Raw genomic sequence first — 57,671 nt, 5'->3', positions numbered from 1 at the left:
TTAAAGCTGTATTACATGACAAAGGTCTTAACACTGCAGTAGGTGACGAAGGTGGATTCGCTCCAAACCTTGGTTCTAACCGTGAAGCTCTAGAAGTAATCATCGAAGCTATCGAAAAAGCTGGTTACAAAGCTGGCGAGAACGTATTCTTAGGAATGGACGTTGCTTCTTCTGAGTTCTACAACAAAGAAACTGGTAAATATGACCTTGCAGGCGAAGGCCGTACTGGCTTAACTTCTGCAGAAATGGTTGATTTCTACGAAGAGCTTTGCAAAGACTTCCCAATCATCTCTATCGAAGATGGTTTAGACGAAAACGACTGGGATGGTCACAAATTATTAACTGAGCGTATCGGTGATAAAGTACAATTAGTTGGTGACGATTTATTCGTAACTAACACTCAAAAACTTGCTGAAGGTATCGAAAAAGGTATCTCTAACTCAATCTTAATTAAAGTTAACCAAATCGGTACTTTAACTGAGACTTTCGAAGCTATCGAAATGGCTAAACGTGCTGGTTACACAGCAGTTGTATCTCACCGTTCTGGTGAAACTGAAGATGCTACAATCGCTGACATCGCAGTTGCAACTAACGCTGGCCAAATCAAAACTGGTTCTATGAGCCGTACTGACCGTATTGCTAAGTACAACCAATTATTACGCATCGAAGACGAACTAGGCGAAATCGCTGTTTACGATGGTATCAAATCTTTCTATAACATCAAACGATAATTGTAGAAAATAAACGACAGACCGTGAGAAATCACGGTCTGTTTTTTTATGTTAAAATTGTTCACCTGTCATAAGTGACATGAAATGTTTGAAGAAGCGGTTATAATCAAAATCAATTGCTATTTGATGACTCGGTCAATCAATAAATGGTTTAGGTTCTCCTAAAGAGCGAAATTCTCCAATGCTTGCCCCTTGTGCATAAGATTCTGTCATGACAACGATAGGTGATTTGTGATAGGTAAACATAGAGTTATCAAGTAAAGCGAGTATTGGCATTGTGTCATGGAAGGGGCTGCCCTTTAAATGTGGTAGGGCTTCTTTATAATATCCGTAGTAATAATGCTCGAATAACGGTTTGACAAGTGGGGCTTTTCCTTTTGCCTCAATGTATTCGGCCATTTCTGGTGTAATGATGGAGTATTGGGTGACGTTTAATGGGTATATGTACATGTTAGCTGCGGATTGAAGGACTATATTAGCTGCAGTAGGGTCGCCATAAAAGTTTGCTTCGGAAATAGGGGTAACATTACCAGGATGTAAAAAGGCACCGCCCATTACGTAGTAGGATTTAACTTGCTCCATTAATTGTTTACATACGATAAATAAAATTGCTAGGGAGGTAAGTCTTCCTAAGCTCACAATAATTAATTCATCTTTATACTGTTCAATAAGAGGAATAACTTCAAAAAAATTCTCCATTTCTTCGTTAGTTACATTCACCTTTGGAATAATTGGCCCGAGCCCTTGTTTCCCGTGTACATCTGTAAAAAAAGCAGGAGGAGCACCAGTAATTGGACGTTCTGATCCACCAAAGATTTTGATATTTCTACCCTTTACTTCGCTTGTAAGAAAATGAGCATTTTCTACGGCCATTTTTTTTGGAACATTGCCGTAATCAGCAACGATACCGACGATTTCTATTTCATTGATAAAGAATGCTAAGAGGAGAGCCATCGTATCATCAATCCCAGGATCACAAAAAATGAGAACTTTTTTGGGCATATGTTCACCACCTATCTTGTTTATCCCGTACAAAACGGCTTGGTGAGGGCTAATAATCAATGGGGATGAAAAAAACCTCAATGATTAAAGTTTCACTTTATATATATGTAAGTTTAAGGATAAAAAGATTATTTTATTGAAATAACAGTCTTATAAATTCAGAAAATAAAAACTTTTTATATTAGGTCAAGGTTTTTGACGTAATTTTCGTTTGAAAATGCAGTGATATCAAGGTTGTAAGCGTATAACATAGGCTGTTTTTGCTGTCAAGTTGATAAATTGCAGCTTTTTACAATTTATACTATGATAAAGATATTAACAGAAGATCGTATAAACATGAGGGATGATGAACATGAAATTTACAAAGATTCTTGTCCAAATTGCTGCTCTTTACGTGTTTTATATGGTTGGAACTTGGGTGCAAGAAATGTTAAACATTCCAATTCCAGGAAGTTTGATTGGGATGTTCCTCTTACTTGTTTTACTTAGCCTAAAAGTTCTTCCAGTGAAATGGTTCGATTTAGGAGCAGAAACACTCGTTGCTATTATGCCGTTTTTATTAATTCCGCCAACGCTTGGCCTAATGAATTACGGTGCTTTTTTTATGAGTAAAGGAATTTCTCTTTTCATTACAGTTGTAGCGAGTACATTTTTAATTATTATTGTCGCAGGACATACAGGACAATATCTTGCGAATAGGAAGGAAAGAGAGTCGCGATGAGCCAAATATTAATCGGAATCGGTTGGGTTCTTTTTACGTTGCTATTATATCAATTATCTAAAAAAATCTATAAATTATTTCCAACACCATTCACCATTCCAATGCTTGTAGCAACAGGATTAATGGCTTTCCTATTTATCGTGCTTGATATACCATATCAACATTATATGGAAAGTGGTGGTGGCTGGATTGCAAAGCTACTTGGACCCGGTGTTGTAGCATTTGCAATTCCTCTTTATAAACAACGTCATGTTCTGCAAAAATATGTTGTACCGATTGCTGGCGGGGTATTAGTAGGTACAACAGTCGCAATCGCTAGTGATTTTGCTATTGCTTCACTTATGGGAACAGATAAAAGCTTAATCTTATCGTCTTTACCAAAATCGGTGACAATGCCAGTTGCGATGAGCGTTTCTGAACAAGTTGGTGGTGTACCTTCCTTAACAGCAGCTTTCGTTGTTATCGCAGGTATTACTGGAACAATTACAGGACCTCTCTTATTAAAATGGAGCCGTGTTACAAACTCAGTTGGTAAAGGTATCGGATTTGGATGTGCTTCTCATATTATGGGTGTTATGAGAGCGATGAAAAATAACGAACATGAAGGTGTTATTGGATCGGTAACAATGACATTAACAGCAATTTTGACATGTTTACTTGGACCGTTATTTGCAATGATGTTTATGTAATAGAAGAAAAGCGAGAGCGACTCTATAGCTCTCGCTTTTCTATAGGATTTATGCTACAGTTACAATAACTGAATCTTTGTAGGAGGTACGCCAAGTGCATACGTTATTATCCGTTTTACTTATTACTGTATCGATTTTAATGATTGTTATGGTACTTATGCAGTCTAGTAATAGCTCAGGCCTTTCAGGTGCAATTTCAGGCGGTGCAGAGCAATTATTTGGTAAGCAAAAAGCACGTGGAATTGAAGCAGTATTAAACCGTATTACAATTGTTTTAGCTGTATTGTTCTTTGTATTAACAATTGCTGTTACGTACTTAAACTTATAGAATTGAAAGAAGAAGCGTTAGTAAGATGTACTAATGGTTCTTCTTTTTTGTTTTGCCATTTGAAAGATGTTTCTAATTAGATTATAGAAATGTAAATATGGTACACTAGATATAGAAAGAATACGACTAGATTACAGAAGAGAAAGAGGAGAAGTACATGATGAAATTAGCATCTCCGAAACCATTTACATTTGAGGGTGGAGACCGCGCTGTTTTATTACTACATGGATTCACAGGGAACTCAGCTGATGTACGTATGTTAGGGCGTTTCTTAGAAAAGAAAGGCTATACTTGTCATGCGCCAATTTATAAAGGGCACGGTGTACCACCAGAAGAGCTTGTTCATACAGGCCCTACAGATTGGTGGCAAGATGTAACGGAGGCATATCAGCTTTTAAAAGATAAAGGTTTTGAGAAAATTGCTGTTGTTGGATTGTCACTTGGCGGCGTATTTTCTTTAAAATTAGGTTATACAGTACCGGTTTTAGGTGTAGTACCAATGTGTGCACCGATGTATATTAAGAGCGAAGAAACGATGTACCAAGGTATATTGGCATATGCCCGCGAATATAAAAAACGTGAGCAAAAATCACCAGAACAAATTGAACAAGAAATGTTGGAATTCCAAAAGACACCGATGAATACATTAAAAGCATTACAACAATTAATTGCTGACGTACGTAACAATGTGGATATGATTTATGCACCAACATTTGTTGTACAAGCACGTCATGACGAAATGATTAATACAGATAGTGCTAACATTATTTATAACGGTGTAGAATCTACGTTAAAAGACATTAAATGGTATGAAGACTCTACGCATGTCATTACACTTGATAAACAACGTGACGAGCTACATGAGGATGTATATAACTTCTTGGAGCAACTAGATTGGTAAGATCTAGTTGCCTCTTTTTTTCATAAGGAATTTTTTGTGAAAACTGTAAAAATCATAAGGGGAGTATTGAAGTTTCGCTTTATACATCCCCTATCTTTCGGATACACTAAATAATATAAGGTTTTAAAGGAGGTATTTTTGCTTGGAAGAAATTACACAAGAACATATTGATAAGTTGTTATTATTTATGAGAGAAGAAGCGTATAAACCGCTAACGATACAAGAGTTAGAAGAGGCATTTGGAATTGAAGGTTCTGAGGGCTTTAAAGATTTTGTAAAGGCACTTGTAATGATGGAAGAGAAGGGACTTGTTATTCGTACACGTAGCAACCGTTACGGTCTTCCTGAAAAGATGAATTTAGTAAGAGGTAAGTTAATTGGACATGCACGTGGTTTTGCATTCGTTGTACCAGAGGAGAAGAAAACGGGAGACGATGATCTTTTCATCCCTCCTACAGAATTAAACGGTGCACTTCATGGCGATACAGTATTAGCACGACTTAGTTCTCAATCGAGCGGTTCACGTCAAGAAGGTTCAATTGTACGCATTTTAGAGCGTGGAACGAAAGAACTTGTTGGTACATATACAGAATCGAAAAACTTTGGCTTTGTTATACCTGACAATAAGCGCTGGACGAGTGATATCTTTATCTTGAAAAGTGCATCAATGGGTGCTGTAGAAGGTCATAAAGTAGTTGTGAAAATTACGAGCTACCCAGAAAACCGTTTAAGTGCAGAAGGTGAAGTTATTCAAATTCTAGGTCATAAAAATGATCCAGGAGTAGATATTTTATCTGTCATTCATAAACATCATTTACCTTTAGCATTCCCTGAAGAAGTGATGGAGCATGCAAACAGTGTACCAGAAACGATTTCAGAAGAAGATTTAAAAGATCGCCGTGATTTACGTGATCAAATGATCGTAACGATTGATGGTGCAGATGCGAAAGATTTAGATGACGCTGTTACAGTAACGAAGCTTGAGAACGGCAATTACAAGCTAGGCGTTCACATTGCGGATGTAAGTCATTACGTTCAAGAAGGTTCTCCAATTGATGTAGAAGCAACGGAAAGAGCGACAAGTGTGTATCTTGTTGACCGTGTAATTCCGATGATTCCACATCGTCTATCTAACGGTATTTGCTCATTAAATCCGAAAGTAGACCGTCTGACATTATCTTGTGAAATGGAAATCAACAACTTAGGTGATGTTGTTAAACACGAGATTTTCCAAAGTGTGATTAAAACGACAGAGCGTATGACGTATGCTGACGTAAGAAGCATTTTAGAAGATGAGGACGAAGAGTTAATTAAGCGTTATGAGCCATTAGTACCGATGTTTAAAGAGATGGGGCAATTGGCACAAATTCTACGTGAAAAACGTATGCGCCGTGGTGCAATTGACTTTGACTTTAAAGAAGCGAAAGTATTAGTAGATGAAGAAGGAAAACCGACTGATGTTGTCATGCGCGATCGCTCTGTATCAGAGAAGTTAATTGAAGAATTTATGCTTGTTGCGAATGAAACAGTAGCAGAGCACTTCCACTGGATGAACGTACCGTTTATGTACCGTGTCCATGAAGATCCGAAAGAAGATAAGCTTGAGCGTTTCTTCGAGTTTGTAACGAACTTCGGATATGCGGTAAAAGGACGTGCGAATGAAGTGCACCCTCGTGCGCTGCAACAAATTCTTGAAATGGTTCAAGGACAGCCAGAAGAAGTAGTTATTTCAACAGTTATGCTTCGTTCTATGAAGCAAGCTCGTTACGATGCGGATAGTTTAGGACATTTCGGTTTATCAACTGAGTTCTACACACATTTCACATCACCAATTCGTCGTTACCCAGATACAATTGTTCATAGATTAATTCGTGAATACATTATTAATGGTAAAGTCGACAATGAAACGCAAGCAAAATGGCGTGAAAAATTACCTGAGATTGCAGAGCACTCTTCTAATATGGAACGCCGTGCTGTTGAAGCAGAGCGTGAAACAGATGAGATGAAAAAAGCAGAGTATATGGTTGATAAGATCGGTGAAGAGTATGACGGTATGATTAGCTCTGTAACAAACTTCGGTTTATTCGTAGAGCTTCCAAATACAATTGAAGGTCTTGTACACGTTAGTTATTTAACGGATGATTACTACCGTTATGACGAGCAACATTTCGCTATGATCGGAGAGCGTACAGGAAACGTATTCCGCATCGGTGACGAAATTACAATTCGCGTTATTAACGTAAACAAAGACGAGCGTGCAATCGACTTTGAAATCGTTGGCATGAAAGGTACACCTCGCCGTAAGTTCAAAGATCGTCCAGTCGTTATCGAGCAGCCAAGAACAGGCAGAAAGAAACGCGGTGGACGTAGCGAGCGCAGTAATGAGCGCGGCGGTGAACGTGGCACAGGTAGAAAATTTGACCGTGGTGGCAAAGGAAAAGGAAGAGGATCCGCATCTGCATCCACATCCACATCCGCAAGTCAGCCAGGGAAAAAAGATGGTAACGGCAAGAAGAAAAAAGGATTTTTCGAAAACGTACCAGGATTCAAGAAGAAAAAGAAAAAGCGTAAGTAAGAAAAGGATGGCTTCGCTTTGATGAAAAGCGGGGCTTTTTCTTTTTTCTTGGTGGCTTGAGAGCGAGCCACTTTCGGTTTTTATGGAATCCAGCTACAGTGGCTAGAATGTTCGGCGGCTTCACTTCTTCCCGAGAGGCAAAGAGCGCCTCAAGGTCAGAAGCTCCATCCACCTCACATTCTGAACGAGCCACTTTCGCTTTTTGTATAATCCAGCTACAGTGGCTAGAATCTGTTGGCCATTTCACTCCCTCGGACGAAGCAAAAAGCGCTTCTCTGTCGGGAGTTCCAATGTCCAAAGATTCTAAGCGAGCCACTTTCGCTTTTTGTTTACATTTGTTACAATAGTAAAAATAGAGGAGGGACGTTATATGCCAAAAGGTACAGGTAAGGTTATTGCACAAAATAAAAAAGCGTTTCATGATTATTTCATTGAAGAAACATACGAAGCAGGGCTTGTCCTTCAAGGAACGGAAATTAAGTCGATTCGCGCTGGTCGCGTGAACTTGAAAGATGCGTTTGCACGTGTACATAATGGTGAAGTATGGGTTCATAATATGCACATTAATACGTACGAACAAGGGAATCGTTTCAACCATGATCCACTTCGTACGAGAAAATTACTTCTTCATAAAAAAGAAATTGATAAGCTAGCAGGCGCTGCAAAAGAAACAGGTTACGCATTAGTTCCACTTAGAATCTATTTGAAAAATGGATTTGCAAAAATGGCACTTGGTTTAGCAAAAGGTAAGAAACAATACGATAAACGTCACGATTTAAAAGAGAAAGAAGCGAAACGTGAAATTGCACGCGTGTTCCGTGATCGCCAAAAGATGTAATACAGATATTTACATTTGTAAAACGGCGCGCGTATGATATAATAACTTATGTAAGGTTGTTGCACATTGAAAAACAGCTCTTAGTAGCTATCACGATATTTTCTTCGTATGCTCCATTTTTATCATGGGGACGTTACGGATTCGACAGGGATAGTTCGAGCTTAGGTTGCGAGTCGAGGGGATCGGCCTCGTTAAAACGTCAAAGCCTATAATTGGCAAACAAAACAATCTTTCTTTAGCTGCTTAATTGCACTAAAGGTTCCTCCCTCCATCGTCCATGTGGTAGGGTAAGGGACTCAAACTAAGTGGACTACGCCGGAGTTCGCCGTCTGAGGACAAAGGAAGAGAACAACCAGACTAGCAACTTGGAAGCCTGTCGATAGGCCGAAGAGTTCGCGAAATGCTAATATATCGACTACACTCGTAGAAGCTTAAGTGCCGATATTTTTGGACGTGGGTTCGACTCCCACCGTCTCCACCAATACATATTTGGTGGTTTTTTTATTTTGTATAACAAGAAGCATAAGATGGCCGTTTTGGCCAACTTATGCTTCTTTTAGTTTACGGCCAACTTATGCTTCCAGGATTTGAAGAATATTTTTAATGTCGCCTTTAAATAAAGTCGCGACTTTTAGGGATAGCATCACATCATCATCAATCTAAGAATAGCAAATACCCCAAAACGAAAAAAAATGTACATTTTTTTCGTTTTGGGGCGTTATAAAATCCTTAAGTTGATGGGCATATGGCGACTCATTTCTAGAATTGTTTTCATGTGTCAATGATAGAAATATATTTTTAATTATGGCTACTTTTCAACTAGTACGATATCATCAAGATAGGCATCACCGATGTTAACATATCCATTAATTTGTAAGATGACCTTATATGGATTATTAGTATTTAGAGTAGTAAATTCAACCGATTTTTGTTCATACTGTGTGGAAGTAAACGTCATAACAAATGTGTTTTCTCCCCCAGGAGACTGTGCTCCTACAAATAAGGTTTTTTCAGGACCCGATACTTTTCCAGATGCGGACATGATGTATGTAGTATTAGGCTTCAAAGTTACGTCTCCCTTAAGATGACCAGCTCCTGAACTAAAATGAAGTCCTTTAGAATTATTTACTCCTGCATGCTCTTCAATATTGTAAATTAAAGAGCCATATGCTGGTTTAAAAGGTTCTAAACTTGAATTGTGGTCAAAATCAATATTTAAAATATAAGGGTTCTCCTTCTCCTTTAATTGTACATTATCAAACTTAACCCTCCCATTTGCTGTAGAAGCAAGTTTGACAGCAAAGTTTGACACATCTTCCCCTGTTTTAAACTTCATCTCATGATGTTCCGGCTTAAATCCTGAATATTGCTTTTTTGTTAATGGAACGATTTCTTGATGGGCATTCAGATTACCTACTGTTACTTCTGATGGAGAACCTATACTTCCCGCTATATCAAATGTTAATGTATATTCTGTATTCGGCTTTACAGTAACAGGCTGATAGGCTGTGTCTGCATGTATTAATTTGAGATAATGATTGGCTGGTTCAGAAGTGCCGATATTCTCGGTAGAAGAATTAGGATTAGATAAAATCCAGTTATTTAGCCCATCCTCAAAATCTCCATTCTTAACTTGTTCATTTGCAGATGAACTATCTGCTGATACAATACCTGAAAAACCTATACTGGCACTTAATACAATTGCTGTAGAAAAGACTCCTATACCGACTTTTTTTAACAATTTCTTCATCTCCTTTGGTCAGATTAAAATTTACTTTTTCATATTTCTATATATGTTTGGATAAACCTGCCAAAGAACAACTTTAACAATAAATAATTTATGTATCCGAGATTTAGGTTATTTTCATTTGAAGGGGTAGAGGGAGCAACCGTGCCGTGAAGTGTAAAGTAACTTACAGAAAATGTAATACACGATGCGTCGACAGTTGCAAAAATTAACATTTATGCAACACTCCACTTGGGCTTGATTTTTATGGCGCCATAACGTTGCATCTATTGTGTTGCAAATTAATTTTCGATAATACGGTGATATTCGTAGCGAAATAGAAAATAGATATTTGCAACACTATGAATACCTTAACGTACTGCAAAATGATTACCAAAAACCTTTTTAAAAAGTGCACCGTACACTTTTTATCCTTTTACTGGAATCTACTTTGCACTTCCCAGCACAGGTGCCCCTTCTAGCCCTTGAAAGATCTTCAATATATACAAGGACACCTCGCTCAAATTGAACGGGTAAAGAAAGCATATCAAGAGAGCAAAGTGACCTATTAACTAACGAAAGCGTCACTTCCACTTGCTCGTTTATTAAGGTTATTAGTATCAATTTGGCCAAACATTATTCCAAAGCTACATTAATAAAACACACGGCAAGCTTATGGTTTTTTTTTGTTTATGGAAAAGTTATGGTTCTAAAAATAGAATGTATCTAATTTCTTGGTTCTTTCAATTACATCATCAATGCATCTTGTGTGTTATCCCTTAACTATCACAATTTTATCCAGTAAAAGCCTGATTGGTGAGGACTCATAAGCAGTGGGGGATGAACATCTCTATTTAATTAACACTTCGCTTTATTTGAATCTTCATATGTTTTGTGTTTTTATCCATACCTATTGTAAGATTATATAGAGTTCTCCTAATAAACTGTTTTAATGGATTATTTAGGGGTTTTAAATTTATAAATCTTAAATTGTTTTTTGGGGATAATTTTTTATCTAAATAAGTTATATTGAAGTAGAGGTGAACCATCGGTGAAGCAGGTGTTGGTGATTAAAAATGAACGGTCTTCAGCAAAGAAAATTGTAAGCGGTCTAACGCAAGAAGGCTATTTCATTTTAAAACTTCACAATGAAAACCAAGGTTTAAATATAATATATGAACAAGATTGGGATATTATCATATTGGATTGGGACTCATTAAGTATATCGGGACCAGAAATTTGCAGACAAATACGACTTGTTAAAACCACACCGATAATTATTGTGACCGACAATATTTCTAGTAAGGATTGCATAGCAGGGCTACAAGCAGGAGCAGATGATTATATAAGAAAACCATTTGTGAAAGAAGAATTAGTAGCAAGGGTTCAAGCAATTTTAAGGAGAAGTGACTATATCCAGCAAAATGAGATGAAATTTTTTCAGTTTAAAGATCTCTTTGTTGATGCATCTAGCAATATTGTGAAAAAAGGTGGCGAGAACCTCTCCCTTACTAAGCGCGAGTATGATTTGCTTGTATTTTTAATCAAAAACAAAAACACAATATTGAGCCGTGAAATGCTTTTGAATCAAGTATGGGGATATAACGTAGTAGTAAATCCAAATGTAGTAGACTTATATATTGGGTATGTAAGAAAAAAGTTAAAGTGCGAGAAGAAAGACAGATATATTCAAACGATACATGGCAGAGGCTATTCAATGATTGACTGATAAAAATAAGATAATAAAAAAATGAGTAAAACTATTTCATTCAGTTTTACTCGTTTTTTTATTAAATGTGATAATCAAATAGTTTCTGAGAAGTATTAAAAGATGTAAAAAAATATTTCTATCAGGTAATGGATTATGAAAACATTAGCTATTAATGAGCATTTTTTGCAGGGGAAATTATGGTTTATAAGGTGCTCATCTTTTGGGTATTGTGTAGGGGACGATTCTAGCGCGCATTAGTTGAGACCGGATCTAATGAAAGTGTCTACTCGAAAAAAATCGACACGCTCTGAAGAATAAAGGTTAATCAACACGCCCGACTTCATATATTACTTTGTTTGCCTGATTTTATGAATTCACACCATTCACAAGATTTTCACAGAATTAATGACTATACTAATTAACAGGATGTTCAAATGAAAATGATTATCAATAGCGATTCAATTGAATAAAAGTTACCTTCTAATTCAATCTATGGATGTCATCATTTTCGAAATAAATCACACTATAAGGAGTATACATATGAAAAAATCTATGCTTTTAAAATTAGTGAGTATTCTAGCAATTTTCACTTTAATGTTAGTAGCTTGCTCAGATTCAAGTAAAGAAACTTCGAAGGCTAATAATAAAGATAATGGTAGTGATAAGCCAAAAACGGTTGAAATCACTGATGCTCATGGAACTGTTAAAGTCCCTGTAAACCCAAAGAATGTAGTTGCTTTGGATAACAGAACTTTTGAAACTTTATCTGATTGGGGAATTAAATTAGCGGCTGCTCCAAAGGATATCATGCCTGCTGATTCAGCATATAAAAAGGATGAAAAAGTTCAAAATATTGGGAATCACCGTGAACCAAATCTTGAAATTATTGCAGCGGCAAACCCTGACCTTGTAATCGTTGGTCAAAGATTTGCTGACCATTACGAAGAAATCAAAAAATTAGTACCAAATGCAGCAGTTATTGATCTTAATTTTGATGTTTCTGAGAAAGCTACTAAGCCTGGCGAAAACTTAGTAAAAGGACTTAAAGATTCTACAATTACTTTAGGAAAAATCTTTAATAAAGATAAAGAAGCTAAACAATTAGTAGCTGATTTTGATAAATCTATTGAAAAAGCAAAATCTGCTTATAACGGAAAAGATAAAGTTATGAGTGTTATCGTTACTGGTGGTAATATTGGTTTTGCTGCTCCACATTCTGGTCGCGTTTGGGGACCAATGTATGAAATTTTCGGTTGGACTCCAGCGTTAGAAGTTTCAAATTCTACTGCAGGTCATAAAGGTGATGACGTTTCTGTTGAAGCTATTGCACAAACAAATCCTGATTGGATTTTCGTATTAGATCGTGATGCTGCAACATCTGATGCAGCTAAGTCAACACCTGCTAAGGATGTTATTTCTAAATCACCTGCTCTTCAAAACACAACTGCTGTTTCTAAAAAACAAGTTATTTATGCACCAGAAGATACTTACACAAATGAATCAATTCAAACTTATATAGAGTTATTTGGAAATATGGCAAAAACTTTAGCTAAGTAGTGTAAAGGGGTACGAAACAGTGTCAAAAAATATGATTTCTAGGGTTGAGAATATTTCTCAACCCCAGTTTTATAATCAAAATAAAATATGGACAAAACCTTTTATAATAGCAGTTATAGTTGTTATAATTTTAGGGATTATATCACTGTTTACTGGAGTTTATGATATACGTGGACAAGAGGACGGGACAGAGATGTTTTTCATAACTCGTGTTCCGAGAACAGCTGCATTAATGCTTACTGGAGCTGCGATGGCGATGGCAGGGCTCGTAATGCAACTCATTACACAGAATCGCTTTGTTGAACCTACTACAACGGGGACTATTGAATGGTCAGGCTTAGGCCTGCTTTTTGTGTATTTATTATTTCCTGCCCCGACTTTAGTTCAAAGAATGACTGGTGCAATCATTTTTTCTTTTATAGGAACTATGATTTTCTTTCTATTTTTAAGAAGAGTTAAGCTTCGTTCGTCTTTAATTGTTCCGATTATTGGATTGATGCTTGGAGCAGTAATTTCTGCAGTGTCTACTTTTTTAGGACTCCTTTTTCAAAAGACGCAAAGTATTGAAACTTGGTTTGTAGGTTCATTTGCTAACATTCAGGTGGGAAGATATGAATATTTATGGCTGATTGTTATCATTACTTTTCTTATTTTTATGTATGCTAATAGATTGACTTTAGCTGGACTAGGAGAAGATGTCGCAACAAGTCTTGGAGTTAATTACAATAGAATTGTTCTTTTTGGGACTGCTCTTATCTCTGTTGCAGTTGGAATTGTTGCAGCTGTTATTGGACACTTACCTTTCTTAGGATTAATTGTGCCAAATATCGTTTCAATGTTTAGAGGTGATGATCTTAGGAGTAATTTACCTTGGGTTTGTGTGATCGGAATGGGATCAATAACTGCCTGTGACATCATTTCTCGAACAATTATACAGCCTTTTGAATTACCTGTTTCTTTAATACTTGCAACAGTGGGAGCAGTCGTGTTTATTACTATTTTATTGAGACAAAGAAAACCAAGGAGGCTACGATGATCACATTAGAATATAGAAAAAAAGAAAATGTCGAAATCGATTCTAGCCTTCATAATGAAAGTAGATCAGCTAGCGCTTTTCGGTCTAAGAAGGAAGCAAGACGTTATTGGATTTTACTGATAACATTGATTGCTTTAGGTCTTCTTTCTTCATATGGACTTTTAGTTTATAACAATCCAGTTCCGATAGATTCACCTTCTTTTATCCCAGTCGTTAAGAGAAGGATAGTAGCTATTGTTGCAATGATTATCGCTGCAGTTTGCCATAGCTTGTCGACAGTTGCTTTCCAATCTATTACGAATAATAAAATTATTACTCCATCGCTTTTAGGTTTCGAATCACTTTATTCAGCAATTCAAACGAGTACAGTATTCTTCTTTGGTGCTAGTGCGTTAATAAATTTTAATGGAATTGGATCATTTTTATTCCAAGTTGTTGTTATGGTCTTCATGAGTTTGATACTTTATGGATGGTTACTTTCCGGTAAATACGGGAATTTACAACTTATGCTTTTAGTTGGAATTATTATTGGTACCGGGCTAAATTCTGTGTCAACTTTCATGAGAAAACTACTTGCGCCTTCAGAATTTGATATCTTACAAGCAAGATTATTTGGTTCTGTTAATCATGCAGATCCTGCATATTTTCCTATTGTAATTCCTATGATCATAATTGTAGCGGTATTAATTTTTGCTCATTCTAAGAATTTGAATGTTTTGTCACTAGGAAAAGATGTTGCTACTTCTTTTGGAGTTAAATACCAACCTAGTGTAATTTATACGCTTGTATTAGTAGCTATTTTAATGTCCATTTCAACAGCTCTAATTGGGCCACTTACTTTCTACGGCTTTTTAGTGGCAACTTTGAGTTATCAGGCAGCGTCAACTTATGATCATAGATATATTTTTCCGATGGCTTTTGCTATAGGATTTTTAATAATGACGAGTGCATACTTTTTAATGTATCATGTATTCCATGCTCAAGGTGTAGTTTCAGTTATTATTGAATTATTCGGTGGAATCATATTCTTAACTATAGTTTTAAGGAAGAGGGCTTTATGATAAAAATTGATAATGTTAAAAAGTTCTATACTGATAAGGTAAAAATAGGACCTTTGGATATTGAAATACCAAAAGCAGGCTTTACTTCTTTAATTGGACCAAATGGCGCTGGAAAGTCAACGACACTTTTGATGATTGGCAGACTTTTAGATATGGATGAAGGTCAAATTCAGGTAGCAAATATGGATGTTTCTGAATCCAAATCAAAAGACTTAGCAAAAGTTTTGACTATATTGCGACAAGAAAATCATTTTGTAACTAGGCTTACTGTGAGACAACTAGTTGGATTTGGGCGCTTTCCTTATTCAAAGGGAAGATTGACTAAAGAAGATGAGGCTATCATCTCTAAATATATCGATTTCTTAGATTTAACTAGTTTAGAGAATAGATATTTAGATGAGCTTTCTGGTGGTCAAAGACAAAGGGCATATGTAGCGATGGTATTGTGCCAAGAGACGGAATATGTACTTTTGGACGAACCTTTGAACAACCTTGATGTTGCTCGTTCTGTTCAAATGATGGAGCATTTGAGACGTGCAGCTAATGAATTTGGACGAACAATTTTGACTGTCATGCATGACATAAATTTTGCAGCTAAATATTCGGATAAAATTTGTGCTATGAAAGATGGACAAATTGCTGCTTTTGGAACAGTAGAAGAAGTTATGGACCCAACACTTTTGACAGATATTTTTGAAACAAAAATAGAGATTATTAATGGTCCTTATGGGCCAATCGCTGTTTATTAGTTATAAAATGTCTTGCGTAGATTATGCAAGACACTCTAGTTGAAGTTGCTGTCTGTATTTTATAGACAGCAGCTTTTTTTATGTGATTACTCATAAAATGCAAAAGAATGCTTCACCTTTTCAAGTATGTACCAAGTGGAAAAAATATCTCTGTATAATTTTTCAAAAGAATTCAGCTTGTTTTTTGTATATGTAATATTGCATATCAGAGTGTATTGATAAAAGTGTAAGGGGTCACTATAATGAGGGCATAAAGATAAATCACATTTTCGTAGCAATAAAAAGGAGGAAATAATATGGAAATCGCAATGGCAGTTTTAAAATTTGTAGGTGGCGTAATCCCGTTAATTCAAGAACTTTTAAAAGCATTTATGTAAGTTTATTAGTTAGCTATCATTTATCAATCATTATCATATTTTACTAAAAAAAGAACGGGGTGATTTTTCTGAATATTAAGAAAAACACTAAAAGAAGAAAGTTCCTTACATGTTTATTAGTTAGTCTATGCACTATTAATTATTCATCTATTTCCTTCGCAGAAACACAAGCAAGTAATGTAACTGATGTAACCAAAAATGCTAGTGGCATTAATACTGGTATAGCAAATCTTAAATATAATAATCAAGAGGTTTTAGCTGTAAATGGTGATAAAGTAGAAAGTTTTGTTCCGAAAGAAAGTATCAATTCAAATGGTAAATTTGTAGTAGTGGAACGCGAGAAAAAATCACTTACAACGTCACCAGTCGATATTTCAATTATTGATTCTGTAGTGAATCGCACGTATCCAGGAGCTGTACAACTTGCAAATAAAGCTTTTGCAGACAATCAACCAAGTTTATTAGTGGCTAAGAGAAAGCCTTTGAATATTAGTATAGACTTACCGGGCATGAGAAAAGAAAATACAATCACTGTCCAAAATCCGACATATGGTAATGTAGCTGGAGCAGTAGACGATTTAGTATCTACTTGGAATGAAAAGTATTCTACAACACATACGTTACCTGCAAGAATGCAGTATACGGAATCTATGGTTTATAGTAAATCACAAATAGCAAGTGCTCTTAATGTTAACGCTAAATATCTTGATAACAGTCTAAACATTGATTTTAATGCGGTTGCAAATGGAGAGAAAAAAGTGATGGTAGCGGCGTATAAGCAAATATTTTATACGGTAAGTGCTGAACTACCTAACAATCCATCCGACCTTTTTGATAATAGCGTTACTTTTGACGAGTTAACTCGAAAAGGCGTAAGTAATTCGGCTCCACCTGTTATGGTTTCAAATGTAGCTTATGGTAGAACGATTTATGTAAAATTAGAAACAACATCTAAGAGCAAAGATGTACAAGCTGCTTTTAAAGCCTTACTTAAGAATAACAGCGTTGAAACAAGTGGACAGTATAAAGATATTTTTGAAGAAAGTACCTTTACTGCTGTAGTATTAGGCGGAGATGCGAAAGAGCATAACAAGGTTGTTACTAAAGATTTCAATGAAATCCGAAATATTATTAAAGATAATGCTGAATTAAGTCTTAAAAATCCAGCATACCCAATTTCATATACAAGTACTTTCTTAAAAGATAATGCAACTGCTGCTGTTCATAACAATACAGATTATATTGAGACGACAACTACAGAATATTCAAGTGCTAAAATGACACTTGATCATTACGGTGCTTACGTTGCTCAATTTGATGTATCTTGGGATGAATTCACATTTGATCAAAAGGGTAACGAAGTACTAACACATAAAACGTGGGATGGTAGTGGAAAAGACAAAACGGCTCATTACTCTACAGTTATCCCTCTTCCGCCGAATTCAAAAAATATAAAAATTGTAGCAAGAGAATGTACAGGTCTTGCATGGGAATGGTGGAGAACAATTATTAATGAACAAAACGTTCCATTAACAAATGAAATAAAAGTTTCAATTGGAGGAACAACATTATACCCAACAGCTAGTATTAGTCATTAAGTATAAAAAAGCGCCCTATAAGTAGGGCGCTTTTTACTCTTTCCAAAATTGTTCTAATAGAATGACAAGCATGGTACCCACAAGTAAGCCATTACTTAAAACATATTGTAAGGAAGAAGGAATTCCGCTAAATGCACTTTCTGGAAGAAACAATATTCCTAAACTGATTAATAATGAAATTCCTAATATAGTTAATCGGCGTTGATTTACTGCTTCACGTAAAATGGATTGAAATGAAATGCCTATTACTTGGACAAATGTTGCTAAAAGTGCAGCATTAGCAATAGGTCCTGGTAGCAAGGATATAAAGTTTACAATTGAGGGAATAAAAGAAATTCCTGCTAATATAAGACTTGCTATAAGGAACGACTTCACTTTTCTTTGTCCTGTTAGTTTGATAAATCCTGCTGATGCAGGTAATGGTACAATTCCAATTGTAGAGAACAACGACGAGATAATATGTGATATACCTCCGACCCATACACCACGGTTCAGTGTTTGCTTTTCATTTTCTTTAGATAATGGAGCCACTTGTTTTACAGCCGAAATAGCAGCGATTGTATTTGCAACTAAAAGAAATGTAAATAAAGTTGCAGTTAGAGTCATTCCAATATCGAATCTAGGTGTGCCCCAAGCAAATATCTCTGGTAACTTAACTAGTGTTGTGTGCGAAGGCATATGAGATGATTTTCCTAATACTGCATACAAAAGCCAACCGCATGAAATTCCAAGTAATACAGCGTAACTTTTCATCCATCCTTTCCCTTTAATTGATAAGAAAGTAATAAGGACAAAAACAAAGAGAGCAATAGTAGCTGTTGTATAGTCAGGATGGGTTGCAGATCCTTGTAATCCTATCATTCCTTTTACTAACACACCACTAAGCTGAAGTGCTAAGATTAAAAGAAAAGTTCCTGTAACTAAAGGGGTAAATAAACGTAAGATTCGATGTACAAGCCCTGTTATACCAAGTATGAAGAGTAATATACCTGCAATAATTAACCCGCCTTCTAAAAGTTGCAACACGTCTTTTGCACTTTGTCCCTGATGCATAGCGATTTGTCCCGATATGACAAATATACTTACCCATGAACCGGCTGGCCCATCCGCGATGGGATAGCGATGCCCAAACCATACTTGTATAAATGAACTTATTCCTACCACTAAAAAAGTTTGCTGCATTAATGTTGAGACATCCTCTATTGGTAAATGGAATATGCCACCAATAATTATAGGTAATGCAATTGCATTTGCTAATAGAAACACAAACCATTGTAGAATATTAAAGCTCGTATCAAAGTATTCTTTATTCATATTATTCTCCTTTGCCGAAAAAGAATCTCATATTAAAAATCCATCCTTTCTACACAGTTAGATTAAAAAGGATGGATTTTGTAAATCTATAAAATTAATTTAATGATATAGATAGATTTTTAATTAATTACCATGCACGAAATGGTAAGAATTTACCGTTAAGTGTAATTACGATGCGAGGATCGCCACCTTTTGGATCTTCTTGTGTATCCACACCCAAGTTGAAGTTAATTGCACTCATTACACCTTCGCCGGATTTTTCTAAGATTAATTCTCTAATAGTTGGTGCATATTGTAACATCATTTCATATAAACGATATGCAATCGGGTCCGTAGGAGGCATTTCCATTACTTGGCCGCGAAGTGGAACTACTGTTAATGCTTGAACTACTTCTTCATCTAATTCTAATAGTTTACCAATTTCTTCTGCTTCTGGACGTGTCATTGTAGCTTGTCCTAATAACGCTGTTACAACCCAAGTCTCAGAGTGTTCACTTACTTTTGCAATTTCTTCCCAAGTTAACCCTTTTTTAATTTTTGCCGCTAAAATTTTTTGCGTAGCTTCTTGTCTATTCATATCTAATACTTGTTTTTTCATATCTCATAACTTCCCTTCATATACGTGATAATTATTATTTTGTTTTACTATTTAACGCTTTATATCCATCAACCACTACATCTAATTTACCTGTGTGAGGGTCAATAACTAAACCATGTACAGGAACATCTTTTGGGATAAGTGGATGATTTCTTACTAAATCAACATTAGCTTGCGTTGAGTCGCAAACATCATCGAATCCGAATAACCATTTTTCAAGGTCAATACCAGCATATTCAATCGCTGATAAAATTTCTGATGAAGCTACTCCGCGATCTAATATTTTTTGAAGTGTTCCTTTTGGATTCGTTTGGCTCGCGCCACATCTATGGTGTCCAATAAGGAAGATTTCATCTGCATTTAAATCGTATACTGACGCTACAACACTTTGCATAACACTATCGAAAGCAGAAGCAATTTTACCACCTGCATTTCTGATAACTTTTGCATCACCATCGTGTATATCTAAAGCTTTTGGAAGTAGCTCAATTAAACGAGCATCCATGCAAGAAACAACAACCATACGTTTTTTAGGCATTTTTGTCGCTTCACGAGGAGCGTATTCCTTATTTTCTACAAAATGTTCATTGAACGATAGAATTTCTTGTAATAACATATTTGTAACCTCCTTTAAATCTAGATGTATTTTTTTGTTGTGTCCTCTGTGTTATAAGTAAATATAGCTGATAAATAATGTGATGTAAGAGGATAAACTAAGTATAGTGAATTGTATCGATAAGCAGAATAGGTTGGCGAAACACTTTCGGGCTTTCTACTTTCACGGTGAAAGGATTGGTTTATATCATTGATCAAACAGATTTTGAGATACTGAAATTATTAGGAGAAAACTCAAGAGTACAATGGAAAGAACTTGGCCAAAAAATATATATGACGGGGCAAGCTGTAGGAAATCGAATTCGAAGATTAGAGGATTTAGGGATTATTGAACAGTATACAATTGCAATAAACCGAATCAAATTAGGACAAGTAGTGACTGCATTTGTTACTTTGTTCGTAACAACAGCTAATCACCAAGAGTTTATGAATTTCTTTCAAGGAGAAGAAGGGATTTCTGAAGTACACCGTATAAGTGGTGAGGGGTGTTATTTATTAAAAACACATTTTGCTTCCAACGAAGACTTAGATAACTTTCTAGGACGACTATTAAAATATGGGAACTATCGTGTTAACTTATCAATAGGAAAGTTGAAATAAGGTTTCTTTTCTTTGGAGGAGATAGTAACATTATTTGCTAAACTTTATTTGTATAGAGATAATGAAGTCGTTTAATGTTTATCTTAAATAGTCAGAGCCTTACTACAATTTATGTGTAGTAAGGCTTTTTAAAGTTGTTATATTCAACAATTAAGCTGAAGAGTTGTGGGTGGATATGAGAAGATTTCTTTCAAGAGAATCGTAAATGATTTTGTCTTAAGAAAGATCCTGCAACTCAGTACAGGATCTTTAATCAAACGTTTTTAAAAACTAAATTGTGGTTTCATATCACCTTTATAAGGTTCATGTTCAACGAATATAGTTATATCCTTACCAGCTTGGTCTTTACCAGTTCTTTTATACGTAAATTTATTCTTATTTAGTTCAGTAAGCTCAAGAGCAGCACCGTATTTATTATTTCCAATGGAAACATGGGCTCTTATTTTATTTTCGTGTACAACATCGAAGTAGCCATAATCACCGCGGCTTTGACCTGTTTCGCTATTGAAGAACTCATATTTATTAGATTTGTCATCAAATTTTGCTAAACTTATAAAATTCGAATTAAACTGTGTTACATCGTTACCAGCTTCGTCTAATACCTTTGTTCCGTGCCAAAGGGTACCGCCTAAAATTTTATCTCCATCAACGTTTTTAACAATATCGCCTGTAGTCGTGTTCAGCTGCTTGTCCGGATCAGTGAAAGAAAGTTCTTTTTCTTTATATGGGACATGTTCAACGAAAACTTCTACATCTTTACCGTTAGCGTCTTTCCCCATTCGTTTATAAGTAAATACATTTTTATTTAGTTTTGTCATGTCAACGACAGCTTGATACTTCATTGATTCTGAAATTAATATTCTCTTCTTCCCATCATTTGTGACAAAGAAAGTTCCTTTATCGCCACGACTTGCACCTGTTTTAGCATCAAAAAATTCATATCTGCCTGACTTCGCATCATATTTTGCAAGACCAATGAAGTTTGCATTTTCTTTTGTTAAGTCATTCTTATCTTTGTCATACACTCGTGTACCTTGCCAATTTGTCTCGCTAAGAATATTAGTCATTTTTTGCCCTTTAGTTAATTTATTTTCCTTTTTTGTTTCTTTAGCAACTTGTTCTTGTTTTTGTTTCCCATGATTTTCTTCAGCTTTAGTACCAGCACACCCTGTTAATGCTAATGTGAATCCGAGCAATACGGATGATAGTGCTTTTGCTTTTTTGTTCATGTTTTATCGTCTCCTTATTTTATGATTTCAAGTAGTACGGTTAGCGATTATAGTAGCAGTGCGTCATATATGAACTTAGTTGCTACGTTTCTTATGTTAATACCCGACTATAAACTGCCTCTAAATAAAACATTAAAAAAAGATAAACTAATTCCTAAAATTTGTTCATATTTATAAAAAATCGCTAGATTACTGTAGTGGCTACGAGTAATCCAAAAAATACATTGTAAAGAAGAAGGAAAGCCACTAACAATAATGTAATTGCTAATAGAGCTAATCGATTGTAGTGCAAAACTTTTGAGAAAAACTGTAGGAGAAATGAAGATTTTATAGAATTCGTTTCGTATAGGAAGGGGATGTCCATGTTTGATTCAACAGATTTTAAGATTATACAATTACTACAAGAAAACGCTAGAATGAACTGGAAGGAAATTGGGGAGATAGTACATTTGACTGGCCAGGCTGTTGGGAAACGAATTAATAAATTAGAAGAAGCAGGTGTCATTCAAAAATATACGATAAATATCGATAGGGCGAAGCTAGAAGGTTCTATTATGACCTTTGTTACACTATTTTTGCATGCACCGCACTATCATAATCAAATTCAAAACTTTTTTGAAAAAACGGACGTAATTACTGAAATGTATCGTATAAGCGGCGATGGGTGCTATGTCATGACTCTTCACACATCTTCGCATCAGCAATTAGAAGAGGCTCTTGCAGATGTTTTACATTATGGTGATTATCGTATAAATACTGTCATTAAGACAATGGAAAAAAAGAAAGAATAAGATACTTATCCTTTCTTTTTTTTCATATGGAACTGTAATTCTTTATTTGCTTTTGTTTATAAAACAGTTTGCTGACATGACTGTTGCATAAATATCACCAAACTCTAATGCACTCATGAACGATTGATGAGCGTGTACTGCGGAGATTAGATTTCCTTGGAATTCTAAATCTTTTGTTGTACAAGCATCTTCAATTACAATACATTGAAATCCTAAATCACTAGCAGCACGTACTGTTGCATCAATACATACATGAGTCATCATACCGCAAATGACTAGTTGATCTATTTTTTCTGTCTGTAATGTTTCTAATAAATTTGTTCTTAAAAAACTGTTAGGATGATGTTTTTGAATGACTCTTTCGTTAGCAATCGGTTTTACATCATCATAAATTTGAACACCTACTGTATCGGGTAAGAAGAAAGTAGCTCCTTCATTGTTCGCAATATGTTGTACATGAATAACTGTTTTATGTTTTTCACGAAATGCTCTCAAAACTTCTTTCGCTTTTTGTGCGGCTTTTTCAGGTTGATGTAATTCCATATTGCCGCCTTCAAAGTAATCATTTTGTATGTCTACTAATAGTAACGCTTCGTTCATCGTTATTCCCCCATACTTAGTGATTCAGCACGTTATTTGTACTGTACCGTTATTATATAAATTGTAGCTATGCGGAAGTAATAACGTTATGAAACGATTTTAACGGATATAGTTTCAGTGTGAAAAAAGTGAAAGTTGGTATAAGTACAAATGGATTTTGTGGAATTCACAGCAAGGTTATAGATAGAGTGGCATCACAGGGTTAAAAACCATACCTTTGCTGGAGGAGCGGGTTATGTTTTTTTATGAGGAAATGCGATTTTAAGTTTTTGCTGAAGATGTTTTTCTAGGATATGCTGTGAGTGATTGGAGTGAGGTAGTGTCAGATATTGTCGAGCAATCGATATACTGGAAAAATCGTTGATATATTGTGAGTTGTGATAGATATATTGAGAAAATCGTTGATATATTGTGAGTTGTGATAGATATATTGAAAAAATCGTTGATATATTTGTAAAGGGGTGTTTGAGGTGATTGTGAAAGAGAGAAAAATGCCGATTTATATAAGACAGTTAGAAGCACTTCTTAGAAGGTTACCTGTACATCATCCGAAACGAAATTTAATTGGAGAAAACTTGGCAAAACACATGGCGGGGTATAAAGGAGAGCAAGCGATTGATTATCCGCTTAGTTTTATTTCTGAGAAAGAGTATAGTGTTTTACATGATGTTCGCTTATGTAATTATGATAAATACTTTCAAATTGATACTATTATCCTTTCCACAAAGTTTCTTCTTTTTCTTGAGATAAAAAATATAGCAGGTACATTAATGTTTGATGCAAAGTTTAATCAACTTATCCGAATAACAGAAGGAAATTCAGAGGGATTTCCAGATCCGGTTTTACAAATAAAAAGGCAAGAAATACAACTAAAGAAATGGTTAAACTCACATGGATTTTCCTCTAGTCTTCCAATTGAGTCCCTCGTTGTTATTAGCTCGCCTCGTACCATTATAAAATCTTCAGATGACAATCTTCTTCATACAATTATTCATAGTGCCAATTTACCTCATAAAATAAAGTGGTTTGAAAGTAAATATAAGAGAAAAGTTATAGATAATGTAGATAGGCTCATTCATCAAATAATAGCGGAGCATTCTCCACTTCAACAAAATATACTTGAGCAATATAAAATAGAAAAAGAGGAGTTGCTAAATGGAGTACAATGTGAGAAATGCTTAGTTATTCCAATGGTTAAAGTTAAGAAGGGTTGGCGTTGTACAAGTTGTAAAGATTTTTCAAAAGTGGCACATGTGGATGCTATACGAGATTATGCATTGCTCATTAGTAAGACATGTACGAATGGTAATTTGAAAGAGTTTCTCCATGTTTCGTCGGGTATGGTTGTAAACAGAATTCTCCACACACTAAATCTTCCCTACACTGGAAACAACAAAGGACGAATATATGATTTAACTTCTTTCCAATCGTAATTTTGCTATAATAAATAAGTACTTATACGAAGGGGAGTCTAAAGAGAAAATGAAGTCATTTAATATCGATCATGTTATAGCTAGTGTTTTGCAATGGATATTAAATATAGCCTTAATTATATTATCCATTGTGTTATCAATTTTCTTAGTGAATGAGACAATTACGTTCGTGCAGTATATTTTTTCGGCAAAAGAGTATACGTCTTATAAATTGGTTGAAAGTATCATCGTCTATTTCTTATACTTCGAGTTCATTGCATTAATTATTAAGTATTTTAAATCGAATTATCATTTCCCGTTACGTTATTTTATTTATATCGGAATTACGGCCTTAATTCGATTGATTATTGTGTCTCATGAGGAACCGATGGAGACGTTATTATACGCAGGAGCAATTCTTGTTTTAGTTATTGCTTTATACATATCGAATATGAGAGATTTGAGAAAAGAGTAGTAGTGCAGACGTAAGTTTGCACTACTTTTTTACATCTTGACCTTCAAGTTGCTTGAAAGTTTACAATGAAATTAGGGCGTTTGAAATCGAAAAAAATTGAGAAATTAAGTGAAGAGGTTTCTTTTACTTGGAGGTTATAGGAATGAATCAGGAATTGAAGTTACGTCCATTGGAACGAGAAGATTTAAAGTTCGTACACGAACTGAATAATAATGCGCATATTATGTCGTATTGGTTTGAAGAGCCATATGAGGCATTTGTGGAGCTGCAAGACTTATACGATAAACATATACATGATCAAAGCGAACGCCGATTTATCGTTGAGAAAGACAATGAAATGGTTGGATTAGTTGAGTTAGTAGAAATCGATTATATTCATCGTAGAACAGAATTCCAAATTATTATTGATCCGAATTATCAAGGATATGGTTATGCAGTAGAGGCGACGCGTTTAGCAATGGATTATGCTTTCGCTGTATTAAATATGCATAAGATATATTTAGTTGTGGATAAGGAAAATGAAAAAGCAGTACATGTTTATAAAAAGGTTGGATTTATGGTAGAAGGCGAACTTATCGATGAGTTTTTCGTTGATGGTAACTATCATAATGCGATAAGAATGTGTATGTTTCAGAAGCAATATTTTGAAAACAAGTAGTTGAAAGATTCGGAAGTAATGTTGACGCTTCGTAAAACCGTATGCTAAAATCCCTTTTAAGTATTAAGGAAGGTGCAGAATATGCTTTATATAAAATTTGTAAAACTCATTAGAAAACTTTGCTCCGCACAAATGTATACGGTGAAGCGTTGTACGGAGCTTAATCAAGGGGTATAAATCCCCTATATTCATCGGCTGAATAACTTTTCTAAAAAAGTATAGTTTATCTATGCTTATTTCGTTATGGTTTTTCAGCTGGTGTATAAAATAGATTAAGGGGCCATAGACAATGCTTTGTCTATGGCCCTTTGTGTATATTATTCCGATGAGTCTTTACCGTAAATTGGAGTAGTATAGGAAAAAACACGAAGCAGAGGGCTAGTGTCGAATGACGCTATCTCTCTGCTTTTTTTAATTTCAGGAAAAGAGGAATAAAAATGAGTTTACTTAAAGTTGAAAGTTTATCACATAGTTTTATAGATAAAGTATTATACGAGAATGCTTCTTTTGATTTGCATAAAGGGGAGCATATGGGAATTGTTGGGCAGAATGGTGCAGGGAAAAGCACATTAATGAAAATATTGGTGGGGGAAATTATTTCTGATAAGGGAGACATAAAGTGGCAACCTAATATTCAAATTGGGCATCTTGATCAATACGCTGAAATTGATGAGGGTTATACCATTTCACAATATTTAAAGAGAGCTTTTTATGATTTGTATGAAATGGAAAAGAGAATGAACAAGTTATATGAAGAAAGTGCGATGACTGGAGATGAGAATCAACTACTAAAAGCAGCTGAAATGCAAGAGCAGCTTGAAGCTCGTGATTTTTATTCAGTAGACAGTATTACGAATAAGGTGGCAGCCGGTTTAGGTATTGATGCGATTGGGATGAATCGTATTATTGGTGAATTAAGCGGAGGGCAGCGTGCAAAGGTAATTTTAGCGAAGCTCTTATTAGAAGAGCCTAATATTTTATTACTAGATGAACCGACGAATTTTCTTGATAAGGAGCATGTGGAGTGGCTTGCTAATTATTTAATGAATTTTGAAGGAGCGTTTATTGTAGTGTCACATGATTTTGATTTTCTGGAAAAAGTAACTTCTTGCATATGTGATGTAGAGTTCGGAACAGTTAAGAAGTATTACGGTAAATGCTCAGATTTTGTAAGACAAAAGGAGCATTTACGAAAAGATTATATTCGCCAATATTATGCACAGCAAAAGAAAATTGAAAAAACGGAAGAGTATATTCGTAGAAATATTGCTGGGGTGAATTCAAAAATAGCGCAAGGTCGTAGAAAACAATTGGAGCGTATGGAAAGAATTGCGCCACCAAGTTTTACTCATAAACCGTCTATTCATTTTCAGGAACTTCCCATTTCAGTTCAGACAGTTCTTGAAGTAAATAACCTTGAAGTTGGTTACGACTTCGCTCTCTTACCAAAGTTGAATTTTTCAGTAATGGGTGGGCAAAAACTTGTTATTACAGGTTTCAATGGAGTAGGGAAATCTACTTTATTAAAAACAATCGTTGGAAATATTGCTAGTATTTCTGGAGAGTTTCACTTTTCAGAGCAAATAAAGATTGGATATTATGAGCAAGATTTAAATTGGAGCAACGATTCTTTAACGCCGCTTCAAATTATTTCAGAACAGTTTCCTAAACTGAATATGAAGGAAATACGCCATCATTTAGCTGCGTGTGGAGTGAAGGATACGCACGTTTCGCAAGAAATTCGTACGTTAAGTGGTGGTGAACAATCGAAGGTGAAACTGTGCGGATTATTACTATCACCTTGTAACTTCTTAATTTTAGATGAGCCGACAAATCATTTAGATGCAGAAGCGAAGGAAGCTTTGCAAAAGGCGCTAATTAAGTTTAAGGGCAGCATTATCCTCGTATCTCACGAAGCGAGTTTTTATCTTGATTGGGCAGATAGCATCTTTCATATAGAGACAGGATTAGTTAAGGGGGTGTGAAACATATGAGTGAAAACAATTGGAAAACGAAAATTATATTATTTTTGACCGCTCAAACTATTTCGTTGTTCGGCTCCTCTCTCGTGCAATACGCGATTATATGGTATATCACCCTTACAACATCATCAGGAGTGATGTTGACTATTTCAACTGTTTGCGGTTTCCTACCACAAATTGCGATATCTTTGTTTGCAGGTGTTTGGATTGATCGTTATGACCGTAAAAAGATGATTATGTTATCGGACGGGATTATAGCGATTGCGACGTTAGTTTTAGCAATTTTATTTTTAACAGGATATAAAAGTATTTGGTTACTTTTTATTGTGTTACTCATTCGTTCAGCTGGAACAGGAGTACAAACGCCAGCTGTGAATGCATTAATTCCGCAAATCGTTCCGAAAGAGTATCTTATGAAAGTAAATGGAATAAATAGCAGTATTACATCTTTAATTATGTTTCTTTCTCCAGCAGCAAGTGCTGCGATTCTTTCTATTGCCAGCATTGAAACAACATTTTTTATTGATGTTATTACGGCTATGATTGGAATTAGTATTATGCTTATCATTCAAGTAGAGGGACATGTGAATGCAGAGAATAAGCAAAAATCTAATCTACAAGGAATTAAAGAAGGATTCTCTTATTTAAAAGAAAATGTATTTATTAAAAGGCTAATCGTTTTATTGATTATCGTCATGATTTTAATAAGTCCAGCTGCTTTTTTAACACCTTTAATGGTAACTCGTTCTTTCGGGGCCGAAATGTGGAGACTTACTGCTAGTGAGATGACCTTTAGTGCGGGTGCGGCAGCTGGTGGCGTATTGATTGCGGCGTGGGGTGGCTTTCGTAATCGTATGTATACAACAGCGCTAGCTTGTGCATTATATGGACTGCTTATGATTGGACTCGGAATAGCACCGATATTTATTATGTATTTAGTATTTAATTTTTTAATTGGTATAACAATGCCGTGCTTCAATACACCAGTTACTGTGTTATTGCAGGAGAAAGTAGAACCATCGATGCACGGACGGATGTTCAGCCTTGTACAAATTGCGAATTCATGCGCGCTTCCTTTAGGAATGATAATATTTGGTCCGTTGTCGGATATGTTTAGTGTAGAGATTTTGTTAATTTATGCTGGGATATTCGTGCTATTTTGCGCAATGTATATTGTATTAAGCAAGAGGTTTGAAGTGTAAATATTTATAATTTAGAAGGTTTGTGAAGGAATTTAAGATGCTTCGCAAACCTTTTTTTATTAGTCTAGTCAATAATTATTTATTGTTAAACGATAAATAATTATTGACTGTTAATGTTATTTTAGATAATATGATGTTAACGATTTAAGAAGAATTACATAAGTAGAGGAGAATGTGAAATGAAAAATAAATACGTAGTAGCTATTTCTTTCATGATTTTAGCGATTATTTCTTTAACTATACATGCTTCAAACAGTAAAGTAGGAGCGGATGGATTCCTTGAAGAACCTTTCTTTTTCCTAGTACCGATAAGTTATGTATTGTTCCTTAGTGGTATTGGTGTATTATTATTTGGATTTATTACTTCCAAGCTAAAAAAGGGCAATAGATAGGGGCAACCTATAGGGACAAAACACTTACTATGAAATAGAAACATACCATATGGAAGAAAAAGAATAAGTGAGATGAATCATGATGAACCATCATTTTTATAATGGAAGACAAGTAGGAGCAGCTATTACACTGGCTGGGGCACAGGGGACAATTCATGCTGTGAATCAAGCTATTCAAATGCAACAACAAGCATATTTTGCACAAATGTTGCAAAGTCAGTATATGCCGTATTCACAACTTCCGATGCAAATTGTACATTACGATGTACATCCAGCTGGTTTATTTTCCATTCCATATGGCGGGACATATTTCTTATGAAAAAAAGCGACTCAATAGAGTCGCTTTTTTTATATTCCGCCTAGCTTCATTCCAAGGAATGCGAAGAGGATACCAATTATGTAAGTAGCACTTAAATATAAAAGGAAGATGTACGGTTTTTTTAGATTGAGAAGCTGAACAGATTCTAATTTAAACGTAGAAAATGTAGTGAATGCGCCCATAAATCCAGTACCTAATAATAGTTGCCAGCCTGTAGTGACTCCGTTGTCAATTATATATCCAAGTAAAAATGCCCCTGTTATATTAATAAGGAATGTAGCAATTGGAAATTGTGTTTTATTTCTTTTCTTAAACCAATTGCTAATTGCAAATCGTGTAATCGCACCGAAAAATCCTCCTGTTGCGACTAATAAAGCTTCTATCATGAGTAATCACCTTCCGTAAGAGATTTCTTAATTAAGAAATCTCCAAGTGTATAGCCAAGGCCAGACATAATGAGGCCACCAAGTATGCTGCATGATACATATAAGAAGGCTATGCTCCACTCAGAATGATTGATCAATTGCACAGTTTCTACACTAAATGTTGAAAAAGTCGTAAAGGAACCGATGAATCCAGTTCCGATGCCTGTGATAACCTCTGAAGGTAAGATGTTTAGCCGAGCGATATAAGTAGTTAGCCACGCTAAGAAAAAGCAACCGATTAAGTTAATGAGTAATGTTGCCAATGGAAATGAATGATGCCAAAATGTGTTGATATTAAGACCTAAATAATAACGAGAAAGAGCTCCTAATATACCAGCAATGCCAACGATAATATAAATCAATTTTCTCACCTCTTTAAATAGCTTGCTCAAAAAAATAGACTCCTACCAGTATCCATACTGGTAGGAGTCATTAGCTAAGCAGCGTTTATGGCGAACTCCATCGCCTATGATTATTACATATAGTGTACTAAATATACCGTTTAATTTCCAGTGAGGAGGAGGGTGTAACTTTTCTTTTTTTGATGTCTGAAGGCTTTTTAAGTAATTAAAATGGGATCGATTGCTTATCAACTAAATATAGTGATATAAGGTTTTAATTATGATAAAATGTTTCTTATGTGTGTCGTTTTGTTTTATTTGACTGAAAATAAAGAAAAATAAATTCGCGTGAAAAGGAGTCATTTATTTGAAGAAATTTTTTAAAATCGTATTTATATGTGTTTTAGTAGTAGCGGGCATTGTAGGAGGATTTCTAGCGTATATGACACTTACTAAAGAACAGCCTGCTGATGTTACAAGCTTGAAGGTGGAGAATAATAAGGAGCGCGTATTAGCGACTGGAAATGAATTTAAAGTTACAACATTTAATATTGGATATGCTGGGTTAGATAAGGATCAAGATTTCTTTATGGATGGTGGAAAGGGATCTGGTTCAAGTAGTAAAGAGCAAACGGAAACTAATTTAAAGAATATGCTTTCGTTTTTACAAAATGAGAATAGTGATTTTGCACTATTACAAGAAGTTGATATAAAGTCACTTCGTTCATTTGATGTAAATGAACATGAATTTTTGAAAAAAGGATTACCTGATTATGTTTCGTCATTTGGCAAGAACTACGATACGAAATGGGTTCCAGTGCCAATAACAAATCCAATGGGATATGCGGAGGCTGGATTAAGTACGTTTTCTAAATACACTGTTCAAGAAGCGAAGAGGTTCCAGCTTCCTGGAATGGAGCCTTGGCCAAAGCGTTTGTTTGATTTAGATCGAGCAATTGTGGAATATAAAATCCCTGTTAATAATGGGAAACATGTTAGACTCGTAAATTTACATTTGTCTGCTTATGATGAAGGCGGGAAAATTAGAAAACAGCAAGTAGAGTACTTAAAAGAATATATGAACAAGCATTATGAAAATGGTGATTACGTAATAATGGGCGGAGATTGGAATCAATTAGTTTCAAACGCTCAATTAAGTGATCCGAAGTTCGTGAAAGAGCGTCCTGAGTGGTTAGTAGAGTTACCGAAGGACTTTACAGACGGTGGCTTTAAGTGGGCTGTAGATCCGTCTGTTATGACTGTGAGAGATGATGTAAAGAAATATGTAGAAGGTGAAAATTTCGTCACTATTATTGATGGCTTTATCGTTTCACCGAATGTAGAGATTGTAAATGTACAAGGGAAAGATTTAAAGTTTGAAAATAGCGATCATAACCCAGTAAGTGCGGTATTTAAACTGAAGTAATTGATATGTATAAGTAGAAGGTGGGGCTTCATATGGAGTGGTTAAAGAGGACTTGTTTTTCTAACCTTGAGAAAGAATCACAGAAAAATCATTTATTACTGTTTATAACGATTTGTAGTTTCTTCCTTGGGATAATCGCGATTGGGTATTATGGATATATTTTTACAGAGAGAGCAATGGCGTTTTGGATCTGTGGTATTTCTGTCGTTGTATTTGGAACGCTTTTTACTTTTATAAAAAGTATGGAATCAGCGTATAAATATATCATGACATTTATGTTGCTTACAATGTCTTACATTATGGTACAAGCTTTTAATGAAAGCCCGGCTGTATTTCAAATGGTCTATTTTACATTAGCTGTTTCACTTATTTACTTAAGTGAGCGCCTCATTTTAATTCTTGGCGGGGTAGCTGTTGTAATCACATTTATCCTTTGTAGCTATTGGCCGGAGCAATTTTTTGCTTATACAGCCTCATCTGAAGCTGCTAATTTCGCAAGTTTGTTAGCGATTGTAACAATCGCTATGTGGGGCGTCACGAAAATCGGTTCTAATCTGCTCCTTCGTTTAAGTGATGAGAAGCAAGAAGTAATGAGAAAAGCTCAGGAGTTAGAAGAGACGCAAAGACTTATTGAAGAAACAGTTGTGAAACTAGATAGTAATTTCAATCATTTAAGACAAAATATGAACACGTCGATGGAATCGATGAGTGAAATTAATTTTGCCTTTGAAGAGGTAGCAGTTGGTACGCAATCACAATCAGAAATGATGTATCGTTCGGTAGAAGTATTGAATGATATGGAGGGAAATATTGAACAAATTATATCTCAAGTAAGAACTGCATCGGCTCGTGTGGATAAAAGTTTAGAAATTTCAAAGGGTAGCGTACATACTTTAAGAAATTTTGAAGCTAACATGAGAAGTTTAAATGATGTTGTTTCACAGTCTGGAATTATATTTAGAGATTTAATGATGCAATCGAAACAAATTAATGAAATTGTAGATGTAATAACGAATATTTCAAGTCAGACGAGTTTGCTAGCTTTAAATGCAAATATTGAAGCTGCCAGGGCAGGCGAGCATGGAAAAGGTTTTGCTATTGTAGCGAGTGAAGTGTTAAAGCTTGCTGAAGAATCAAATCGTTCTGCGGGAAGAATTCAAGGGATTTTGAAGGAGTTTAGTAATCAAGCAAGTAAGGTAGAAGTGCAGGTAGAGAAGTCAGAAAGAGTACAAGAAGAGTGTAACGAAATGTTAGCAAGCGTTTTAACAAACGTAACTGATTTAGGGAAGTTTATTGATGCGATTAATAAAGTAATGCGAGAGGTTGTTGTTCATCAAGAAAGTTTCCAAGTTAAAACGACGAATATTGTAAAGGATGTTACGCATGCTTCTAACGTAATTCAGCAAACTTCTACAGCTACAGAAGAAGTGCTAGCGAGTGTGGAAGAAGAAAAACATCGAAATGATATATCGGTTAAGACGTTACATACTGTTAGCGAGCAAGTGAAGTTACTAGAAGATATTCTGGAAAAGTAATATTTCTTGAAAAGGGCACACCATGTGTGCTCTTTTTTCATTTAAATAAATACTTGATAGTAATTTAATTGCTTTTCTGCGCGTTTTCTGCCAAGCTTAAGGAGATAAAGTGAGACTAATACCTACTGATTATTAGTTGAACCTCGCAAATAGCGGGATAAAATACTTCAAAGAAAGAATTATATAGGTGACGAATATGATTGAAGTTAAGACTTCTGAACTTAGTGATGGAGAATTTAATAGAGGTGTATTTGCAACTCGTGATATTAAAAAGGGTGAGTTGATTCACTCAGCACCAGTTATCTCTTATCCGAATGAACAGCATGAACACATTGAAAAAACGTTACTTGCTGACTACGCATTTGAGTATGGGGTAAATCATACGGCATTCCTGTTAGGATACGGCATGTTATTTAATCATGCATATAATCCGAATGCAACGTATGAAATTGTCTTCGAGAATCATACTTTTAACTTCTTCGCGTATAAGGATATAAAAGCGGGAGAAGAAATTTTAATCAATTATAATGGTGAAGTGGATGACGATGAGCTATTATGGTTTGATAAGGAAAAAGAAGAGAACGAAAAATAATTTAATGAGTATAGAAAGAGCACATTCTGTGGAATGTGCTCTTTTTTCATTGATGTAAATAAAGTAAAAAGTACAAAAAAATACCACTTTCTTTTTGTATGGTATAGTAAGATACTGAGGGATAGTGTTTTGAAAAAGTCACATATTTTACAAATTGTTGTCTTTCTGATGACATGTCAAGTTTAGTAGTCCATTTGGGTTGCTTTATTATGCAATATATATTTTAATATGAGTGGCACCTCTTATAAATTAAGAGGTTTATAGGTGTCTCGAATTGATTTTGGGTACACTGTATCCACCACTTTAGGTTCTTTCATGTACGTGGGGATATTATGGGCCCGTATAACGGGATAAAATGAATATAGAAATAGAGGAATCGTAAAATGAATATGCAAGAGGTTTATAAATATTTAAGTACGGTATTGCCTGAAGGACATGTTAAACAAGATGAAATGTTAAAGAATCATACGCATATTAAAGTTGGCGGAAAAGCAGATGTTTTCGTTGCGCCTACAAATTATGATGAAATTCAAGAAGTTATCAAATATGCGAACGAATATAATATTCCAGTTACGTTTTTAGGAAATGGATCGAATGTCATTATTAAAGATGGTGGAATTCGCGGGATTACAGTAAGTTTAATTCATATTACAGGTGTTACTGTAACAGGAACGACGATTGTAGCACAGTGTGGCGCAGCAATTATTGATGTATCACGTATTGCTTTAGACCATAACTTAACGGGTCTTGAGTTTGCTTGTGGTATTCCAGGTTCAGTTGGCGGAGCATTATATATGAATGCTGGTGCATATGGCGGTGAAGTATCGTTTGTATTAACAGAAGCTGTCGTAATGACAGGTGATGGAGAGCTACGTACTTTGACGAAAGAAGCATTTGAATTTGGATATCGTAAGAGTGTATTTGCGAACAACCATTACATTATTCTTGAAGCGAGATTTGAACTTGAAGAAGGTGTACGTGAAGAAATTAAAGCAAAAATGGATGATTTAACGTTTAAGCGTGAGTCAAAACAGCCTCTAGAATACCCTTCTTGTGGTAGCGTATTTAAGCGTCCACCAAATAACTTTGCTGGTAAGTTGATTCAAGACTCAGGACTACAAGGTAAGCGAATTGGTGGAGTAGAAGTTTCTTTAAAACATGCTGGATTTATGGTGAATGTTGATAACGGAACAGCACAAGATTACATCGATTTAATTCACTTCGTACAAAAGACAGTTGAAGAGAAATTTGGCGTGAAGTTAGAGCGAGAAGTAAGGATTATTGGAGAAGATAAGGAATAACGAAATACGTATGAAGATATGAATTATTTTAAAATAATATTTGGGTATTGTTGACAATTTGTTTTCAATTCAATATAATGCTAATAATTTAACAAATAACATACGTTGAAAGAGCCCAGTAGCAGTTTGTCACTGTTAACGAGAGAGCTAGGGGTTGCTGGAACCTAGCACAAACAAACTTGCGAATTACACTCTGGAGTATCTTAGGTAATGCTAAGCGGACTAGCAATCGATATTATTGCTAAGAGTGGTATGAGTAGCTATGCTATTTATGCAAACTGGGTGGTAACACGGTGAATAATCGTCCCTATGTCTATCGTAGACATAGGGGCTTTTTTGTTTTTAAAAAATAAAGGGGATGACAAAAAATGAATATTATTGATGAATTAGAATGGCGTGGCGCCGTTAATCAGCAGACTGACGAAGAAGGCTTACGTAAGCTAGTAGAAGAGAAAAAGATTTCACTATACTGCGGAGTTGATCCGACTGGTGATAGTATGCATATCGGACATTTGATTCCGTTTATGATGATGAAGAGATTCCAATTAGCTGGCCATCATCCTGTTATTTTAATTGGCGGGGCAACAGGAACAATTGGTGATCCGAGTGGACGACAATCGGAGCGTCAACTTCAAACGTTAGAAGTGGTTCAGCATAATGTAGATGCGTTAACAGCGCAAATGAAAAAGCTATTTGATTTTGGCGGAAATAGCGAAGTGAAGATGGTAAATAACTATGATTGGACACATGAAATAAATATTATTGAGTTTTTACGTGATTACGGGAAAAACTTTAGCATCAATAGCATGTTAGCGAAGGATATTGTAGCAAGCCGTTTAGATACAGGTATTTCTTTCACAGAATTCACATACCAAATTTTGCAAGCAATGGATTTCCATCATTTATACACGAAAGAGGATGTTCAACTTCAAATTGGTGGTAGTGACCAATGGGGAAATATTACGAGTGGTTTAGATTTAATTCGTAAGTTAGAAGGTCATGAGGCGAAAGTATTCGGATTAACGATTCCGTTATTATTAAAATCGGACGGTACGAAGTTTGGTAAATCAGCAGGTGGTGCGGTTTGGCTTGATCCCGAAAAAACGACACCGTTTGAATTTTACCAGTTCTGGGTAAATACAGATGACCGTGACGTAATTAAATACTTGAAATACTTTACGTTCTTAACGAAAGAGCGTATTGATGAATTAGCAGCGAAGGTAGAAGCGGAACCTCATAAACGTGAAGCGCAAAAAGTGTTAGCGGAAGAAATGACGAAATTCGTTCATGGAGAAGAGGCATTATTACAAGCTGAGAAGATTACAGCAGCGTTATTTAGCGGGGATATTAAATCGTTAACAGCTGATGAAATTGAACAAGGCTTTAAAGAAATGCCAACGTTCCAGTCTTCAAAAGAGACGAAAAACATCGTAGAGTGGCTAGTCGATTTAGGAATTGAACCATCTAGACGCCAAGCACGCGAAGACATTAATAATGGTGCGATTTCTATGAATGGTGAGAAAGTAACAGATGTGGGTACGGATGTTACTGTAGAAAATTCATTTGATGGAAGATTTATTATTATTCGTAAAGGGAAGAAGAACTACAGCCTTGTGAAGTTAGGCGAATAGTTTGTGTGAAAGGATGGGAGTAGGAAGAATACTTCCATCTTTTCGTATACACAATTTGGACATAAAATAATCAGTAAATTTAGATAATTAAAAGGGTTATATTATTCTTCTGCCGAATAAATAAGTTAGAGAAAATTACGGATAAAAATAGCCCGAACCATGCTGGGCATGATTCGGGCTTATATTCAGATTAGTAAGCTAAGCTGAATAGACCTTTAATGTGTGATAAGTAACGAACGTTACTTGCTTCTTTCATTAATGATGCTGGTAAGCCTTTAAGTGGAGTATTGCTTGCTCCAATTGTAGCAACCGCATCTTTACGTCCTAGACTAGCAAGTGTTCCAGAGTTTACAGGTGCGAACTCTTCGAATGCTTTGCCTTCTAGTGCTGCGTATAAGTTGTATCCAATTAACTCACCCATTTGCCAAGCGATTTGTGCAGTTGGTGGGTATGGACGTCCGTCTGGAGCGAAGACAACTGCGCTGTCTCCAGCAACGAATACGTCTTTGTGAGAAGTAGATTGTAGGTATGCATCAACTGTTGCACGTCCACGGTTAACTTCAAGACCTGATTCACCGATTAATGGGTTACCTTGTACGCCGCCTGTCCAAACGAATGTGTTAGCAACAAGTTTTTGACCGTCTTTTAAGTCGATTTCATTGCCAGCAACGTTTGTTACAGGAAGACCAGTTAAGAATGTAACGCCGCGTGCTTCTAGGCTAGTAGTTGCACGTTCGATTAAGTGGTCTGGTAATACTGGAAGGATCTTTGGACCTGCTTCAACAAGAAGAAGTTTAACTTCTTTTGGATTTACGCCGTGGCTTTTTGCAAGTTTAGGCATAATGTCAGCAAGCTCACCAACTAGCTCAACGCCAGTTAATCCGCCACCACCGATTACGATTGTAGCATCAGCTTCGTTTTTCGTTTTCGCGTATTCACGAATACGGTCTTCAACGTGTTTGTAGATTTTGTTTGCATCAGCAGCAGATTTTAATACCATGCTGTTTTCTTCTAGTCCTGGAATACCGAAGTAAGCAGTTTTACTTCCTAAAGCAACTACAAGTGCATCGTAAGATAAAGTAGTGCCACCAGCTAGTTTGATTTCTTTGCTATCAACTGAGAATGACTCAACTGTTGCAATTTTAAGATCGATATCTTTACCTTTGAAAAGCTTTGTAAGTGGCATTGCAATTGCTTGCTCAGACACGTTACCAGCTGCTAGGCGGTGTAATTCAGTGATGATTTGGTGTGTTGGGTATTGGTTAATCACTGTAACTTGTGCTTCTGATTTGCTGTAATATTTACGTACGTTTAAAGCGGCAAGAAGACCGCCATAACCAGCGCCTAAGATGACAATTTGTTTTGACATAGTATGATATCCCCCGTCTTTACTAATTGTTGTTATAAGTTAAATTATTTATTGTTACGTTCTGCACTAATTTGAAGATATGCGTTCACAAAGCGGAACATTTTTTGTGCTTGTGGATCTTTTAGTAATTTTAACAGACCGAATAGGCCGATAACTTCGTTGCTTTCGTCAGCACGATCTTTCGCTTCGATTGCAGTTGCAGCCATGCTTTTCACTGTATCTTTTACAGGTTCTACAAGCTCTGTAATTGCACCAACAGTGTCGCTTTTTAATACTTCATCAGTAGCAACAGTTTGAGCGAAGTCATAAGACTTAGTTAAAATGTTAACAAGCTCAGTTAATTTTGGAAGCTGTTCTACTAGTGTTGTTAATGATTCTTGTACCTCAGGTTTTAACAACTGATCAAGTACATCAAGTTGTCCTTGGCTAGCAGAAATTTGTACAGTTTCTTGTTCTGGCTTTGTTTGAGTCATAGTTTCTGGCATCTCCAATTCTCCTTTACGATAGCAATACTCTTATTTTTTATAAGTAAGATAGTAAACGTTTACGAAACTTTATGCAAAGTTTCACAAAACACAATAAAATGCCTTTAAATTTATGACAGCAAGTAAGCTGCAAACATAAATCTAAAACCATAACGTCTTACTTATTATTTATGAACTGTCCGATATATGGCTTGTCCGCATAATGGAAAAGCTCCGTTACCGGAAAGTGTATATAATATATATCCTATATTATATACTATATACACCTATGTTAACATAAAAATGATTCCTAATTATTTGATATTGAGTGTATAACGTAGTGCTGACAAGGTATGAAAGCGTATAAAATATTTTGTTTCAGTTAGAAATGTACATATATATATAGAAAAAAAGGAAAAAACGAACAAATTCATGTTCGTTTTTTCCTTTTTCCTATTATTCACCTTCTGCAATTAGCATCGATGTGTTACCTTCTTTTTCAAGATGGCATTCGCCCCAAGAACAAAGAGAGTCAAGAATGGATTCTAAAGACCAACCGTAGTCGGTAAGAGAATATTCTACTTTCGGTGGGACTTGGTTGTATACTTTTCTTTGAATGACCCCGTCGTCTTCTAATTCACGTAATTGCTGCGTTAACATTTTTTGTGTAATACCAGGCATTGAGCGTTTTAATTCACTCGTTCTCTTTGTACCTTTCGTTAAGTGACAAAGAATAACAACTTTCCATTTGCCGCCGATAACTTCTAAAGTCGCCTCTACAGGAATATTGTATTTCTTCATATGAACCCCTCCCTTTTTGAGTAAAGTAAGTTTAATAATACAAATGTTACTTTTTAGTACCTATAGCACTTTAAAGTACGTACTTTTTATTATGTTAAATATGTTTCATAATAGCACATGTAAGAGGCAAATGAGTAGTACGGTACCAAAAAGTGACTATGTTACTTTTTAGTGCCTATCATACTTTAAAGTGCGTTCTTCAAAAAAGGAATGAAACCATTCATAATAGCATTTGTAAGTATGAAATATATTTTTTAGAAGATAAAAGGGCCTTTTTATCATACTATTATGATTGGATTTCTTGTAATAAGGAGGAATTCAATTGAGTTCATATACAGTACCATCTTCGGAAGCTCAGACGAATCGAAGAAGTATGTTTGCTTTATTAGCGCTAGCAATTAGTGCGTTTGGGATTGGTACGACCGAGTTTATTAGTGTCGGTTTACTACCATCTATTTCAAAAGATTTAAATGTTTCGGTTACAACAGCCGGTTTAACGGTTTCCTTATATGCGTTAGGAGCAGCGGTAGGAGCTCCTGTTTTAACAGCGTTAACGGCTAGTATGTCGCGAAAGACATTATTAATGTGGATTATGGTTATTTTCATTATTGGTAATGGCATTGCGGCGGTAGCAACAAGCTTCACTGTATTAATTATCGCAAGAATTGTATCTGCGTTTGCACATGGTGTGTTTATGTCAATTGGATCTACAATTGCAGCTGCAATCGTACCAGAGAATAAACGTGCTAGCGCAATTGCGATTATGTTTACTGGATTAACAGTTGCGACTATTACTGGTGTGCCAATTGGAACATTTATCGGTCAAGAGTTTGGCTGGAGAGCGTCATTTATGGCGATTGTCGTAATTGGAATTATTGCTTTCATCGCAAACAGTATACTCGTCCCATCTAATTTAAAAAATGGTGTACCTGTATCGTTTCGTGATCAATTTAAATTAATTAAAAATGGAAGACTATTACTTGTTTTCATTATTACTGCACTTGGATACGGTGGTACATTCGTAACATTTACGTATTTATCACCCCTATTACAAGAAGTAACAGGATTTGAAGCAAGTACCGTTACTATCATTTTATTAGTGTATGGAATCGCCATTGCGATAGGGAATATGGTTGGCGGGAAATTATCGAATCATAATCCGATTCGAGCGCTATTTTACATGTTCTTTATTCAAGCGATCATATTATTTGTTTTAACATTTACAGCGCCATTTAAAGTAGCTGGATTAATCACAATTATTTTCATGGGACTATTCGCATTTATGAATGTTCCAGGGCTACAAGTATATGTAGTTATATTGGCAGAGCGCTTTGTTCCAAGTGCGGTTGATGTTGCTTCAGCAATTAATATTGCCGCATTTAACGGAGGAATCGCTTTAGGTTCTTATATAGGTGGCCTCGTAACGAATTCGTTAGGATTAATCCATACTGCTTGGGTAGGCGGTCTTATGGTAGTAGGTGCTGTGATTTTAACAGCATGGAGCATGACATTAGAAAAAAGAGATCAAGTAAAATAAAAGGAGCGAAAATAAAATGAAAAACTTACAAAGTAAAACAGTATTAAATAATGGTGTAGAAATGCCTTGGTTCGGTTTAGGTGTATTTAAAGTAGAAGAAGGACCAGAACTTGTAGAAGCTGTAAAATCAGCGATTAAAGCAGGATACCGTAGCATCGATACAGCTGCAATTTACGGAAATGAAAAAGCTGTAGGTGAAGGAATCCGTGCAGGTATTGAAGCGACTGGTATTTCAAGAGAAGAATTATTTATCACTTCAAAAGTATGGAACGCAGATCAAGGATATGAAGAAACAATTGCTGCATACGAAGAGAGCTTAAAGAAATTAGAACTAGATTATTTAGACCTATATCTTGTTCACTGGCCTGTAGAAGGAAAATATAAAGATACGTGGAGAGCGCTAGAAACACTTTATAAAGAAGAGCGTGTACGTGCAATTGGTGTAAGTAACTTCCAAATTCATCACTTACAAGATGTAATGAAAGATGCAGAAATTAAGCCAATGATTAACCAAGTAGAATACCACCCTCGTTTAACACAAAAAGAACTACAAGCTTTCTGTAAAGAACAAGGTATTCAAATGGAAGCATGGTCACCACTAATGCAAGGTCAATTATTAGATAATGAAACATTACAAGAAATTGCTGAGAAACATGGTAAAACAACAGCACAAGTAATTTTACGTTGGGATCTTCAAAACGGAGTAATTACAATTCCAAAATCAACGAAAGAACACCGCATTATTGCAAATGCTGATGTATTTAACTTTGAATTAACAAAAGAAGACATGGAAAAAATCGATGCGTTAAACCAAAATCACCGCGTTGGTCCAGATCCTGATAACTTCGATTTCTAAGATTAAAGTAAGAAAGAAAAAAGAGTGCTTTTATGCGCTCTTTTTTTTGCATAAAAATATTTTCTAATTAAATACTACTTAGTATTAAGTTTGTTATTAAGGGGCTGTAAACATGAATATAAAGCAATCGTTCAAACTTTTAGCTATGTTTTTAAGTGTCTTATTTGTATTATTCCCACTTCAAAAAGCATTCGCAGAAGTTATGGATCATACAAAGTATGAAATGAATTGGAGTTATAGTAAGTCAAAGAAGAAACCAATTCGAACAGAACTTATTAAAACGGCAGATGGAAAAATTGCATTTTGCTTAAATGTAGATTTAAAATCTCCGAGTGGTCAAGATTTACCAGAAATGGGTAAAGTGGATATTAATGTGTACCGTGTACTGTTGAATGGATATCCACAAAAGAGCCCACAAGAATTAGGAGTATCTGATTGGAGAGAGGCGCATTACGCAACGCAGCTTGCAGTATGGAATGCGTTAAAACAAATTGATGTTAATGATTTAGATTTCCGAAATAAAAATGTAGAGAAAGTAACAAAAGATATCGTTGCAAAAGCAAATGCTAGCGAAGAGCTACAAGAAATTACGATGAGTGTAACTCCTACAGAAGAACAAGAAGCAGTATTAAAAAATGATTTCTTTGAAACAGGTTTATATACGGTAGAAACAAATGCAAAAAGCGGAACGTATAAAGTGCAAGCAACAGGTGCACCAGCGGGCGTGAAATTTGCAAATGAAAAAGGCGAAACAAAAACAGAATTTAATGTAGGAGAGAAGTTCCGCATTTTAATTCCGAAACAAACGCCAGCTGGTGGATTTAGCTTTAAAGTATCAGGAAATTTAACGAAACTACAAGGAATTGCGCATAAAGGTACACCGACTATTCAAAATGCAGTAGTATTACTTGAGCGTAGTGAAGAAAAAACAAGTCCAGAGTTAGCGGTAAGTTGGAAAAAGGCTGAGGCTCCAAATAAACCAAATAAGCCATATACTCCAAATGAACCGCATAAACCGAATCAATATAAAAGGTAAGGATGAAAGCATTGGTGTTAACCAATGCTTTTTATATATGAGTTTTAAAGTTATATCAAAATAATTATTTACTATATAAAACGCTGTTTTAATGATAGGAAAACTATTTAGAAATAACAAAATATAATAAAATCTAAACGTAACGATTAATAGATTAAATTCACAAAATTGTAACATTATTCTAATTGAAAAGTCTATCAAACAAAGTGTAAAGCGTGTACAATTCATTTGGAAAAACTACCTATAGATGGTCATATATGAAGAAAATGTAAGATGATATTGTTGTTTTTATTTTTAGATGTATAGATGACAAGACTAAAATATATCATTTACTATACCCTTTTTATGTAGAAAGAGAACTCATCACACGAGGAAAGAAGTGAGGAGGATACAGTACATCAAAATTTTATAATATAAGAAAGCGAATACATAGGAAGAAATGCGGTAGCAATTGATATAGGTGCGCGAAGTGTTAGCCTATTCATTACATGTTTTTATAAAAATAATAGGATTTCTTATTAAACGAATATATAGGGTAGTTTCTTTAAATAAAGGAACAGGGGACACAGATTATGTCGAAGAAAAAGACGAGTAGGGTATTAGTAGCTGGTGCTTGTTTAGTTACGTTATTAACGCCATATGGACTTGAAGTACCTAAGGTGTATGCAGAGATGACGATGGAAGATAAGGAGAAAGAGCAAGAAGAGCGAGTGTATCAATTGCTGCCAAAAGGTAATGTAGAAGAGATGCGTGAGTTGCATCAGCGTCGAATGAGTTTTTCTCCTTATGAACCAACGGGCATTTATGTAAAGCCGGGTGAAGAAGTAGTTATTCAAGTAGAAGGGACTCAACAGATTAAAGCTTATATTGGTACATATTCTTATGAAAAAGAAGAACCTAAACAATTCAATTTAAATCCTGGTGAGAATAAAATTTCTTCTTCAAATGGGGGACTATTATACTTTCATAATTATCACAACACAGGAGAAGTAGTCGCTAAAGTGAAAAAAGGTGGTACAACAAATCCTTTATTTATTTTAGGAAAGCATACGACAAAAGATTGGAAACGTATGTTGGCAGAGAATCCTGATCCATATGCAATAGAAATGAAGGGAGAAAATAGTTTATTAACTATGCATCCTGAGACTGTAGCGGAGCATTTAAAACAAGAAGATCCAGCTGCGTTATTAAAGAAACACGATGAAATAATTAATATAGAACATAAGATATCAGGTTTATCAAAAGGTGGTGTGGGTGTTGCGAATCAAGGTAAACATTCCATTCATTTTGTTGAAGACTGGTATACGGACAATTATATGTATGCGACTTATTATCGAACAGCTTATAGTAAAGGGAATTTAGGGCCAGTACTAAATCTAGAAGAGTTAACTAATGATGGATGGGGGCCTTGGCATGAAGTGGGACATCAACATCAACAGAATACTTGGTTATGGGATGGACTTGGAGAAGTAACCGTTAATATTTATTCTTTGGCAGTTCAAACTACATTCGGGCATAAAACAAGGTTAGAGCAAGAGGGGCGCTATGAAGCTGCATTTGCTTATTTAGGTAAACCAGATGCACAAGAAAAGATGGATGTATTTGAGAAATTAGTTATGTTTTGGCAGTTACATTTAGCTTATGGGGAACAATTCTATCCGAATTTACATCAAATGTATCGTTTGTTACATGACACAGAACTGCCTAAATCTGATGAAGAGAAAAAGCAGATGTTTATTTATATGACGTCAAAAGTGGCAGGACAAAATTTAATTCCTTTCTTTGATAAATGGGGATTATTTGCAAATGATGCTACGAGAGAAAAGATTGAAAAATTAAATTTACCAAAATTAGAAAAAGAAATATGGTTATCTACAGATAGCAATCCAATTCGTGAAAAACAAACTGAGTTATATGAAGTTCCATATGGCGAGCCAAATAATGAAAAAATACAAAATGTAGTAATCGGTACTACACATGATGAGAAAAAAGCAAAGGAACTTGTACAGAATTTAGGAGAAGGTGTAAAGACAACAGGTGTGATTATGCAAGATAAGCCTGAAGTTGGAGAAAAAACTTTAAAAGTAGAAATTGTAGATGGAAAAGGAAATAAGAATTTCATTCCAGTTGTAGTGAATGTTGGATATGGGGATAGCCTACTTGTATATGGATTGAAATATACCGGGGAGGGAGACTTGAAGTCAACCGTAACTCTACACCATGGTACAAAAAAATTTAGTGCAACAGATACAAAAAATTTAATTCACGATTATTTTCAAGATGAGAAGTATTTTGAATTTACACTGTACGATAAAGAGGGAAAAAAGAAGAAAAATATAGCGGTAAAAGGGTTGGAGAATACAGAAGCTTTTGCCAAGGAAGTAAATGTATTAGCATTTGAATATGGAGATGTGGTGAAAGTATATCATGCAGAATCTTCACGCTTACATTGGTATCAAAAGGGTTTATATGTGGGAGAAGGAAAAAATAAAGAAATAAAAGAATTATTCTTCAAAATTACTGAAAATGGATTTGAGAGATTAAAAACATTGCAAGAAGTAACAGCAAAGCCACAAACAGTAGTAGTCGGAACAGAAGTAGAAAAGCTAGAAGCGAAAAACTTTGTTGAAGTGAAAGACGGAGAGGTAATTGGCTTTGTAGAAAAGCCAACTACAACGAAAATCGGAAAACAAACAGCCAAAGTAGAAACGAAAGATCGTTTTGGAAATAACCAAGTAACAGAAGTACCATTAGAAGTGGTTTATGGAGATAGCATTGCATATGCAGGATATAACAATGATATTGCTTCAGTGGTAACGTTAAAGCATGATGAGAAGAAATTCCATGTGACTGATATGAATAGCCAGATTCATAAGTATTTTAATAAAGAGCTATACATGGGAATCACGTTATATGATGGAGAAGGAAAAGAGAAAAAACGTGTAACAGCAGAAGGACAAGAAACTTCAAAAAACTTTGCAGAACAAGTGAATGGTACGCAGTTTGAGTATGGAGATGTAGTGAAAGTATTCCATGCAGAACCAGATCGTTTGAAATGGTATCAAAATAATACTCTTACTGGTCAAGGTAAGAAAAAAGGAACAAAAGAACTATTCTTCAAAGTGACAGAAAAAGGTTTCGAGAAAATGGATATGTTGCAAGAAGTAACAGCAGTACCACAAAAAGTAGTTATTGGAACTGACGTTGAAAAATTAGAAGCAAAAGATTTTGTTCAAGTGAAAGATGGAGAAGTAATTGGAGTTGTAGAAAAACCAATTACGACAAAAATCGGTGAACAAAAAGTAAAAGTGGAAACGAAAGATCGCTTTGGTAATAAAAAGGTGACAGAAGTTCCATTAGAAGTGATTTACGGTGATAGTATTATGTTCTTCGGTACAAGTTATGGAGGAACAAATATTAAATCGGTTGTCACGTTAAATCATGAAGAAAAGAAATTCAGTACAACAGATTCAGAAGGTCCAATGCATACTTCATTTGCAGATGAGAAGTATATGGCGATGACTGTATACGATAAAGATGGAAAAGAGAAGAAAACTCTATCAGTAAAAGCATCTGAAAATACAAAAGGATTTGCGGAACAATTCAACGAAATGACGTTTGAATATGGAGATATAGTAAAAGTATATCAAAAAGAGTTTGATAGATTTAAAGTATATAAAAAGAATGAACTAGTGGATACACAGTATGGTGTTCATGAAGTGATCTTTAAAGTGACAGAGCAAGGTTTCGAGAGAATGGAAGCTCAACAAGAAGTAACGGTAGTACCGCAAAAAGTAGTAATTGGGACAGAAGTTGAAAAATTAAATGCAAAAGATTTTGTTCAAGTAAAAGGTGGAGAAGTAATTGGATTTGTAGAAAAACCAATTACGACAAAAATCGGTGAACAAAAAGTAAAAGTGGAAACGAAAGATCGCTTTGGAAATAAGCAAGTGACGGAAGTTCTCCTGGAAGTAACATATGGAGATAGCTTACTTGTATATGGGTTAAGCTATGGTGGTGACGATATGAAATCAATTGTAACGTTACATCATGATGCGAAAAAAATGAGTGCGACGGATACGAGTAATTTGATTCATGATTATTTTGGAGATGAGAAGTATTTTGCATTCACTCTGTACAACAGAGAGGGAAAAGAGAAGAAAAATATAGAGATAAAAGGGCTGGAGAGTACAGAAGCTTTTGCTAAGGAAATAAACGGACTAGCGTTTGAATATGGAGATGTGGTGAAAGTGTATCATGCTGAATCTTCACGCTTACACTGGTACAAAAAAGGTGTATATGCGGGAGAAGGAAAGAATAAAGAGATAAAGGAACTAGTCTTCAAAATTACTGAAAACGGCTTTGAAAGAATGGAAGCTAAGCAAGAAGTAACAACTGTACCGCAAAAAGTAGTAATCGGAACAAACGCTGATAAATTAGATGCAAAAAACTTTGTTCAAGTAAAAGACGGAGAAGTAATTGGTTTTGTAGAAAAACCGGATACAACAAAAATTGGTGAACAAAAAGCAAAAGTAGAAACGAAAGATAGCTTTGGGAATAAGAAAGTGACAGAAGTATCTGTGGAAGTTACATATGGAGATAGCATAGTATATCAAGGTGTGTCGAATGTAACACGTTCAATTGTTACGTTAAACCACGCTGAAAAGAAATTACATGCAACATTTACAAATGAGGAGATTCATTATCGCTTTGTAAATGAGCAGTATATAGGCCTTACGATTTATGATCAAAATGGAAATGAGAAAAAGCATGTAACGGCAGAAGGACAAGAGACTTCAAAGAATTTTGCTGGGCAATTAAATGGAACGGCATTTGAGTATGGAGATGTGTTGAAAGTATATCATGCGGAACCGAGTCGTTTGAATTGGTACAAAAAGAATGAGTTAGTTAAAAAAGAGGATGCGATGAAGGGGCAAGAAATATCCTTTAAGATTACTCAAAATGGATTAGAGCAAGTGCAATAATAAGAAAAAGCTCGTAAAACATAATGTTTTACGAGCTTTTTTTATTATTCAGCTTCAGAAACTACTGTGAAGCGTTCGTTTACGTGTTTTGGGTTTTCGATTTCATCAAGTGCTGCAACTGCGAAGTCTTCGTAACTTACGTAGCTATCACCTTTTGCGTTCACAAGAAGATTGTCTTTGCCAGCTTTGTAAGAACCAGTACGTTTTCCTAATGCAAATAGTGCAGAAGGGCTGATGAATGTCCAAGTAATATCGTTTGTTTGTTGTAAGATTTCTAAGTTTTTACCTTGGTTTTGAGCTGTTGCAAGGTATTCGCCTGGGAAACCTGGTGTCTCAAATACACGTGTTGTTTTCTCTTCGTCTACAAATAAGCTTCCAGCGCCACCAACTACAAGTAATTTTGTATTAGGTGTACCTTTCATAGCTTCAATTAGTACGTTTCCTGCATCTACGTGAAGGTGTTCTTGTCCTGCTGGAGCGCCAAATGCATTTACAACTACGTCGAATGCTTGTAGGTCGTTAGATGTAAGAGAAAATACGTCTTTTTCTAAAACTTTTACGTTTTCTTCTGTAATTTTTGCGGCGTTTCTTACGATTGCAGTTACTTCATGTCCACGATCTAATGCTTCTTTTAAAATACGACTTCCTGCTTTACCAGTTGCTCCGATAATTCCGATTTTCATAATAAATCCCTCCAAAGTGTTTTGTTAAATTGTATATCTGAAAGTGAATGAATGTATTGTAATTAAGTTTGTTACAACCTGTTGTAATCATTATAGTTACAGGTTGGTGTTTTTGTCAATGGGGTAGTTTGTAGATTTATTTTTTGTTTTAGTATGCACAGTTAGAGGGAGGAGAGTCATAAAGATATTGTTACTTCGCGCTTGGCTAATATTTGGAAATTGCAAATTGTCGAAAAATGTTGATTTTTGAATGTTTTTTAAATATAATTCGTTTTATGGAGAAAAGGAGGGGTTAATTGTATGAATATTTTGGAACAATTCGTTTCATCAACGAATACGATTCTTTGGTCATATATTCTTATTGCAATGTTAATTGGTTTAGGGCTTTATTTTTCTATTAAATTAAAATTCGTACAACTTACTCATTTAGGGGAAATGATTCGTTTAATGAGTGATGGACTAACTGGCAAGACACGTAAAAAGGGCAGCGTATCATCGTTCCAAGCATTTTGTATGAGTTCTGCAGCTCGTATTGGTATCGGGAACTTAGCTGGTGTAGCGTTAGCTATTTCTATGGGAGGACCTGGAGCTGTATTTTGGATGTGGGTTATTGCGATTATCGGTGCGTCTTCAAGTTTCGTAGAAAGTACGCTTGCGCAAATTTATAAAATAAAAGATGGCAGTGGCTTCCGCGGTGGTCCTGCTTATTATATGGAAAAAGGTTTAAATAAACGTTGGATGGGGATTTGGTTCTCTGTTCTGATTACAATTAGTTACGGTTTAATTTTCAACTCAGTACAAGCAAATACAGTAACATTAGCGTTTGAAAATGCATTTGGCTTAGAGCGTTATATTGTTGGTATTGTATTAGCTGCATTAGTTGGGGTTATTATTTTTGGTGGTGTAAAAAGTATTGCACGTATGTCGGAAATGATTGTTCCGCCAATGGCGCTTATTTATATTGCAGTAGCTATTTTTGTTGTCATTAAAAACTTCTATTTAATACCAGATGTGTTTACGGAAATCTTTAAAGGTGCATTCGGTCTAGATTCAGCTGTAGGTGGCGGTATCGGTGCTGCGATGAAATATGGTATTCAGCGCGGATTATTTGCGAACGAAGCAGGTATGGGTAGTGCGCCGAACGCGGCGGCAACAGCTGATGTAACGCATCCGGCGAAACAAGGTTTTATTCAAACAATTGGAGTATTAGTAGATACATTCTTAGTATGTACATCAACAGCGTTTATCGTACTATGTTCTGGTGCATATAAAGCAACAAATTTAGAAGGTATTGAATTAACACAAAATGCATTAAGTTCACAAATTGGCCCATGGGCGAGCAGTTTCTTAGCGATTATTATTTTCTTATTTGCATTTAGTTCACTTCTAGGAAACTACTATTATGGTGAAACAAATATTGAATTTATTAAGCAAAGCAAAACGTGGTTAACAATTTACCGTATTGCGGTAGTTGGAATGGTATTATTCGGTTCTGTTGCGACGCTTCAAGTTGTATGGAATATGGCAGACTTATTTATGGGTCTAATGGTAATCACGAACTTAATTGCAATTACACTTCTTGGCCGATTTGCGTATGCAGCATTAGCAGACTATGTAAGGCAAAAGAAACAAGGGAAAGATCCAGTCTTCAGTGCAGATTCTATTCCTGGTTTAACGAATACAGAGTGTTGGGATAAGTCAGCGGTAACAGATAAAGAAAAAGCAGTGTAATTGAAAAGGTGAGCATCGAGGCAAATTCGATGCTCGCCTTTTTTGTTGTAGTAAATAATGAAAAGGGTGAGGGGTAATTATTAATATAACTTTTTTTGTTTGTTTCTCTCGTTATTATGGGGAACGTACTGCTTTAAAAGTATGACTGGTCGAAGAGGATAAGTGATTGAGTATTGGATAAATGCATGTAATAGCTATATTTTTATGAAAAAAAACACGTATGTTAAGATAATTAACATACTCATGTCATAAAACCTTACATAAAGTTCTTGATTACTTAAAGTTTTTAGAATATAATTTTCTTATTGTTAGGAAGAGGGGGCAATACAAATATGGATTTTTTAGCTAGGGTAATTGGGGATGTAAATAATATCCTTTGGTCATATATCATTATTGCGATGTTAATTGGGTTAGGGCTCTATTTTTCATTTCGTGTGAAATTTGTCCAAGTTCGTTACTTCGGTGAAATGATTCGTTTGCTTGGGGATGGAGCAAGCTCGAAAACGAGGAAAGCGCAAAAAGAGAAGAGCGGCGTATCATCATTCCAAGCGTTTTGTATGAGTACAGCTTCTCGTGTAGGTACTGGTAACTTAGCTGGTGTAGCTATTGCGATCTCAGCAGGTGGTCCAGGAGCAGTATTTTGGATGTGGTTAATTGCGGTAATTGGGGGTGCTTCTGCATTTGTAGAGAGCACATTAGCGCAAATTTATAAAGTAAAAGATGGGAATGCATTCCGTGGGGGCCCAGCGTATTATATGGAAAAGGGTTTAAATAAGCGCTGGCTTGGAGCTATTTTCTCTGTATTAATAACAGTAAGTTTCGGATTAATTTTTAACGCTGTACAGTCTAATACTGTAGCAGCTGCTTTTGATGGTGCATTTAAAACAGATAGCAGATTGGTAGGTCTTGTTATGGCTGGTTTACTTGCAGTTATTATTTTCGGTGGGGTAAAACGAATTGCTCGCGCGGTTGAAATGATTGTTCCAGTAATGGCAATTATTTATGTAGCAGTGGCATTATTCGTTGTTGTAACAAACATTACGGCAATCCCATATGTATTTAAAGAAATTTTCTTACATGCTTTCGGAATTAAAGAAGTAGTAGGCGGAGGATTAGGAGCTGCGATTTTATTAGGGGTAAAACGTGGGTTATTCTCAAATGAAGCAGGTATGGGTAGTGCGCCGAACGCAGCAGCGACTGCAAACGTAACGCACCCAGTTAAACAAGGTTTCATTCAAACTTTAGGGGTATTTACTGATACATTATTAATTTGTAGTTGTACAGCATTTATTATTCTTTTATCAGATGTGCATAATGCAGCTGATTTAAATGGAATTCAATTAACGCAGCAGGCGTTAAGTCAACATATCGGTCCATGGGCTTCTATATTTGTGGCAGTTGCGATCTTCTTGTTTGCATTTAGTTCATTAGTAGGTAACTACTACTATGGTGAAACAAATATTGAGTTCTTAAATGGAAGTAAAGTGTTATTAAATGCATACCGCATTGCTGTACTTGGTATGGTTATGCTAGGATCTGTAGCGACAATTCAAATCGTTTGGGATTTAGCAGATTTATTTATGGGAATTATGGCAGTTATTAACTTAGTAGCAATTGTATTCCTTTCTAAGTACGCTTTCGCAGCGTTATCAGATTATATTAAGCAAAAGAAACAAGGGAAAGATCCAGTCTTTTATGCGGAGTCTATTCCAGGTTTGAACAATACAGAGTGTTGGGATAAGCCAGCGGTAGCTGATAAAGAAAAAGCAGTATAATGAGGTGAGCATCAAGTGAAACTTGATGCTCATTTTTTGTTGGTTCAGCTATTTGTGTGAAGTGAAAATCCTGCTCATTAAAGTTTCGCTTTATAATGAAAAAGACGAACATTAATGAATGTTTCATAATAAAATGTATTTTTTTAAGAAAAGTGCGGATATGAGTTGTGATTTGTGTTAGAATGGAAAATGCCTTTGAAATAAGAGGTTTTATGATCTTTCCTATCCGATTGAAGGTTTTGGAGGAGAAATGGAAAGTTCGGATTATTTCTTGTTTCGAATGGTCAGACGTTCAACGTTAATGAAGAGTTAAATGGAGGATTTTATTAATGAAGTTTGTTATGTTCCTTATAGGATTACTCGTTGTATTTGTACTCGGTTTTCTTATAAGTGCCGATCGAAAGAAGATTAAGTATAAACCAATCGCAATTATGCTTATTATTCAGCTAGTATTATCTTATTTCTTATTAAATACACAAGTTGGTTATATTTTAGTAAAAGGAATTTCAGATGGATTTGGCGCACTTCTTGGATATGCGGAAGCTGGAATCGTTTTCGTATTTGGTGGTCTGGTTAATAAAGGAGAGGTTTCATTCTTCTTAACAGCGCTATTACCAATCGTATTCTTTGCGGTTTTAATCGGAATTCTGCAACACTTTAAAATTTTACCGATATTTATTCGTGCTATTGGTACGTTGTTAAGTAAAGTAAATGGTCTAGGAAAACTAGAATCATATAATGCAGTAGCAGCTGCCATTGTTGGACAAGCAGAAGTATTTATTACAGTAAAAGATCAATTAAGTAAAATCCCAAAACATCGTTTATATACATTATGTGCATCTTCAATGTCGACAGTGTCGATGTCAATCGTTGGTTCTTATATGAAAATGATCGAACCGAAATATGTAGTAACAGCACTTGTATTAAATTTATTTAGTGGTTTCATTATCATTCATATTATTAACCCGTACGATATTACAGAAGAAGAAGATACACTGAAATTAGAAAATAAGAAAAAACAATCATTCTTTGAAATGCTGAGCGAGTACATTATGCTTGGTTTCACGATTGCGATTACAGTAGCAGCTATGTTACTCGGTTTCGTAGCATTAATTACAGCAATCAATAGCTTGTTTGATACAATGTTCGGTATTACATTCCAAGCTATTTTAGGATATATTTTCTCACCATTAGCATTCGTAATGGGCATCCCGCAAGCAGAAATGGTAACAGCGGGACAAATTATGGCAACAAAATTAGTATCAAACGAGTTTGTTGCGATGCTTGACCTTGGAAAAGTAGCTGGTGATTTATCGGCTCGTACGGTTGGTATTCTTTCTGTATTCCTTGTATCATTTGCGAACTTCTCATCTATCGGAATTATCGCAGGTGCAACGAAAGGTATCGATGAAAATCAATCAAATGTTGTATCATCATTCGGTTTACGCCTTGTGTACGGTGCGACGTTAGTAAGTATTCTATCAGCGATTATCGTTGGTGTTATGTTATAAAGTGAAACTTTAATTAGTGGGGGGAGCTTTATCCCCCGCTGATTATTAGTTGAACCAATCGGGCTTTTATGGGCAATTAATCACCCATCTAACTTCTTTGTTTTCGCTGAATGTTGAGATGGGGGTCTTACTGCCCGTTAAAGCGGGGTAAAAAAGGGTAGCTCTAGCTCATAGCTAGGGCTATTTTTTTTATGGTAAATTTGCATGAAAAAACCAATTGATTAGGAATATATTAACATATAAAAATCTTTTAAAATTTATATTGCATTTCACCTAGATAACGCTTACAATTTGATTTGTAGGTGGTATCAATTTCAGACTTTCAAGTATGGTAGGAGAGAAGAAGCTACCTTTTATAAATTGCAATTTATGTAAACGCTTACTGATTTTAGATGACAGTTGAATAGTTTTAGGGGTTTAAAATTTTTTTAACAACAATGGTCAGACGTCATTCGTTATACGTTATACGACCAATAATTCGTGGGAGAAGTGGGGGATTCACATATGAAAATAGTAATGTTTCTAGTCGGTTTACTTGTAGTGTTTGTACTAGGTTTCCTTATCAGTTCAGATCGTAAGAAGATTAAATATAAACCAATTGCACTTATGCTTGTTATTCAATTGGTACTTGCGTATTTCTTACTAAATACAAAGGTCGGATTTGTATTAGTAAAAGGGATCGCAGATGGATTTGGTTCTATTTTAAAATTTGCGGAAGCTGGGGTTAATTTCGTATTTGGTGGTCTAGCAAACGATGGACAAGCACCATTCTTCTTAACAGTATTATTACCGATTATTTTCTTAGCAGTATTAATCGGGATCCTGCAACATATTAAAGTTTTACCGATTATCATTCGTGCAGTCGGTTTCCTATTAAGTAAAGTTAACGGTTTAGGAAAACTAGAATCATATAATGCGGTAGCAGCTGCAATCGTTGGTCAAGGGGAAGTATTCATTACAGTAAAAGATCAACTAAGCAAATTACCGAAAAATCGTTTATACACACTTTGTGCATCTTCAATGTCTACAGTATCGATGTCAATTGTCGGTTCTTATATGAAAATGATTGATCCAAAATATGTAGTAACAGCACTTGTATTAAACTTATTTAGTGGATTCATTATTGTTCATATTATTAATCCATATGAAGTAAAAGAAGAAGACGATATTTTAGAATTACAAGAAGACAAGAAACAAACATTCTTTGAGATGTTAGGCGAATATATTATGCTTGGTTTCTCTATCGCTGTAACAGTAGCGGCGATGTTAATCGGTTTCGTAGCATTAATTACAGCAATTAATGGTGTATTCGATTCAATTTTCGGAATCACATTCCAAAGCATTTTAGGATACATCTTCTCACCATTAGCATTCGTAATGGGTATTCCAACATCAGAGATGTTACAAGCAGGACAAATTATGGCAACAAAATTAGTAACGAACGAATTCGTTGCAATGCTTGACCTTGGAAAAGTAGCTGGCGATTTATCAGCTCGTACAGTAGGTATTTTATCTATCTTCCTTGTATCATTTGCGAACTTCTCATCTATCGGAATTATCGCAGGTGCAACGAAGAGTATCGATGGCAAACAAGCAAACGTTGTATCATCATTCGGTTTAAAACTTGTATACGGTGCAACGTTAGTAAGTATATTATCAGCGATTATCGTTGGGGTTATGCTTTAATAAATTAAGAAAAGCAATGAGCGTAGGCTCATTGCTTTTTTTGTTTAACTTGCTTTATCCAAGTCTCTTTTAAAACGTGGTTTCTCTAAATAAGTTCCCAGTCTCCAGACATATTCCACTGGCCCCATTCGGTATTTCTGGAGCCAATAGGTGCTAACGAATAATTGAATCGTATAAATTCCGATGGTTAAAAGAATACCGAAGAAATAGCCGATTTTCCCGTATAAGCCAAATCCATATGCGTAAAAAATGGTTGTTGCGATAATAGATTGCGCTAAGTAATTACTAACGGACATTTTCCCCATGTTCGCCATGTATGTTAGTAGACGGGTTGCTTTTTTGTAATGGAATAATAAAATGATTGTGCTTCCGTAAAAGAAGGTCATAGTTACTGGTGTAAGGCCATCTTGTAACATAATTAAAACCGGGTGTTTTATGAACATAGCTAAGATTTTAATTGTAAAAGAGAAGAGACCGGTGGCAAACCATATTTTTTTGACAGCAGGTATATGTTTACTGACCTCAAATAGCCAGCCTTTTTTCCCTACATACATTCCGAGTAGGAACAGTGGAGACATAAAAATTATTGCGAAAACTGATATAAAAAATAATCCGAATGCACCGTCAATTCCCATGTAATCAAAAGGATTTTCAGTCAATCTAAAGTTGACGTGATCCATATAGCTTCCAGTTTGATGGACTTTATGTTCTTTTTCAGTATAAGGTGCGAAATCATTTATATTTGTAGATGGATCAGTTTGATAAGACATAAGTGTAGTAAGTGCGAGTAGAATAATCGCCCAAATAAGCAAAGTTTTCGGTTTTCGATTGATGAATATCATTAAAAAAATCCCGATTATTCCGTATGCAAATAAAATATCTCCCTCCCAAACAAAAGTGCCATGAATGTAGCCGAGTAGTAAAAGAATGATAATACGTCTTATGTATGTGGGGAAGAATTTTTTTCCTTTTGCGATAATACTTTTTTGTAACAAAATAATGCTAAGCCCAAATAGAAAAGAAAATAGGGATATAAAGTTATGTGTGCCGAAAAATTGAATAAACCAATTAGCGCCTTTATCAAGATCGCCAAATAGATAAGTTGGTTTTTCACTGGTGAAGAACCCAAATTGAATTAATGTCATATTGACTAGTAAAATGCCAAACAAAGCGAAACCACGAATTGCATCAACAGCTTCTACACGTTGATTCATTTTTCCTCTCCTCGTATATTCGTTTTTATATTGAAAATAATACCATTTTATATCTGACACTATGTCAAATATGAGGAAATTTAAGGTGATTTTAAGATAGAGAGCAAACAAAAAAATCACCTTAATACATGTATTAAGGTGATTGAAATATTACTCAGCTGGAGGCGTAAATGTACGTTTCTCTAATTCAGCATCTAGCATAAACAGTGCGTTTGAATCGCTTGTAATACGTTTTAGTTTTTGGATGATGCTATCGAATGAAGCTTCTTCTTCAACTTGTTCGTCAACGAACCATTTTAAGAATGTAATTGTTGCATGTTCACGCTCATCCCAAGCGATATCAGATAAGTTGTAAATACGTTTCGTTACTTCACGCTCGTGCTCAAGTGCGACTTCAAAAGCGTTTAATACAGATTCGTATTCGTTATTCGGATTATCAAATCCAGTAATAATAGCGCGCTCTCCGCGGTCATTAATATAGTTGTAAAGCTTCATTGCGTGGAAACGTTCTTCTTCAGCTTGTACAAGGAAAAAGTTAGCGAATCCATCATAGCTCTCAGCTGTACAGTAAGCAGCCATTGCCATATAAGCATGGGCAGAGTAAAATTCAAAGTTCATTTGTTCATTTAATGCGTCGCGCAATTTTTTTGATAACATAAAATCCCCCTTAGTATTGTGACAAGAATATTATACCATAATTGATAATATTCTCATTTAGATACTTCGAACCTTTTCGAAAGCTTTGTGACGTGTGCGTCCATAATGTCTTGTAGGTCTAAATTATATTTTTGCGAAAGAATAATAAGGTTAGATAGTACATCGCCAAGTTCTTCTTTTAGTTCTTGTTTTAGCTCTTCTTCTGTTTTCGCATCTTCATCAGGGCGATCGCGGCCGATTTCAATAGCACGAACGACTCGTGAAACTTCCCCAACTTCCTCGGTTAAGAAATTTAAGCGAATAAAGGCATTATACTGTGACCAGCTTC

51 protein-coding genes, 1 other RNA gene, 1 pseudogene, 1 riboswitch and 1 other annotated feature (2 of these 55 only partly in view) are annotated in these 57,671 nt (G+C 35.4%); of the genes and pseudogenes, 36 read left to right on the top strand and 17 right to left on the bottom strand.

Annotated features, from left to right (window positions below):
* Positions 1 to 731: the 3' portion of a phosphopyruvate hydratase gene (eno, locus tag BUA87_RS22940; RefSeq protein ID WP_000103951.1), read on the top strand. Its footprint begins 565 nt before the window's first position; only the last 731 of its 1,296 coding nucleotides appear in the window; the start codon falls outside the window, past its left edge; the stop codon is at positions 729 to 731.
* Between the two features lie 51 nt (positions 732 to 782).
* On the opposite strand, the pseudogene BUA87_RS22935 reads toward eno, so the two are convergent.
* A pseudogene (locus BUA87_RS22935) lies at positions 783 to 1,733 on the bottom strand (nucleoside hydrolase).
* 352 nt (positions 1,734 to 2,085) lie between these two features.
* Here BUA87_RS22935 and BUA87_RS22930 point away from each other — a divergent pair.
* From BUA87_RS22930 to rnr, 5 genes are all read left to right on the top strand, one after another.
* Positions 2,086 to 2,454, top strand: a complete 369-nt coding sequence (locus BUA87_RS22930) for a CidA/LrgA family holin-like protein (protein ID WP_000673222.1) — start codon at positions 2,086 to 2,088, stop codon at positions 2,452 to 2,454.
* A complete protein-coding gene (locus tag BUA87_RS22925) occupies positions 2,451 to 3,143 on the top strand; it encodes an LrgB family protein (RefSeq protein WP_072940916.1) in 693 nt (230 codons plus the stop codon). The genes BUA87_RS22930 and BUA87_RS22925 overlap by 4 nt, the downstream gene beginning before the upstream one ends.
* Before the next feature lie 94 nt (positions 3,144 to 3,237).
* A complete protein-coding gene (secG, locus tag BUA87_RS22920) occupies positions 3,238 to 3,471 on the top strand; it encodes a preprotein translocase subunit SecG (RefSeq protein ID WP_000557266.1) in 234 nt (77 codons plus the stop codon).
* A 160-nt stretch (positions 3,472 to 3,631) separates the two neighbouring features.
* Positions 3,632 to 4,372 (top strand): carboxylesterase, encoded by a 741-nt coding sequence (gene estA / locus BUA87_RS22915; protein WP_000761986.1) that lies wholly within the window; start codon positions 3,632 to 3,634, stop codon positions 4,370 to 4,372.
* A gap of 142 nt (positions 4,373 to 4,514) precedes the next feature.
* Entirely contained in the window at positions 4,515 to 6,947 is a 2,433-nt protein-coding gene (rnr, locus tag BUA87_RS22910) for a ribonuclease R (protein WP_072940913.1), read from the top strand.
* Here the strand turns inward: rnr and BUA87_RS31045 are convergent.
* Complete coding sequence (locus tag BUA87_RS31045) at positions 6,919 to 7,194, bottom strand: hypothetical protein (protein ID WP_139062900.1); 276 nt, start codon at positions 7,192 to 7,194, stop codon at positions 6,919 to 6,921. The genes rnr and BUA87_RS31045 overlap by 29 nt on opposite strands.
* A 123-nt stretch (positions 7,195 to 7,317) precedes the next feature.
* Here BUA87_RS31045 and smpB point away from each other — a divergent pair, with 123 nt between their 5' ends.
* A complete protein-coding gene (gene smpB, locus BUA87_RS22900; RefSeq protein ID WP_001123920.1) occupies positions 7,318 to 7,785 on the top strand; it encodes an SsrA-binding protein in 468 nt (155 codons plus the stop codon).
* A gap of 126 nt (positions 7,786 to 7,911) precedes the next feature.
* Positions 7,912 to 8,266, top strand: a transfer-messenger RNA (tmRNA) gene (ssrA, locus tag BUA87_RS22895).
* Between the two features lie 327 nt (positions 8,267 to 8,593).
* On the opposite strand, the gene BUA87_RS22890 is transcribed toward ssrA, so the two are convergent.
* Entirely contained in the window at positions 8,594 to 9,526 is a 933-nt protein-coding gene (locus tag BUA87_RS22890; RefSeq protein WP_000915083.1) for a carbohydrate binding domain-containing protein, read from the bottom strand.
* Positions 9,527 to 10,562: 1,036 nt separating this feature from the next.
* On the opposite strand from BUA87_RS22890, the gene BUA87_RS22885 reads away from it, so the two are divergent.
* The 6 genes from BUA87_RS22885 (at position 10,563) to alo (ending at position 17,600) form a co-directional block, all read left to right on the top strand.
* Positions 10,563 to 11,240 carry a response regulator transcription factor gene (locus BUA87_RS22885; RefSeq protein ID WP_025118102.1) on the top strand — a complete coding sequence of 226 codons (678 nt, stop codon included), beginning with the start codon at positions 10,563 to 10,565 and terminating at the stop codon, positions 11,238 to 11,240.
* Between the two features lie 522 nt (positions 11,241 to 11,762).
* The gene (locus BUA87_RS22880; RefSeq protein ID WP_000749433.1) at positions 11,763 to 12,779 is read left to right on the top strand and encodes a siderophore ABC transporter substrate-binding protein; all 1,017 of its coding nucleotides are present in this window, start codon (positions 11,763 to 11,765) and stop codon (positions 12,777 to 12,779) included.
* 19 nt (positions 12,780 to 12,798) lie between these two features.
* Entirely contained in the window at positions 12,799 to 13,815 is a 1,017-nt protein-coding gene (locus tag BUA87_RS22875) for an ABC transporter permease (protein ID WP_000042077.1), read from the top strand.
* Positions 13,812 to 14,876 (top strand): iron chelate uptake ABC transporter family permease subunit, encoded by a 1,065-nt coding sequence (locus BUA87_RS22870; protein WP_000631245.1) that lies wholly within the window; start codon positions 13,812 to 13,814, stop codon positions 14,874 to 14,876. The genes BUA87_RS22875 and BUA87_RS22870 overlap by 4 nt, the downstream gene beginning before the upstream one ends.
* The gene (locus tag BUA87_RS22865; RefSeq protein WP_000590061.1) at positions 14,873 to 15,625 is read left to right on the top strand and encodes an iron ABC transporter ATP-binding protein; all 753 of its coding nucleotides are present in this window, start codon (positions 14,873 to 14,875) and stop codon (positions 15,623 to 15,625) included. The genes BUA87_RS22870 and BUA87_RS22865 overlap by 4 nt, the downstream gene beginning before the upstream one ends.
* Before the next feature lie 436 nt (positions 15,626 to 16,061).
* Entirely contained in the window at positions 16,062 to 17,600 is a 1,539-nt protein-coding gene (gene alo / locus BUA87_RS22855; protein ID WP_000576745.1) for an anthrolysin O/cereolysin O family cholesterol-dependent cytolysin Alo, read from the top strand.
* A gap of 33 nt (positions 17,601 to 17,633) precedes the next feature.
* On the opposite strand, the gene BUA87_RS22850 is transcribed toward alo, so the two are convergent.
* The 3 genes from BUA87_RS22850 to BUA87_RS22840 all read right to left on the bottom strand — a co-directional run bounded on the left by BUA87_RS22850 (position 17,634) and on the right by BUA87_RS22840 (position 20,128).
* Positions 17,634 to 18,914 carry a purine/pyrimidine permease gene (locus BUA87_RS22850; RefSeq protein WP_072940909.1) on the bottom strand — a complete coding sequence of 427 codons (1,281 nt, stop codon included), beginning with the start codon at positions 18,912 to 18,914 and terminating at the stop codon, positions 17,634 to 17,636.
* A gap of 127 nt (positions 18,915 to 19,041) precedes the next feature.
* Positions 19,042 to 19,491 (bottom strand): cyanase, encoded by a 450-nt coding sequence (gene cynS, locus BUA87_RS22845; RefSeq protein WP_025118105.1) that lies wholly within the window; start codon positions 19,489 to 19,491, stop codon positions 19,042 to 19,044.
* A gap of 55 nt (positions 19,492 to 19,546) precedes the next feature.
* Positions 19,547 to 20,128, bottom strand: a complete 582-nt coding sequence (locus BUA87_RS22840) for a beta-class carbonic anhydrase (protein WP_000926482.1) — start codon at positions 20,126 to 20,128, stop codon at positions 19,547 to 19,549.
* Between the two features lie 167 nt (positions 20,129 to 20,295).
* Between BUA87_RS22840 and BUA87_RS22835 the strand changes: the two genes are divergently transcribed.
* The gene (locus BUA87_RS22835; RefSeq protein ID WP_071713829.1) at positions 20,296 to 20,727 is read left to right on the top strand and encodes an Lrp/AsnC family transcriptional regulator; all 432 of its coding nucleotides are present in this window, start codon (positions 20,296 to 20,298) and stop codon (positions 20,725 to 20,727) included.
* 263 nt (positions 20,728 to 20,990) lie between these two features.
* Here the strand turns inward: BUA87_RS22835 and BUA87_RS22830 are convergent, their stop codons facing one another.
* Entirely contained in the window at positions 20,991 to 21,956 is a 966-nt protein-coding gene (locus BUA87_RS22830; protein WP_001034146.1) for a DUF4822 domain-containing protein, read from the bottom strand.
* A gap of 362 nt (positions 21,957 to 22,318) precedes the next feature.
* Between BUA87_RS22830 and BUA87_RS22825 the strand changes: the two genes are divergently transcribed.
* Positions 22,319 to 22,747 carry an Lrp/AsnC family transcriptional regulator gene (locus BUA87_RS22825; RefSeq protein ID WP_239661668.1) on the top strand — a complete coding sequence of 143 codons (429 nt, stop codon included), beginning with the start codon at positions 22,319 to 22,321 and terminating at the stop codon, positions 22,745 to 22,747.
* Positions 22,748 to 22,789: 42 nt separating this feature from the next.
* On the opposite strand, the gene BUA87_RS22820 is transcribed toward BUA87_RS22825, so the two are convergent.
* Positions 22,790 to 23,347 carry a cysteine hydrolase family protein gene (locus BUA87_RS22820; RefSeq protein ID WP_072940906.1) on the bottom strand — a complete coding sequence of 186 codons (558 nt, stop codon included), beginning with the start codon at positions 23,345 to 23,347 and terminating at the stop codon, positions 22,790 to 22,792.
* 476 nt (positions 23,348 to 23,823) lie between these two features.
* On the opposite strand from BUA87_RS22820, the gene BUA87_RS22815 reads away from it, so the two are divergent.
* The 7 genes from BUA87_RS22815 (at position 23,824) to BUA87_RS22785 (ending at position 29,787) form a co-directional block, all read left to right on the top strand.
* A complete protein-coding gene (locus BUA87_RS22815; RefSeq protein WP_072940943.1) occupies positions 23,824 to 24,780 on the top strand; it encodes a nuclease-related domain-containing protein in 957 nt (318 codons plus the stop codon).
* 49 nt (positions 24,781 to 24,829) lie between these two features.
* Complete coding sequence (gene psiE, locus BUA87_RS22810) at positions 24,830 to 25,234, top strand: phosphate-starvation-inducible protein PsiE (RefSeq protein WP_000834708.1); 405 nt, start codon at positions 24,830 to 24,832, stop codon at positions 25,232 to 25,234.
* 142 nt (positions 25,235 to 25,376) lie between these two features.
* Entirely contained in the window at positions 25,377 to 25,892 is a 516-nt protein-coding gene (gene speG, locus BUA87_RS22805) for a spermidine N1-acetyltransferase (protein ID WP_001071095.1), read from the top strand.
* Between the two features lie 437 nt (positions 25,893 to 26,329).
* Positions 26,330 to 27,877, top strand: coding sequence for an ABC-F family ATP-binding cassette domain-containing protein (locus tag BUA87_RS22800; protein WP_072940901.1), 1,548 nt, complete (start codon positions 26,330 to 26,332; stop codon positions 27,875 to 27,877).
* Between the two features lie 5 nt (positions 27,878 to 27,882).
* Positions 27,883 to 29,076, top strand: a complete 1,194-nt coding sequence (locus BUA87_RS22795; RefSeq protein WP_016513211.1) for an MFS transporter — start codon at positions 27,883 to 27,885, stop codon at positions 29,074 to 29,076.
* A 179-nt stretch (positions 29,077 to 29,255) separates the two neighbouring features.
* Complete coding sequence (locus tag BUA87_RS22790) at positions 29,256 to 29,468, top strand: DUF3955 domain-containing protein (RefSeq protein ID WP_000792612.1); 213 nt, start codon at positions 29,256 to 29,258, stop codon at positions 29,466 to 29,468.
* 79 nt (positions 29,469 to 29,547) lie between these two features.
* Complete coding sequence (locus BUA87_RS22785; RefSeq protein ID WP_000980931.1) at positions 29,548 to 29,787, top strand: DUF3947 family protein; 240 nt, start codon at positions 29,548 to 29,550, stop codon at positions 29,785 to 29,787.
* 29 nt (positions 29,788 to 29,816) lie between these two features.
* Here the strand turns inward: BUA87_RS22785 and crcB (BUA87_RS22780) are convergent, their stop codons facing one another.
* Complete coding sequence (gene crcB, locus BUA87_RS22780; protein ID WP_072940897.1) at positions 29,817 to 30,173, bottom strand: fluoride efflux transporter CrcB; 357 nt, start codon at positions 30,171 to 30,173, stop codon at positions 29,817 to 29,819.
* Positions 30,170 to 30,574: a fluoride efflux transporter CrcB gene (gene crcB, locus BUA87_RS22775; RefSeq protein WP_000639312.1), complete on the bottom strand. Its 405-nt coding sequence runs from the start codon at positions 30,572 to 30,574 to the stop codon at positions 30,170 to 30,172. The genes crcB (BUA87_RS22780) and crcB (BUA87_RS22775) overlap by 4 nt, the downstream gene beginning before the upstream one ends.
* A gap of 54 nt (positions 30,575 to 30,628) precedes the next feature.
* Positions 30,629 to 30,688, bottom strand: a riboswitch (Fluoride riboswitch).
* 232 nt (positions 30,689 to 30,920) lie between these two features.
* On the opposite strand from crcB (BUA87_RS22775), the gene BUA87_RS22770 reads away from it, so the two are divergent.
* From BUA87_RS22770 to tyrS, 5 genes are all read left to right on the top strand, one after another.
* On the top strand, positions 30,921 to 31,979 hold the full coding sequence (locus tag BUA87_RS22770; protein ID WP_000713106.1) for an endonuclease/exonuclease/phosphatase family protein: 1,059 nt from the start codon (positions 30,921 to 30,923) through the stop codon (positions 31,977 to 31,979).
* Between the two features lie 32 nt (positions 31,980 to 32,011).
* Positions 32,012 to 33,514, top strand: coding sequence for a DUF4077 domain-containing protein (locus BUA87_RS22765; protein WP_000455093.1), 1,503 nt, complete (start codon positions 32,012 to 32,014; stop codon positions 33,512 to 33,514).
* Between the two features lie 196 nt (positions 33,515 to 33,710).
* A complete protein-coding gene (locus BUA87_RS22760; RefSeq protein ID WP_000573651.1) occupies positions 33,711 to 34,106 on the top strand; it encodes an SET domain-containing protein in 396 nt (131 codons plus the stop codon).
* 383 nt (positions 34,107 to 34,489) lie between these two features.
* Positions 34,490 to 35,407 (top strand): UDP-N-acetylmuramate dehydrogenase, encoded by a 918-nt coding sequence (gene murB / locus BUA87_RS22755; protein ID WP_001057106.1) that lies wholly within the window; start codon positions 34,490 to 34,492, stop codon positions 35,405 to 35,407.
* A gap of 96 nt (positions 35,408 to 35,503) precedes the next feature.
* Positions 35,504 to 35,719, top strand: a binding site (T-box leader).
* 56 nt (positions 35,720 to 35,775) lie between these two features.
* Positions 35,776 to 37,038, top strand: coding sequence for a tyrosine--tRNA ligase (gene tyrS, locus BUA87_RS22750; RefSeq protein WP_016513209.1), 1,263 nt, complete (start codon positions 35,776 to 35,778; stop codon positions 37,036 to 37,038).
* A gap of 190 nt (positions 37,039 to 37,228) precedes the next feature.
* On the opposite strand, the gene BUA87_RS22745 is transcribed toward tyrS, so the two are convergent.
* The 3 genes from BUA87_RS22745 to BUA87_RS22735 all read right to left on the bottom strand — a co-directional run bounded on the left by BUA87_RS22745 (position 37,229) and on the right by BUA87_RS22735 (position 39,672).
* Positions 37,229 to 38,407 (bottom strand): NAD(P)/FAD-dependent oxidoreductase, encoded by a 1,179-nt coding sequence (locus BUA87_RS22745; RefSeq protein ID WP_000043198.1) that lies wholly within the window; start codon positions 38,405 to 38,407, stop codon positions 37,229 to 37,231.
* A gap of 44 nt (positions 38,408 to 38,451) precedes the next feature.
* Positions 38,452 to 38,892, bottom strand: coding sequence for a DUF1641 domain-containing protein (locus BUA87_RS22740; protein WP_001115309.1), 441 nt, complete (start codon positions 38,890 to 38,892; stop codon positions 38,452 to 38,454).
* Positions 38,893 to 39,327: 435 nt separating this feature from the next.
* On the bottom strand, positions 39,328 to 39,672 hold the full coding sequence (locus BUA87_RS22735) for a winged helix-turn-helix transcriptional regulator (RefSeq protein ID WP_000760481.1): 345 nt from the start codon (positions 39,670 to 39,672) through the stop codon (positions 39,328 to 39,330).
* A 373-nt stretch (positions 39,673 to 40,045) separates the two neighbouring features.
* Here BUA87_RS22735 and BUA87_RS22730 point away from each other — a divergent pair, with 373 nt between their 5' ends.
* The 4 genes from BUA87_RS22730 (at position 40,046) to BUA87_RS22715 (ending at position 48,086) form a co-directional block, all read left to right on the top strand.
* Entirely contained in the window at positions 40,046 to 41,209 is a 1,164-nt protein-coding gene (locus BUA87_RS22730) for an MFS transporter (RefSeq protein WP_168410432.1), read from the top strand.
* A gap of 16 nt (positions 41,210 to 41,225) precedes the next feature.
* On the top strand, positions 41,226 to 42,065 hold the full coding sequence (locus BUA87_RS22725; RefSeq protein WP_072940894.1) for an aldo/keto reductase: 840 nt from the start codon (positions 41,226 to 41,228) through the stop codon (positions 42,063 to 42,065).
* Positions 42,066 to 42,177: 112 nt separating this feature from the next.
* Positions 42,178 to 43,101: a thioester domain-containing protein gene (locus BUA87_RS22720; RefSeq protein ID WP_001022533.1), complete on the top strand. Its 924-nt coding sequence runs from the start codon at positions 42,178 to 42,180 to the stop codon at positions 43,099 to 43,101.
* A 572-nt stretch (positions 43,102 to 43,673) separates the two neighbouring features.
* Positions 43,674 to 48,086 carry a putative mucin/carbohydrate-binding domain-containing protein gene (locus tag BUA87_RS22715; RefSeq protein WP_072940890.1) on the top strand — a complete coding sequence of 1,471 codons (4,413 nt, stop codon included), beginning with the start codon at positions 43,674 to 43,676 and terminating at the stop codon, positions 48,084 to 48,086.
* 44 nt (positions 48,087 to 48,130) lie between these two features.
* Here BUA87_RS22715 and BUA87_RS22710 read toward each other — a convergent pair whose 3' ends face one another.
* Positions 48,131 to 48,769 (bottom strand): NAD(P)-dependent oxidoreductase, encoded by a 639-nt coding sequence (locus BUA87_RS22710; RefSeq protein WP_000689909.1) that lies wholly within the window; start codon positions 48,767 to 48,769, stop codon positions 48,131 to 48,133.
* Positions 48,770 to 49,069: 300 nt separating this feature from the next.
* Between BUA87_RS22710 and BUA87_RS22705 the strand changes: the two genes are divergently transcribed.
* The 4 genes from BUA87_RS22705 to BUA87_RS22690 all read left to right on the top strand — a co-directional run bounded on the left by BUA87_RS22705 (position 49,070) and on the right by BUA87_RS22690 (position 55,472).
* Positions 49,070 to 50,500 carry an alanine/glycine:cation symporter family protein gene (locus tag BUA87_RS22705; protein ID WP_001022954.1) on the top strand — a complete coding sequence of 477 codons (1,431 nt, stop codon included), beginning with the start codon at positions 49,070 to 49,072 and terminating at the stop codon, positions 50,498 to 50,500.
* A gap of 332 nt (positions 50,501 to 50,832) precedes the next feature.
* Positions 50,833 to 52,275, top strand: coding sequence for an alanine/glycine:cation symporter family protein (locus BUA87_RS22700; RefSeq protein ID WP_071714583.1), 1,443 nt, complete (start codon positions 50,833 to 50,835; stop codon positions 52,273 to 52,275).
* 329 nt (positions 52,276 to 52,604) lie between these two features.
* Entirely contained in the window at positions 52,605 to 53,786 is a 1,182-nt protein-coding gene (locus BUA87_RS22695; protein ID WP_016513207.1) for a NupC/NupG family nucleoside CNT transporter, read from the top strand.
* Between the two features lie 504 nt (positions 53,787 to 54,290).
* Complete coding sequence (locus tag BUA87_RS22690) at positions 54,291 to 55,472, top strand: NupC/NupG family nucleoside CNT transporter (RefSeq protein WP_000706853.1); 1,182 nt, start codon at positions 54,291 to 54,293, stop codon at positions 55,470 to 55,472.
* A 44-nt stretch (positions 55,473 to 55,516) separates the two neighbouring features.
* On the opposite strand, the gene BUA87_RS22685 is transcribed toward BUA87_RS22690, so the two are convergent.
* The 3 genes from BUA87_RS22685 to BUA87_RS22675 form a co-directional block, all read right to left on the bottom strand.
* Positions 55,517 to 56,686 (bottom strand): DUF418 domain-containing protein, encoded by a 1,170-nt coding sequence (locus BUA87_RS22685; RefSeq protein WP_071731072.1) that lies wholly within the window; start codon positions 56,684 to 56,686, stop codon positions 55,517 to 55,519.
* 150 nt (positions 56,687 to 56,836) lie between these two features.
* The gene (locus BUA87_RS22680; protein ID WP_065229528.1) at positions 56,837 to 57,343 is read right to left on the bottom strand and encodes a ferritin; all 507 of its coding nucleotides are present in this window, start codon (positions 57,341 to 57,343) and stop codon (positions 56,837 to 56,839) included.
* Between the two features lie 53 nt (positions 57,344 to 57,396).
* On the bottom strand, positions 57,397 to 57,671 hold the 3' portion of the coding sequence (locus BUA87_RS22675) for a MazG nucleotide pyrophosphohydrolase domain-containing protein (protein ID WP_065229527.1). 49 nt of this gene lie beyond the right edge of the window; the window shows 275 of its 324 coding nt (coding positions 50–324); its start codon lies off the right edge, out of view — the gene reads right to left on this strand; its stop codon occupies positions 57,397 to 57,399.

The sequence above is a fragment of the Bacillus sp. bc15 genome (genome assembly GCF_900142585.1).
Taxonomy (GTDB): Bacteria; Bacillota; Bacilli; order Bacillales; family Bacillaceae_G; genus Bacillus_A; species Bacillus_A cereus.
This window is presented reverse-complemented; position numbering and strand designations above follow the sequence as displayed.

Excerpts from the sequence above, each read along its gene's own strand:
- BUA87_RS22930 (WP_000673222.1), top strand. The coding sequence starts at position 2,086 with ATGAAATTTACAAAGATTCTTGTCCAAATTGCTGCTCTTTACGTGTTT.
- BUA87_RS22925 (WP_072940916.1), top strand. The coding sequence starts at position 2,451 with ATGAGCCAAATATTAATCGGAATCGGTTGGGTTCTTTTTACGTTGCTA.
- estA (WP_000761986.1), top strand. The coding sequence starts at position 3,632 with ATGAAATTAGCATCTCCGAAACCATTTACATTTGAGGGTGGAGACCGC.
- smpB (WP_001123920.1), top strand. The coding sequence starts at position 7,318 with ATGCCAAAAGGTACAGGTAAGGTTATTGCACAAAATAAAAAAGCGTTT.
- BUA87_RS22880 (WP_000749433.1), top strand. The coding sequence starts at position 11,763 with ATGAAAAAATCTATGCTTTTAAAATTAGTGAGTATTCTAGCAATTTTC.
- BUA87_RS22870 (WP_000631245.1), top strand. The coding sequence starts at position 13,812 with ATGATCACATTAGAATATAGAAAAAAAGAAAATGTCGAAATCGATTCT.
- BUA87_RS22865 (WP_000590061.1), top strand. The coding sequence starts at position 14,873 with ATGATAAAAATTGATAATGTTAAAAAGTTCTATACTGATAAGGTAAAA.
- BUA87_RS22850 (WP_072940909.1), bottom strand. The coding sequence starts at position 18,914 with ATGAATAAAGAATACTTTGATACGAGCTTTAATATTCTACAATGGTTT.
- cynS (WP_025118105.1), bottom strand. The coding sequence starts at position 19,491 with ATGAATAGACAAGAAGCTACGCAAAAAATTTTAGCGGCAAAAATTAAA.
- BUA87_RS22840 (WP_000926482.1), bottom strand. The coding sequence starts at position 20,128 with ATGTTATTACAAGAAATTCTATCGTTCAATGAACATTTTGTAGAAAAT.
- BUA87_RS22830 (WP_001034146.1), bottom strand. The coding sequence starts at position 21,956 with ATGAACAAAAAAGCAAAAGCACTATCATCCGTATTGCTCGGATTCACA.
- BUA87_RS22825 (WP_239661668.1), top strand. The coding sequence starts at position 22,319 with ATGTTTGATTCAACAGATTTTAAGATTATACAATTACTACAAGAAAAC.
- BUA87_RS22820 (WP_072940906.1), bottom strand. The coding sequence starts at position 23,347 with ATGAACGAAGCGTTACTATTAGTAGACATACAAAATGATTACTTTGAA.
- psiE (WP_000834708.1), top strand. The coding sequence starts at position 24,830 with ATGAAGTCATTTAATATCGATCATGTTATAGCTAGTGTTTTGCAATGG.
- speG (WP_001071095.1), top strand. The coding sequence starts at position 25,377 with ATGAATCAGGAATTGAAGTTACGTCCATTGGAACGAGAAGATTTAAAG.
- BUA87_RS22800 (WP_072940901.1), top strand. The coding sequence starts at position 26,330 with ATGAGTTTACTTAAAGTTGAAAGTTTATCACATAGTTTTATAGATAAA.
- BUA87_RS22795 (WP_016513211.1), top strand. The coding sequence starts at position 27,883 with ATGAGTGAAAACAATTGGAAAACGAAAATTATATTATTTTTGACCGCT.
- BUA87_RS22790 (WP_000792612.1), top strand. The coding sequence starts at position 29,256 with ATGAAAAATAAATACGTAGTAGCTATTTCTTTCATGATTTTAGCGATT.
- BUA87_RS22785 (WP_000980931.1), top strand. The coding sequence starts at position 29,548 with ATGATGAACCATCATTTTTATAATGGAAGACAAGTAGGAGCAGCTATT.
- crcB (WP_072940897.1), bottom strand. The coding sequence starts at position 30,173 with ATGATAGAAGCTTTATTAGTCGCAACAGGAGGATTTTTCGGTGCGATT.
- BUA87_RS22765 (WP_000455093.1), top strand. The coding sequence starts at position 32,012 with ATGGAGTGGTTAAAGAGGACTTGTTTTTCTAACCTTGAGAAAGAATCA.
- BUA87_RS22760 (WP_000573651.1), top strand. The coding sequence starts at position 33,711 with ATGATTGAAGTTAAGACTTCTGAACTTAGTGATGGAGAATTTAATAGA.
- murB (WP_001057106.1), top strand. The coding sequence starts at position 34,490 with ATGAATATGCAAGAGGTTTATAAATATTTAAGTACGGTATTGCCTGAA.
- tyrS (WP_016513209.1), top strand. The coding sequence starts at position 35,776 with ATGAATATTATTGATGAATTAGAATGGCGTGGCGCCGTTAATCAGCAG.
- BUA87_RS22745 (WP_000043198.1), bottom strand. The coding sequence starts at position 38,407 with ATGTCAAAACAAATTGTCATCTTAGGCGCTGGTTATGGCGGTCTTCTT.
- BUA87_RS22740 (WP_001115309.1), bottom strand. The coding sequence starts at position 38,892 with ATGCCAGAAACTATGACTCAAACAAAGCCAGAACAAGAAACTGTACAA.
- BUA87_RS22735 (WP_000760481.1), bottom strand. The coding sequence starts at position 39,672 with ATGAAGAAATACAATATTCCTGTAGAGGCGACTTTAGAAGTTATCGGC.
- BUA87_RS22730 (WP_168410432.1), top strand. The coding sequence starts at position 40,046 with ATGTTTGCTTTATTAGCGCTAGCAATTAGTGCGTTTGGGATTGGTACG.
- BUA87_RS22725 (WP_072940894.1), top strand. The coding sequence starts at position 41,226 with ATGAAAAACTTACAAAGTAAAACAGTATTAAATAATGGTGTAGAAATG.
- BUA87_RS22720 (WP_001022533.1), top strand. The coding sequence starts at position 42,178 with ATGAATATAAAGCAATCGTTCAAACTTTTAGCTATGTTTTTAAGTGTC.
- BUA87_RS22715 (WP_072940890.1), top strand. The coding sequence starts at position 43,674 with ATGTCGAAGAAAAAGACGAGTAGGGTATTAGTAGCTGGTGCTTGTTTA.
- BUA87_RS22710 (WP_000689909.1), bottom strand. The coding sequence starts at position 48,769 with ATGAAAATCGGAATTATCGGAGCAACTGGTAAAGCAGGAAGTCGTATT.
- BUA87_RS22705 (WP_001022954.1), top strand. The coding sequence starts at position 49,070 with ATGAATATTTTGGAACAATTCGTTTCATCAACGAATACGATTCTTTGG.
- BUA87_RS22700 (WP_071714583.1), top strand. The coding sequence starts at position 50,833 with ATGGATTTTTTAGCTAGGGTAATTGGGGATGTAAATAATATCCTTTGG.
- BUA87_RS22695 (WP_016513207.1), top strand. The coding sequence starts at position 52,605 with ATGAAGTTTGTTATGTTCCTTATAGGATTACTCGTTGTATTTGTACTC.
- BUA87_RS22690 (WP_000706853.1), top strand. The coding sequence starts at position 54,291 with ATGAAAATAGTAATGTTTCTAGTCGGTTTACTTGTAGTGTTTGTACTA.
- BUA87_RS22685 (WP_071731072.1), bottom strand. The coding sequence starts at position 56,686 with ATGAATCAACGTGTAGAAGCTGTTGATGCAATTCGTGGTTTCGCTTTG.
- BUA87_RS22680 (WP_065229528.1), bottom strand. The coding sequence starts at position 57,343 with ATGTTATCAAAAAAATTGCGCGACGCATTAAATGAACAAATGAACTTT.